Below are 57,671 nucleotides of genomic sequence, written 5' to 3' on the forward strand. Positions count from 1 at the left end.
TCACTTCGTTGGAAGCCACTGAAAAACTGATAACGTAAATTTTTTTGTGATTCCTAGCTGGTGATTGTAGCAAAAGGCGAAGACTCCTGAGGGAGCTAGCGCTAGGTGGAGACCCCGCAGGCGTAGCCGAGGAGGCTCCACCAGCGCCCCTAGGAAACAGCGGTGTTTATTGAAATTTCAAAATCAATGTCTTTTTCAGTGGCTTCCTTCGTTGCGGGATCTCAACCAATCTTTTCTCCCCCGCTGGAGTCTCACACCTTGCACTCCAATCTACAGGGAAATTTGCTATGAACAAAAATCAACTTTACTTATAGTCCTGTAAATTCGCTTGCTTCGTAGTATTCAGAGTCAATTAGTTCTTGTTGTACGTTTTCTTCGTCCACTACGATGACATCTGTTTGTTTTGCTTTGACTTCTACTTCTCCGTTATCGTAAGAACCAGTTGTTTCTGGAGTTTTGCCGTCTAGGATTTCTACTGCAATCCCCATAGCATCCGTCACTAATGTACGTACATCTTTAAATACTGTCATGGATTGCTTGCCATCAATGATATATTGGATGGAAGCTTTTTCTGCATCCTGACCTGTTACTAAGTAGCTTGATACTTCCCCATCAGTTGCGAATACGTCTGCGATAGAACGGGCTGTACCGTCGTTTGGCGCAAGTACCGCCACATCACCTTTCATATCTGCACCCACTGCAGTTAAGTGTGTTTGTGCTTTGTTCTTCGCTTCGTTTGGATCCCAGTTAGTTGTTACCTGTCCTAGAATTTTACTCATTTGGTCACGAGTAAGTTCAGCTGTGTCTTTTAACGCTTCCGCTTCACTGGAGTTTGCAATTTTGAACGTTCCGTCTGCAATTTTTGGTTGTAACACACTCCAAGCTCCTTCAAAGAAAAGGAAAGCGTTGTTGTCAGAAGCTGCACCAGCATATAGGTAAAGCGGAACGCCAGATCCTTGTACATTATCGATCAGGTATTGTCCTTGAGCAGCACCAACTGCCACACTGTCAAATGTCACATAGTAATCCACTGCATCTGTGTTTGTAATTAAACGGTCATAAGAGATAACCGTGATTCCTTCTTTCTTAGCCGCTTCTACTGCTGCAGCTGCTGCATCTCCATCTTGAGGAGTGATAATCAGCACTTCAATTCCTTTGTTGATTAATGTTTCAACGTTCTCTTTTTCCTTAGCGGAAGAACCTTGGCTAAAAAGGATTTCTGTTGTATAGTCAGAGTCTTTCAATGCATCCTTGAATCGTTGCTCGTCTTGCACCCATCTTGGCTCATCCTTTGTTGGCAAAACAATCCCCACACTTACACTGCCGCTTCCCCCTGTACTGCTGTTACATGCCGCAAGCATAGCTGTAAAAAGCATTAAAACCAGTAATAATGACGTAGCTTTCCAAGTCTTCTTCATTTGTTGCTCCCCCTTTGTTTTGCTTGTTTCATTATTTAATTACAACTTAATTATATGGCAGGGGATAATTGTGTTGTAAGCGCTATCACTAGCACTCTTTTGGTATTGTCTGTACTTTTTTAATAATTGGGAATACTTCCTATTCGACCGAAACTCCTCGCAACCAACCTCTACTGTCTAATAGAACGCTTCTATTCGACCGAAGCTCTTCACAAACACCCCCTTTTGTCTAATAGAACGCTCCTATTCGACCAAAGCTCTTCACAAACACCCCCTTTTGTCTAATAGAACGCTTCTATTCAACCGAAGCTCCTCGCAACCAACCTCTACTGTCTAATAGAACGCTTCTATTCAACCGAAACTCTTCACAAACACCCCCTTTTGTCTAATAGAACGCTTCTATTCGACCGAAACTCCTCCATAGCAACCACTTTTGTCCAATAGAACAAACCTATTCGATCGACGTACCTCCACATCAGCCGCTAACATCTAATGAAATCCAGAAAAAATAAAAAGCGCAGCCGCTCCTCAGCAACTGCACCCACACAACATTAACTATTAATATTCAACTATCACCATTCTTTTCTCTTCATGCGACCGACGAATTGCATCCATTACGACCTGCACCACATGGCCATCCTCCAATACCGGCAAATGAGGATTTACCCCCTCTCCTGATAACGCTTTATACACCTCGTCCAAGAAGCGATAAAAAGCATTAAAATAACCAGCAGCAACAGGATTCATCCCATCTGGTATCGACAAAGCTTCCTCTATATCCACTTCTTTCATAGGATTATTTCCATATCCAACAACCACTTTGTTGTCCTGTGACATTTTAATCGTACCCTCTGTTCCGTAAACCTCTAGCTCCCATCCATTTGCATGACGAACGGCAATGTTGGAACCAATCCTAAACGTGCCCCCACCAACAAAACTACCTATCGCTTGGAAAGCATCATCTGCTGTACGGACTTCCTTCTCACCGTTTTCATCAGTGAACTCCGGAACATGAGTAGTCAGCTGGCCTGAAACAGATTCTACTCTCGCATCTGTCCACCACAACAGTGAATCAATTAGATGAGAGCCCACCGCTCCAAGCATCCCGCCTGCCTGATCACTTTGGCTTAGCCAGCCGCGTTTACTTGTTGCATACCTTTCATACCCTGCAATATTTAGCGAGAAGTTCACGTGCAACACCTTGCCTATTTTCCCGCTCGAGATCATTTTTTTAACCATCTGTCTAGCTGGCAAAAAGCGATACTCAAAATTAATCCAGCCCATTTTCCCAGCTGCATTTTTTGCATGTATCATCTGATCAGCCTCTGCCGCATCAAACGCCATAGGTTTCTCACATAGAACGTCTTTGCCGCTCGCGAATGCTTTTACCACCATGTCATGATGTAACAATGGTGCAGAAGCGACAGAAACCAAATCTATCTCTTCTGAATCCAGCATTTCCTCCCAGTTTCCATAAACGTTTTCAATGCCTGTTTCCTCTTTAATCTCATCTAGCCTCCCACGGGATACACTGGCAATGGATACTACCTCAAACCCTGGATGACTTCGCATCACTGGTGCGTGAACCTTTGCACCAAAACCTGTTCCGATAATACCTACTCTTATTTTTTTCATGAAGATTCCCCTTTTATGTAATTTGTCTCTCTTCTAATTTCGACAAAAAACAGCACTCTCCTTTTTAAATTCGGAGAGTGCTGTTGTAGATTGCATATTAGTGACGATATTTAATTGCCAAACCTTTTAAGAAATTCCTCGCATATTTATCCATGCAAGCTTTGTAGTTTTTGTGCCCCTTCTTACGTAAAAAAGCACCAAGTTCACCCTTTGTTATGGTCACGCCGGCTTCTCCAATAATGTCAATAATATCTTCTGTTGTTAAGGAGAGTGCAATCTTTACCTTTTTCAGAAGAATATTGTTTGCTGGTTCATTGGAAAATGGAGGCTTTGCAGGCTGGCCAGGTCTTGGTTCCTGTCTGCCTCTTTTGAAAATAATCAAACCGTTTAGGAACGATTCCAGCTTGTTATTGTTGATAGGAAGGATTTCTTCCTCCTCAAGCGCCTGTTCATATTCTTCCTCGGTGTCATAGTCATAGCTATCCACCTGTTTGGTAAGCATCATCTGAACTTCCTCTTTTGTTACATCGATGTCCCCAAGCTTAAAGATCTCGACCATGTCGTTGTCCTTAATGTCTAGTACGTATCTTAGTCTAATCAGTATATCGTTGTTAGTCATGTATAAACTCCTTTTTTGTATTGCTCATTCCCTATATTTATTACCATTTACCAATAAATTTAGCATTTATTTTGCTAAGGGAATCTCTATCGTGACAACAGTTCCTTCCTCAACCTGTGATGTTATTCCTATATCTCCATTGTGCGCATGGATGATTTCTTTCACAATGGATAAGCCGAGTCCTGTCCCCCCAATTTTTCTCAGGTCAGAATTATCAACCCGATAAAATTTAGTAAAGAGATGTGGAATCGCTTCTTTCGGAATTCCAATACCATGGTCCCTTATTGTTACCTGTAACATCTCACCCTTAGAAGTAATCGTTATATGAATTTTACCACCATCAGGAGAATATTTAATAGCGTTGCTCAGCAAATTGGCCATTACTTGTGCCAGCTTTTCCCTGTCAGCTTCCACTTTCGTGTGTTCTGTCATTACTTCAAGAAGTATTGGATGCGTATTGGCGTTGTGTTGGAAAATCTCACTTGCTTCTTGAATGATCTCTATTACATCTTCCGTTGTTTTGTGGTAAATTTGTTTTCCAGCTTCCATTTTCTGTACATCCAGAAAGTCATTGATTAACGCTGTCAGACGCTTTGCTTCCTGATAGATTGTTTTCAGGTAGGTTTTTTTACGTTCTTCGGATAACTCTTTGTAGATCATTCTTTCTGTAAACCCTAGAACACTGGCTAATGGCGTACGTAGTTCATGACTTACGGTACTGACAAACTCCGATTTCATCCTATCCACTTCATACTCTTTTGTCATATCACGGAATACCAAGATGTAGCCATAGGAAAGATCTTGTCGTGAGACTTTTTCTTTATACATCTTAAAGACACATCTCTCGTGCCGTTGATACAACTCAAATATTAAGGCATCATCAGCAGATTCTTTCTCACTAAAAGTAGTGAGTAGATCGGTTCGGAGTTTCTCTTTATTGACTGCCATTTCAACAAGAACTGTTGTCCATTCTTCAAACGATAATTGCAACAGCCGATTAGGCGTTGGGAAGTTCAATAAAGAACTCATTCGGGTGTTGGCCTGGAGTACGCTACCTTTTTCATCCACTAATAGGACCCCTTCTTGAATGGTGTTTAGAATGTCCTGATAAAAAAGGCGGTTCTCTTCTGAATCCTCATATAAATCTACTTTTTCCAAAGCCATACTGACCTGCAGTGCTAGTGCTTCGCCTGTTTCCATTTCTCTTTCAGTAAAAGGCGCATCATATCTTGTGAACTGCATGTAAGCTGCTGTTATACCATTAGATGTATGGACGGGTATGAATAAATCAAAGGCTGCCATATCTTCCGAATGGTAGGTTGCCTCCATGCGACTGCATTTTCTATCCACCTTAAATGCTTTTTGGACATCCAATAATTGTTGGAGAAATACATTATTTTCTTCAGACCTTAACTGTTCTACCGCGTTCTTTGACAGACCAATAGAAGCAGCTGTTTTTTTATCATTAAGCATCATCATGATGCCAACTTTTGCCCCTAATACTTTCCCCATATTACGGACAACATTTTCTAACAGACGCTCTCTGCTTAATGTCTCTGCCATATCATGAATAAACTTATTCCTTAACTCGAGTTGCTCATTACTCTCTTCAATTATCGAAATATTTTCTTCCAATTGCACTTGCTGTGCTTGAAGTTCGTCCTGCTGTGCGTGCAGTTCGTCCTGCTGAGCAAGTAGTTCTTCATTTTGCGCAATCAACTCTTCTTCTTTGTATTGTAGAGTATTTACCATCGTATGAAGGGCATTGGATAATACACCTATTTCATCCGAACTATGCTGATAGGAAGGTAGCACTGTAATTTTCCCATTTGTCACATCATCAGCTGCCTCTGAAAGTTCTCGCAGTGGTTTACCAACCTGTTTGATAAGCACCCAAGTTATGAGGAACAGTAGGGAAATGACAAGCAGAAAATACAAGGAGAATAACAGCTGACTGGCTTGTACTTTATCAGACATCAGGTCCACATTGTTTTCTATTTCCTGGTCTACTTCATACCGGTAGTCTTTCATATAATCCATAAAATCAAGGAGTCTAGCGGATGCTCCCTGGTTAAATAGGTAGTCCTGAAGCTCATTCATATTGTCTTGTTCATATAAATCCTGAATTTTAGGAAGGTATATAGAAAAATAGAACGTATGGAAATCTGTTACTTCACGCACAAATTGTTCGTCGTTCCCGTCTTCCGCCATTTCCGCAAGACTTTCAATATCATCTTTAATGTTGAGTTCAAATCCTTTTGCATCTTCTAACATCTCTCGGTTGGAAAATGCGACATACCCACGATACTTCAGGAACGAACTATTAATATTATCATCAATGGCTTGTATTTTCTCCTCCTTTTCTTCGAGCGCTTCATTCCTTTCCTTGAACTCTTGAGATAGGGAGTACTCGTAAACCAACAGTGTTATGATCCCAGTGACCAAAACTAGAAAAAAGATCCCATTTATCGTTAGAAATTTCGTAGATATACTATTTTTCCATTTCATTTAGCATTGCCTCTACTTTTTCTGCAAGCTCCATCGGACTGAACGGCTTGGACATAAACCCTGAAGCTCCCGAGGCAGCGACCTCATCACGAACGGATTGCTGACTTTTAGCTGTAAGGATAAGGACTGGTGGAACAGGGTTCAGTCCCATCGTTTTCATTTTGGTTAGCACTTCTAATCCTGTGTATACAGGCATCATATAATCCAGGATAACCAGATCAAAACTTTTCCCCGCTTCCAAAATATCTACCGCTTCTTTTCCGCTGCATGCCTCCATTATATGGTGTCCTTCATCTTCAAGCGTATCTGTAATGAGCATGCGAAGAACACTCTCGTCCTCAGCAAGTAATATATTTGCCATCTTTGACTCCTCCATTTATCATTCGATTCCAAATTATTGGGATACCCCTTTTCGTTGCATTTCTCCCCAACCTCTCTTCTTCCTTAATACATCCAAGATGCCTTGGCACCTCCAGATTATAGTTAAAGGTCTGTACCAGAAGGTTTCTGTAAGGGAATAGAAGAATAAGACAACTATATGCCTTGCTTTAGGGTATCGTTTGAGACTCCACTCTTCCATCAAAACGGCCAACATGGAGTAGATAGAACCATAGATGACAAAAAGCAAGAATAAGAGCAAAGCTATTTCTTCATTCATACCACCAAGAAAAAAAGAGAGGATGATATATAAATAACCTGTTAATTCTACAACTGGCCCCAAAAACTCTATTAAAATAAAGTATGGCATGGATACCATACCAATGGATCCATATTTAGGATTGAACGCCATAGAACGATGCATCCACAAACTTTCAAATAGCCCCCTGTGCCATCGATTCCGCTGTCTTTTCAAAAATGTCATTTCTTCCGGAGCTTCTGTCCAGCATACTGGGTCTGCAACATAGACAATTTTCTTGTTGGCCTTCTTTTCCTTTATATATCGGTGCAGCCTTACGACTAATTCCATATCCTCTCCAACGGTATGTTTATAGCCCCCTGCATCGGTTACCCACTTTTTGGAGAAAACCCCAAAGGCACCTGATACAATCAATAAAAGATTGTGCCTGCTTAACCCAATTCTTCCCACTAAAAATGCGCGCAAATATTCAATTACCTGCATGATGACCAGTGGATTGGAGGAAAGTCCCACCTTCATGATGGATCCATTTTCGATAGCAGAACCGTTAGCGATTCTTACACTTCCACCTGTGGCAATAACGTCTCCATCAGAATCTATGATTGGCTTCATTACTTTTAAGAAGGCGTCCCTTTCCAGTATAGAATCGCCGTCCACCGAACAGAAATACGGATAAGTGCATACGTTAATTCCAACGTTTAATGCATCCGATTTCCCGCCATTCTCTTTATCTATCACATATAAATAATCATAAATAGAAGACTGGTAGATACCTTTTACTTCTTTTGTCATCAACTTTTGTTTCACTATTTTCTTTATTTTTTTTAGTTGAAATTCCTCAATGAGCTTTTCCATCGTATCATCTTTTGAACCATCATTAATGACAATGATTTCATACTGTGGGTATTCTATGCTAAGTAAAGAGCGAACAGATGGAACAATTCCCAGTGATTCATTATAGGCCGGTACCAATATAGAAAGGGGTTTAGAATAACTTACATCCAATAGGTCCTCATACGGCTCTGTTTTGTCCAGCTGATAGTTCTTCCTAACTTGGAATAAGGAAACCAGCAACATGAACAGATAAAAAAGAATGACAAATCCCATATAAGCTATAACAAACCAACCAATCCCCTGTAACAGCAAATTAATAAAATTATAGTCCACGGATTTGCCCTCCTTTCTGTAACCATTCTTCCGCCATATCTCTTGCAAAGCGGTCTGGGGAAGTTTCCAGGACCTGATGGAGGTGGTCTGCCCCTCCTTGGATTGATAAGATGGATTTGGCAGCGTTATTTCTGACATCATAACTTTTGTCACTTAGAAGCTCAGTTAAAATAAAGAGGCTTTCCTTATGGTTGGTCCTGCCAAGTAATTTACTGAGCATTAATCGCTCTTCCCAGGTGCTTTCTGGAAAACCTACATGCTCCATCCATTCCAGGATCTTTGAATACCCTAATTCATTCATTGCTTTTAAAATTCTGATTTTCTTTTCTCCAGAAGAATTCCTAAGTAAATCCTCAAGGAAAGGCAAAAACTCCCTTTTTCCCTGAATTCCTATCATATCTAGCACTGGAAACTGAATATATTCAGGGAAGGCATCAAATCTTGTAACCATCGTCTGAAACTGTCTCTCAGTCATTACCCCCAATAAGGATCTGTACATGAATTCTGAAAGAAGCCATTTTGGTTCTTTCAATAAGTCCTCCCAGTGATTTGTTTGAAATCTCACAAGGATTTTCAATAATTGTCTTCGTTCTTCCTGAGACAGACTTCTTTGCTCGTAGGTATCAAGAAGGTATGGTACCATGCTTTTAAGGTGAAAATCCTCAATTGCATACAGAGTATTCATCCTTATGCTCCAGCGACGATGAAGAAGGTTCCGCTTATACTTCTCAATGAAGTGGGTATTTGCAAAAAGAGTAATTCGCTCTTGCACTTCATCCCCTTGAACAACATCTGCAAAATCGCTGAAGAGTTCTTCCATTGCTTTCCACTGTTTTCCGTTCCATTCCTGTTCAAGAATGGCTTGGTTTTGCCTGTATAAGTATTCAAAAACTTTAGCCCTTAATTCTTCTTTATGCTGGTCAATTTTTTGACGTAGGCTGTTCTGCATTATTTTGGTGACAAGCATATAGAAAAATAAAATAGAGAGCAAAATAAAAAAAGATAGAATGATTAGCAGCACGATCGTTACAAGACTATTAATCAATGTCACATCCCTCGCTTTATCAAGTGCAGAAGCCTTGCTTCTACCTCAAGTAGCTTAAAAGGCTTTGTGACATAATCATCCGCTCCAAGCTGCAACGCTTTTTGTATGTCCCTTTCGCTTTTCCTAGAGGTTAACATCATTACTTTAAACTGGTCATGGCGCCTTTCCGAGCGAAGTCTTTGTAACACTTCCAATCCATCCATTTTCGGCATCATGCCATCAAGAATAATCACATACCGATCCTCACTCTGTAGCCACTCCGATTGCAGAAAGCTTTTTCCATCCGGAAAAGTTTCTATTTCAATAACCCTATTGGAAGGAAGGGACAGCTTTCCAATCACTTCAGAAAGCATCATTCTAACAATTTCATCATCATCAACAATAGCTACCTTGACCTTCTGTGTAACTACTTCTTGGCCTTCATATACCTCGACTCTTGCCCTTCCTTTCTTTTTTGCTTCATAGAGAGCCTTGTCTGCACGTTCCATTACTCTTTCCAATGACAAACCACCTTCTGAAACCTGAACAACTCCTCCTGAAAAGGAGCAAGTGAATGATTCTTGATTGACTTGAAAATTTAATTTCATAAAACCATTCAGAAGGCGTTCAACCAGCTTTAATGCTTCCTCCTTAGCCGTATTCGGCAGCAACATAGCAAACTCTTCTCCACCATATCTTGCAAACACATCACCAGATCGCATATTTTGCTTCATATACGATGCTAGCCGCTTCAATACCTCGTCACCAACAACATGCCCATATGTATCATTTACCTGTTTAAAACAATCGAGATCAATGATTCCTACACTAAACGGCTCTTTTCCTCTTGTAAAGATTGACTGCTGTTTTGCAAAAAATGACTGGAAGTACTTCCGGTTATACGCCTTTGTGAGTTCATCCACCAACAACAATTCATCATATTGCTTTTTTCTCCCCACTTGCCTTGTAACCCTTACTTCAAACTCTTCTATGTCCAAGGGTTTTGACATAAAATCATCTGCTCCGGCACGGTAAGCGTTTAATCGGTTTTCTCTGTTCGGCTGGTTGTCAATTACCATAACAGGTGTCAACATTTGCTGCCCGCTTGCTTGAAGCCTCTCTAACAATGGAAGCCCTTTTTCATCTTTCAATCCCGCATCAATTACCAGACAATCTGGTTTCACATCATAAAGAGTATCAACGGTCTTTTCAAAGTCTGTACTCACCAATACATGGAAAGACTTGCTCTCAAGATACTCTTTCCATTCAACCAGTAAAGCTGGATCGGGATCAGCGATAAGGATCCTTGGTTGATCTTTTGTGAGTTTTGTAGTCATCCCTATCTTCTTGCAATAACCGATAACTTCTTGCAAAAATAATTGGCATTCCTCCAGCTGCCACATTCTTTTTTCAGCAACATCTATCTTTTCATATAACGCTTCTGTTATGTCCCCAAGTTCATCCAGCCCGACTGTCCTAGCAGTCCCTTTTATAGAGTGGACAAACCGATATACTTCTTCGTGCGGAACAGCGCTGGCACTGTCTTCCCACTGATCTATTTGATTTAAAATAGTAGCAATTAATTTTGTTTTATATTTATCCAATACAGCACAACCTTCCGATAAGACACTCCAGATGAATAGCCTCTAAACTACATATTATATATTAATTATAAAGAGGAATGATTAAGATGTCATGGATAAATTTTCATAATCACCGTCACAACCCCATCCTTGAATCAATCAATTGAAGCAATAAAAGAAGACACCACTCATTCAGATGAGTGACGCCTTCTATTAATATGATATATGGTTGCTTACTACCTGAGAAAATCGTGAGGCTACCGTCCATCAATCCTAGGTACGTCTTCACAATCGTTATTATTCTTATAAAAAAATGCTTACAATAATGGCTGTAATAAAGCTTGCCAGGGTTCCTGCCACGATTGCCTTGAAGCTTAATTTGGATACGGTCTTTTGTTGGGTGGGCTCGAGGGAACCTAATCCAACAATCAATTGTCCGATGGATGACAGGTTGGCGAAGTTGCAAAGCGCAACGGATAAAATGGCCACAGTTTTTGGTGAAAGGTCATTCATGATTGCCGAAAGCTCGTTGAACGCGACAAACTCGTTGACAGAGAGCTTGGTGCCTATAATGGAAGCTGCCCTGAATGCTTCATCCATCGGAATGCCGATCAGCACTGCTAAGGGATAGAAGACATAGCCGAAAACGGTGGAAAGCTCTGTGTGGAGCAGACCAAGCAGGCCGTTGACCAGTGCCAGAATTCCAATAAAAGCAATCAGGAGTCCCCCAATATTGATGGCCAGCCTCGTACCGTTCAATGCTCCATCTGCGATTGCTTCGAATACATTGGTATGCGTGGTCTTTCCTAGTGAGATATCGCCATTTGTTTGGGATTCCTCTGTTTCAGGCTCCATCACTTTGGCAATCACAAGGGAAACGATCGGCACACTGAATACGGAAAGAAGCAGAAACTTCATATCAATCCCCATCAAGGAATATCCTATCAGTATCGCCCCGCTTGCCGACGCGGTTCCACCAACCATGACAGCAAAAACCTCTGATCGCGTCAGCTTGATTAGATAAGGCTTGATTAATAACGGAGCTTCCGCCAAGCCCAAAAAGGAGTTGCCGATCGCATTGAACGATTCCACCTTTGTTGTACCTAAAACCTTGCCAAGCCCAATCCCGATATATTTTACAAAGAAGGGAATGATGCGCAAATAGTAGAGAGCAGAAATGAGTGCCGAAATAAAAATGATCGCGCCTAGGACATTAATCGCAAAAACGAAGGTGATGTTGGTCCCTTCCCCAAAAAAACCTCCGAAGACGAACATGATTCCTTCTGTGCTATAATCGATGACCTTCTGTACACCGAGCGCCGCATTCTCTAAGATGCTTTGTCCAAAAGGAACCTTCAAAACGAACAAAACAAGTAAAAATTCAATGCTTATCCCTATAATGACCGTGCGCCATTTAATAGCAGAACGCTTGCTGCTATATAGCCAGGCCAAAAACAGGACACCAATCAAAGAAAAAACGCCATAAATAAAACTCAATGCAAGATACCTCCCAGTGATGTGTTTTCTTCAACGACTGCTTATATCCCCATATAGTCGTATGATGTCAGACAGCTTCAGAGTAAAATAAAAAAGCGTATGTGACCTTCTCCCAAAATAAAGAAAGCCCCATACACTTTTCATGCATAGAATGACTTTCCTTATAGTCCAGCAATTTAAGGCTGCCAGGTAGAGACTTATGGTCCATATCACCATAGTTATATAAGGAATTCGTATGAAGTTATTTTGACACTTTAACATAGGGAATAACTTTTGCACAATATGAAATACTGAAGCTTATATATTATGAAAGTTCACACTATCTGTATGGACCACTAGATTTAAGCAATCATCCCCCGAAATATTACTTCACTTTTCTTCTAAGTCGTATAATAGTCTCCTCAGGCTTTACATCTTTCCCGATTTGCTCCTGCCTTTTCAAAATGTCCCTGATTTCTGTAAGCAATTCTAAATTCGTGATAGCCTTAACCTTGTATTCTTTCTTCTCTTTTCTCCGCCCGTATCTATTAAAAATCTTAATGACAGTAAAAATAGCCACCGACACCAGGAGGAAATCCATCATCGATTGGATGAACTTCCCATAAAAGACAAATGCCCCTCCAACCCGGAAATAAAGAGCCTCCAGATTCACTCCCCCTACAATGATCCCTATGATCGGCATGATCATATCCTCTACAAGGGAATTGACGATATTATTAAAAGAAGCACCAATGATCACCGCTATCGCCAGCTCAAAAACGTTTCCTCTTGAGATAAATTCTTTAAACTCCGACCACATACCCCCACCCTCACAATCCACATTTTCTACAATCTATATGTGGGGAAGGGGGAGATATGTCCAAAACATATGGATAATAGAAAAACAGCCTGATTCCCGTTAAAGAAATCAGGCTGTGGTATAAAAAGAAAGCAACCTCCTTTTAGTTGCCTTCTTTTTTTATTAATTTCGCCACACTTTCCACATGAGCGGTTTGTGGAAACATATCCACAGGTTGGATCCAATCTACTTTATACTTCCTACTTAAGAACTGAATATCTTTTGCAAGTGTGGATGGATTGCAGGAAACATAAACAAAATTCTTCGGTTCTACGTCTAGGACGGTCTTCATGAAAGTCTCGTCCAAGCCTGTACGTGGTGGATCCACAACAATAGTGTCTGGTCTCCAGCCTTCTTTTACCCATTTTGGCAGCCATTTCTCTGCTTTTCCTGCCACATATTTCATATTCGTATAGCCATGGTGTTTGGCATTTTCTTTTGCATCTTCAATGGATTCTGCAATAGTGTCCATGCCGCGAACCTCACCTGCTCCATCTGCCAGCCAAAGGCCGATGGTTCCCACTCCACAGTAAGCATCGACGACTTTTTCTTTTCCCGTCAATTGTGCGGCTTCTTTTACTAAATCATAAAGCTTGACTGTCTGAACAGGGTTTAACTGGAAGAATGCTCGTGCGCTCAATTCAAAGGAAACATCTCCAAGCGTTTCCTGAATCACTTTTTCTCCGCTTAAATGAATCGTTTCTTCACCGAAAATAAGAGAGGTTTTTCTGCCGTTTATGTTTTGCATGATGCTTTTCACTTTTGGCAACCGTTTTTGAATTTCCTCTACTACTAACTGTTTTCGAGGCAATTTTTCATCAGTCGTTATGAGTACCACTTGAATTTCTCCTGTGGAAAAACCGACTCTTGTCATGATGGTGCGAACAGATGGCTGCCCCTTTTTCTCATTCTGAACAGGAATATTGAAATCTTGAAGAATTTTTTTGACCGTGTTGGTTACTTCAGTTGTAGCACTGTGCTGGACGATACAATTATCGATATCGATCAACTTGTGCGAGTTGGCACCGTAAAGGCCAGCGATTACTTTTTCCTTTTGCTTGCCAACCTGGAACTGACTCTTATTTCGGTAATACCACGGGTCTTCCATACCGATGGTGGGTTTAATGTTGAGTTTATTCACATTCAGCTTTGTATGGCGTTCTAGTGACTGTATGATGATATCGCGTTTCAAGGTTAACTGTTGGTCGTATTTTAAATGCTGCAGCTGACAGCCTCCGCACTGCTCATAAATAGGGCAAGGCGGTGTAGTTCGATGTGGGGATTTACTTCTGAACTTCTTGATTTTCGCTTCCGCAAACTTGTTTTTCACGTCTGTCACTTCCGCCACGACCACTTCTTCCGGTAGTGCTCCCGGGACAAACACCACTTGCTTTTTAAAATAGCCCACACCTTCTCCGTTAATCCCCAAACGCTTAATTGTCAGCGGAAAAGTTTGGCCCACTTTCATATCGACATTGGATTGTTGTTGCTTGTTGTAAGGTTTCTTCGTTTTCATTTCACTAACTCCTCAGCTTGCGGTTCGATGCTTCTCCAAAGGTAAAGGGAAGCATAGCTTAAATATGGTTCCCAGTCCTTCGCCCACTCCTGCATCTGCAGAACAGTAGGCTTTTGGTCGAGTCCTTTTAATTTTTTCAAGGCATTCTGGATGCCAATATCTGCGATTGGAAATAGATTTGGCCTCCCTAGTCCAAATAGAAGCAGGTTTTGGACAGTCCATGGGCCGATTCCTCTTACTTTTACAAGTTCTTTTAGTATTTCTTCATCCGTTTTTTGGTCCAAATTGTAAAGTGGCAAGTCGCCATTTGCAACCAGTTTGGAGGTGTCTATAATATATTCCGCTTTTCTGCGGCTCATTTTCAGTTCAGTGATTTGCTCGTAATCAAGCTCTGCCACATCTTCTGGCTTAGGATAGAACCAAACTCCTTCTTTTTCAAAACCGAATGTATGCACAAAACGTTGCGTCAACGTATGTGCGAATTTCATGTTGACCTGCTGATGAATAATGCATTTCATTAGACAGTGGTAAAGGTCAAAGTCGAGTACGAGTGGCGTCCCTTCGTGCTCTTGAAAAATAATAGCGAGATCTGTTTTGGAAAAATGATTTGCGATGTCTTGAAGCGGCTTGTCCCATTGGAAAATAGTTTTGATGTGCTGAATATCCATATCTGTCAGCGTTACTGTACTAGATAATTGAAAGCTCGGGTTTTGTTTCGTCCCTGTCGCCTGCACTGCTATCACAATTGGAGCTTCTCCCTGATACATCGGTACTTTTATAGAGCGCGCCTTATGATCAACGACCATTAGCGGATCAATAGATAACCGCTGCAACACTCTGTCAAAATCATAGGGTCCATTTATCTTTATCTTAACCAACTTCCCCACCGTCCTTTATCTACTTTCCCAATTATAACGGCTTTCTTGTGTGTTGCCAAACAAGGGTGGTGCGGGAAGAGGAACAATCAGAAAAACTCCTTTGCTAGTGGGCGAAGGAGTCAGTTTTCCTGTATAAGCAAAATGGGATTGGGAATAGTATGTTGTGCAGCGATTTCATCCAGGCTTTTAAATTCATAACCTTGTTTACGAAGGTCGTCAATGACCTTTTCCATCGCTTCTGCATTGTCTTTGGATACAGTGTGAAGAAGAAGTATCGCACCAGGATGTATTTGAGCCATGATATTATCATAAGAGTATTTCCAGCCTTTTTGCTGGTCGGTATGCCAATCAACATAAGCCAGGGACCAGAAGACGTGCTGATAACCCATTTGGTTGGCAAGTGCCAGTGTTCGATCACTGAATGTTCCACGGGGCGGCCTTAAATAGGTCATATTATCAAGACCTGTAATGTTTTTGTACTCTTCTTTAATCATGTCGAGCTCTTTTTTAAAGCGAACATCGTTTACTTGTGTCATATCAGGATGATGCCAGCTGTGATTCCCAACGATATGGCCTTCATTGACCATTCTTTTTACAAGATCAGGCTGGTCTTTAAGGTAATACCCTGTTACGAAAAAAGCTGCAGGTACTTTTTTCTCTTTAAGTACATCCAATACTTTTTCGGTGTATCCATTCTCATAGCCATTATCAAAAGTAAGGTATATTTCTTTTTTGGTTGTATCGCCAAGGTAAAAGGCGTTATGCTTCTTTAAAAGTTCATTGTATTTTTGCCCTGCATCAGGCGGCTCATGGTTTTGACTCTTTTTGAACCCCCAATGAAGCGTGGTAGTGGAATAGGTGTCCGCTTGGCTTAAATGCGGAATGATGAAAAGTGCAACAACAGTAATAATTAGGATATTAAGTAATTTTCGCATGATGATGGTGTTTCCTCCTTCCATAATTCTAATCTCTAGCTACTATTATGTTTCGTTTGGAAATAGGGATTGATACGGTGTATTGTTTTCCAATTAAATTAAAAAACGGTTCGATAACCTTCTTGGTCACCGAACCGTCAATTATAAAAATTTAGTTAAACACTCTATCCTTAAACTGTGCAAGCTTTTCTAAAGAAGACTTCTCTACATCCGCATGCAAGCTGTTGCCATGCGAATCCATCGTTACTACTGCTGTAAAGCCTTCAACATTCAAGTGCCACATTGCTTCTGGAATACCAAACTCCATCAGGTCTACCCCATCAACACCCTTAATACAGTCCGCATAATATTGTGCCGCTCCGCCGATGGCATTTAAGTAAACGCCGCCGTGCTCTTCCAGGGCTTTCAATGTTTTCGCACCCATTCCACCTTTACCCATGACCGCACGTATACCGAACTTCTTCATAATATCCCCTTGGTAAGGCTCCTCGCGAATACTTGTCGTTGGTCCTGCTGCTTTTACATGCCAGTTTCCTTGGTCATCTTTTAGCATAACCGGGCCACAGTGATAAATGATTTGTCCGTCTAAATCAACTGGGGCATCATTGTCGCTCAAGTGTTTATGGATCGCGTCGCGGCCAGTGTACATTCTACCATTAATGCGAACCACGTCGCCCACCTTTAACGAACGAATTTTCTCTTCCGTAATTGGCGCTTCTAGAACAATTTCACTTGCTTCAGAAGTTGCTGCCACTTCCTCTTGCTCTGCCAACTCTTTTGAGAAATCGATCATTTCTCCTTCCTGATAAAACCACTCGTTAATCTCACCAGTTTCCGGACTGATTTTCACTCCTAAGCGGCGGTATGCCCAGCAATTATACGCAACTGATACGAAAAAGCTAGCTGGAATACGATGCGCAACCCCAACCTTACAGCCAAGCAATGTCGTTTCGCCACCGAAGCCCATGGTTCCAATGCCAAGCTTATTGGCATTTTCCATTACATACTCTTCAAGTTCTTTCAATTCAGGTACTGTGTTCTCGTCATCGAGGCTGCGGAATAGCTGTTCTTTCGCAAGCTCATAACCGGAAGTGCGGTCGCCGCCAATCCCAACACCGATAACACCGGCGCTACAGCCCTGTCCTTGCGCCTGGTAAACAGAATGCATGACACACTTGCGGATACCATCCAGGTCACGACCAGCACGGCCAAGCCCTTCAAGCTCGCATGGCAAGCTGTACTGAATATTTTTGTTCTCACAGCCTCCGCCTTTTAGAATAAGGCGCGCATCAATAAAATCCTTTTCCCACTGTTCAAATTTAATGACAGGAACTCCATCGCCAAGGTTGTCCCCACTGTTTGCACCAGTCAAGGAGTCCACTGAATTAGGACGCAGCTTTCCATCCTTTGTAGCCTGGACAATCGCTTCTTTAATTACCTTTTTAATTTCCAGTTGGTTTACTCCAACAGGTGTTTTTATTTTAAATGTAGGCAGTCCTGTGTCCTGACAGATCGGAGACACATTTTCATCCGCCATCGTAATATTATTTGTAATTGTAGCAAGTGACATTGCTGCTCGTGTTCCTGCACTCTCACTAAGCTTTGCTTTAGCAATCGCACGGCGTACATCTTTAGGCAGCTTTGTAGAGGTTTCTACGATCAAGTCATACATGCTCTCATATAATTTATTCATCTTTAACTCCCTCTCCTATCCCCAGTTGAAAAGTTATCTACGTTTCTTTTATACATTCTTCATTATACTTGATCTAATTAGAAGGATAAAGCACTTTGTAACCGATTCCATCAAAACCCTGAGAGCTGTTGGATTTTTGTGGTAAAGTGGGATAAAGATACATGAGAGATGGGAGATACAAACATGGCACAGATTAAACTTTTACAAGCAAGACTAGATGATGCAGAGCAATTGACTGATATTATGAAAAAGACTTTTAATGAGGAAGCTCTTCACTGGCTTGGTTCTATAGATTCGCATATCTTGGACTATAACATTCAACCACCGGGTTATGATTCCGTTCATACTACCTGCTATATGATGGAAGAGCTTACCTACTACAAGATAATGTTGGAGGAGCAACTTGTAGGCGGGGTTATTCTGACGATGACGGGTAAAAGGTTTGGCCGGATTGACCGAATATTTATTGATCCTGCTTATCAAGGGCAAGGTGTAGGATCTGAAGTGAGCCGGTTGGTAGAAAAAGCATATCCTTCTGTGACGACTTGGGACTTGGAAACCTCTCCTAGACAAAAAGGCAACCTTCATTTTTATGAAAAGATGGGCTTTGAGCGCACATTTGAAACGGAAGATGAGGTGTGTTATATCAAACGCATTGTTACTGGAATGGCTGCTGCCTCAGAAAATGCATTTGAATCCTGCAACTTGGAAGATGCGACCTTTTATCAGGCGAATATAGCAAACAGTGCTTTCACCAATTGTACGTTAGCTGGGACACATTTTAGCAATATCAATTTAAGAGGATCAAAGTTCCAGAACATAAATTTCAGGGATACGTTAATTGCTGACTTGAACCTTTCGGGTAGTCGAGTGAAACACGTTGACATGAGTGGTGTCGAGTTCAGGGATACAACTATTGAAGATGCTCCAGTAAACTTTGAGCGCTGTGAGTTGATGGGAACGCGGTTTAACAATTGTAAGATGGGTGATGTGGAGATTAACGACTGCGACATTTCCGGGATGAAGATCGATGGAGTGTCGGTGGAAGAGTTGTTGGAGGTTTATAGGATGGTGATTAAGAAGTAAGTGTGAAGCTGCAATTGTGCATTCATGAATTAAATTGCTACGCGGTTTGTATGAAGATACATTCACTTTCTTTTTATTGTTTTCAGACCTCTATTCCCGTTTTTACACATTAATGAGGTCTTCATTATCCCGATGAAGGCCTTTGTCACAGCTTTTACACCTTTAAGAGATCTTCATTACCTCGATGATGACCTCTGTCACATTGTTTACACCTTTAAAAGGTCTTCATTACCTCGATGATGACCTCTGTCCTAGCTTTCACACCTTAAAAAGGTCTTCATTACCTCGATGAAGACCTCTGTCCTAGCTTTTACACCTTAAAAAGGTCTTCATCACCCCGATGATGACCTCTGTCCTAGCTTTCACACCTTTAAGAGGTCTTCATCACCCCGATGATGACCTTTTTCATAGCTTTCACACCTTAAAAAGGTCTTCATCACCACGATGAAGACCTCTGTCACAGCTTTTACACCTTAAAAAAGTCTTCATCACCCCGATGAAGACCTCTGTCCTAGCTTTCACACCTTAAAAAGGTCTTCATTACCTCGATGAAGACCTCTGTCATAGCTTTTACACCTTAAAAAGGTCTTCATTACCTCGATGAAGACCTCTGTCCTAGCTTTTGCACCTTAAAAAGGTCTTCATTACCTCGATGAAGACCTCTGTCCTAGCTTTCACACCTAAAAAAGGTCTTCATCACCCGATGAAGACCTCTGTCACAGCTTTCACACCTAAAAAAGGTCTTCATCTCTTCATGGATGACCCTCTTCTTACCAATCCTTCTTAAACTGATTGTACTTCCCTTCCAAATCATCCAGCATCTGAATCAAGCGGTCAATGTCTTCAACATCTGTTGATTCCGGATCTAATGAATCCACAACCTCCAAAAACATATTCAATCTATTTTTCAAGTAATCGACTTGAGAGTCTTTGTTTTCTGTTGCTTTGCCCATAATAATCGCACCTTTCTGCCATTCCTGTAAGTTTTTCTTTATACTACCGCACTAAAGCACATCAAGCAACCTTCGAAGAATTTTCCGGTCTGCAGTTCCATGAATCATGATACAATGAAGGGTAAGGTTTTTTAATAAAGGAGTTTACGATGAAGACAACTATACTACCACCAATTACTCCTTCCTATGATCCATGGGAAGCATATTTAGATGTAAAAGAATACGGCCAGATGGAACTGACAAATGTAGAATTTACCACCACCACGCTCTGTAATATGCGTTGTGAGCACTGTGCCGTTGGATACACGTTACAACCAAAGGATCCTCAAGCTCTGCCAATAGAGTTATTAATTCAACGCTTGGAAGAAATTCCACGACTTCGCTCCATCAGTATCACTGGCGGTGAGCCGATGATGAGCATGAAGTCAGTGAATGAATACGTCGTGCCGCTATTAAAATATGCGCACGAACGTGGTGTGCGAACGCAGATTAATTCGAACTTAACGTTAGATTTAGCCAGATACGAAAAAATCATTCCTTACCTGGATGTGTTACATATTTCTCATAACTGGGGTACGATGGATGACTTTGTGGAAGGCGGATTTGCGATGATGGACCGCAAACCGACGTATGAGCAGCGAGCGAAGTATTTTGAGCGTATGATTGAAAATTCGAAGGCCTTGACTGCCGCTGGTGTGATTGTATCTGCTGAAACGATGCTGAATAAACGTACGCTTCCGCATATCGAGCATATTCATAAGCAAATTGTAGAGGAAATGAACTGCCAAAGACATGAGGTGCACCCTATGTACCCTAGCGATTTCGCTAGTGGCATGGAAGTGCTCACGCTTGATGAAATGCGTGATGCTATTCATCGTTTACTAGATATGCGAGATGAAAATACGTGGATGTTGTTTGGTACGCTTCCGTTTTATCCTTGCAGTGACAATCAAGAAGACAGAGCATTGTTGGAACGCATGTATAAATCAAAGAATGTGACGGTTCGGAATGACCCGGACGGCCGCTCTCGTTTGAACGTGAATATTTTTAACGGAGATATCATCGTCACAGATTTTGGCGATACGCCTCCCCTTGGAAACATTCAAACAACAGACTTACCAACTGCATATGAAAAATGGAAAGAGACCTCCATTGCAAAAGAATTAGACTGCCACTGTCCTGCAGTTGCTTGTCTTGGACCAAATATATTAGTAAAAAATGCATACTATCCAAACATGGATTTCACTGTTCGTGAAACGAAATTGACCAAATAAGCAAAAGCCTGGGAAACGTAATCCCAGGCTTTCTTTTTGTGCTAAAAATTTAAGTTGTTGGAACTCTCGCTTTAAGTCTTCTACCCTTTAAGGCGCAATAGAATCCTAAACTGATCATCACACTTCCCATCAAGCTTGAACCCAAGATTAACGCTCCGTCCCATCCGCGCGAGCTTCCTGCCAATTGCCATGCTTGATATGGGATGAATAAAAGCAGGAAAATGATCCCTATACCCCAAAGCAGTAAAATGGCATGATGTTTATCTTCATTTTCTATATAAGATGGCTCTTGCCTCAATTCAACTGTGACCATTGCCCGAACAATAACTAACAAAACAGTTAAACCTAAGACCAATAATACCAGGTGCATCATCTTGTTGATGACCTCCTTTTTATTCTCACTTTTTAAGACGCTTGAAGGCGGAAAAAGTTTCGGTCTGTGGTTGGCTTTTCGTTCGACAAGGCAGTGGAAGTTCTGTAACCTTTATTACCCAGCTTTGAAGAGAGTTGAAACTGGTAAAATAAGCACAACTTCGAACAAAAAACCAGCCCGGTATAGGCTGGCATAACGTAAAAGTACTATCTCGGGCGATCGGAAGCTGCAAAAATGAAGCTCACATGGTCCTGAACCGGAATCCACGCCCCGATCCCTTGTGAAGTGACATTCTTGACAACAATTTTCATCTCTTTCCCTTTTAACACAAGGTACACTTCCCCATACGTAATTTTCCCTTTCTCACTGACAGCAGGGGAGTACGCGTACAGATAGCCTATTTTTTTCACAGGAATGTTATATACCTGATCCTTTTTCGTTCCTGCGCCTACAATTGTTTGGAAGGATAATGGGAGCTTCGTTTTATCCATCGCTTTTAACATCATCATTTCTTTTACATCATCAGCTGCCTCCACTTTTGAAGTCAGTCCACCTTTGACACTTTTTTGTGCTTCCTGACGATAGTGAAGCTGTTGAGGGGCTTTTCCACCGCGGTTATCCGTGTAGTTCGTATTTATTTTTTGATATTCCCAGTTTACACTCGTTTCCGTAGATTCGTAAGAAAGCGGCCACTGTCCCAGGTAAATGGTGGCACGATATCCGATAGCCACTGGTGAAGGGGAGATGTTAGACTCATTTAGAATCTTGATTAGCTTCGGATTTTCAATTTTCACATTGGAGGAATCAATCAGTTCTTGAGATAGCTCACTAGGTTGCAGGTAAGGTACGTCCTGAGACGGGTTCGGATAAGTATTATCCTTCGAAATATCCAGAACGGAATTCGGTACCTCCAGTTTTTTATTATCAGCTTTTACCTTTGTTTCTTCGGCTTGGACACTACTTAGTGTGAATCCAAATGCAATAAAGGTCGCCATAACAATTTGAAGTATGCGCATGATGTGTATTACTCCTTTCAATTGTCTTGAAATCTATGTACTGTTATCTTTTTCGAAGCGATTTAAGATTATCCATGAAAGGTGAAACTTTTTACCAAAAAAAAAAAACACAAAAGCTAACTTCAGCTCTCGTGTCTTAACTTTTTATATAGATTTTCCAAACGAGGGTAGAAAATTTGAATCAATGGTCCGATTCCAAACGTGATAATAAACGTCCCGACCCCAATCGGCCCTTTGAAAATAAGAGCAAAAATAAGGGCAAACACTTCCCCGATGGTTTTGGCAGTCATCATCTTGACTTTGAAACGATTCTGAATTCCAAGCATCAAGTTGTCAATTGGAATGACAGGAAACTTTGCTTGCAGGTATGCAGATATTCCCACTGCCATGATGACCATTCCAGCTAAAAGGACAATAAAACGTAAAACCATTCCCACTGGAATCCATGCACCAAATACCTGTATTAACCAAAAATCAATAAAAACGCCGACAAGAAAAATCGTAATGACCGCTAGATAGTCAGGTTTACTTTTATGGAGCCACGCATTGATTGCTATAAGGATAATCCCGACAATAAATACCCAGCTTCCAACCGTCAGCCCAAATGTGGTAGAAAGTCCTACATTCAGAGCGTCCCATGCACCAGCCCCTAAATCTGATTTTATCGTTAAACTGATCCCAAAGGATAAGACAAAAAGTCCAATTAAATAAAATAAAGTTCGTATAACCAATCTGATAACTCCTCTACATTTTACTATCACTTGTCCTACTTTATCATTGTAAGCGTGAATCATCAAAATATGAAAAAAAAGAAAAAAATATTAAATAAATCAGAATATTTACAACATTCAACTTATATACTATCAATACCTTAAAACGAAGGAGGGAAATAAAGCGAAGTCACCTTAGAGTGAAGGAGTGATTTACACCTACACAGTGCACATATAAAGCTTTTTATTCCTTATTTCAAAGCTTTAACCCCTTGGTACTTAGAATGGATCAGTTAGCCCTATATGCTTTGGGACTCTGTGCAGCCTACCGCACAGAGTTTTTTGTGTGATTTCAAAAGTTCGTGCCAAAATCATCAAAGTTGATGCCAAAAATAGGAGAATTCGTGCGGAAAATTAGTAAGTTCGTGCCAAAACGAAATGCCTCCATTCTATGTCCCCTCCATACCTTTAACTTTTATCTTATCCCGCACTTCTTCTTATAACCCAAATAACATCTGTGTTTAAAATCTCCCTAAACATGCCACATTAACGGTGAGTACTTTTTAAATGAAAGGTGTAGAGGCTAACCATGAATACTGTTTTAAAGAACAAAATCACTTCCATGTTCAGCAATCATAAAATTGGCACACTGGCCACCATTAGAGGAGACCGTCCATATTCCCGTTTTATGTTATTTTTCAATGAAGATTTGGTATTGTATTGTGCCACGAACGAGCATACTCACAAAATTGAGGATATTAAAGCCAATCCACACGTACATATCCTTTTAGGTATGGAAGGTACAAGTTGTAAGGAACCATACGCGGAAATAGAGGCACAGGCAAGCTTTGAAGACAGTGCGGAGCTGAAAAAGAAATTCTGGGATGAAAAGTTATCAGAATGGATTAAGAGCCCAGATGACCCAGAATATTTGCTATTAAAACTAACGCCTTCTGTTATTCGTTATTATGAAAAGGCTGGTAGTGAGGCGGAAGTGTTGGAACAGCAGTAGAAGCCTTCCTGCTCTTATGGTAAGTTAAATATAATGACTAGAAAGCGGCCTTTCCTTATAGGCCGCTTTTTCCATAGGAGGTCTCACCTTGCTTCGAACATCCCTTGCAAAAAAGATCATTCGAGAAGTGAAAAATTTTATAGAAGAAGATTTAATTATGGTCGACACATCAGGTATCATCATTGCAAGTACAGCTCCTGATAGACTAGGAAATTTCCATGAAGGAGCATATCTGGCAGCCTCTGAAAAGCAAATGCGTGTCATCTCTAAACAGGATGAGACCACTCTATCAGGGGTAAAAGCTGGCATCACCCTACCCCTCTTCCATCAGCAAAAAGTTGTTGGCGTCATCGGCATTACAGGAACGCCAGAAAAAGTCCTTCCGTACGGGGAACTGATCAAGAAAATGACAGAGCTACTGATCCAGGAGAACCACTATCAAGATCAGTTCGAATGGGAAGCAAGATCGCTTGAGACATTTGTGTTTGATTGGCTATTAAAGGACGGACCTTCTACATTCATCACAAAACGTGCAGAAGTGCTAGGGGTAAACATGGAAGTGAACCGGCAAGTAATTTTGATAGAATTCCAGACAAATGAAAGCCAAATAAAAGCTAAAAGATGGCATCATTCCGAATTGGATGTGGAATGGAAGAAGGAAGATATTCTTGTGCACTGGGGACAAAATAGAATGATTTTACTGCTGGCAAGCAATACCGTCCCAAGCAAAGAGTCACTCCTTAAACTCCTGAAAAAAATCCAAGCTCAACTCCAAAGCTATATTGGTGCACCTGTTTATATGGGGATTGGAAAAGCATGCAGACCTTCCTCGCTAAAAGACTCTTACTCAGAAGCCGAAAGAGCGTTAAATGCCTGTTCTGTTGACGTACCCATTACATTTGAAGAAGACCTCCGTCTGGAAATGATTCTGCAAGCAATCCCTAATGAAGTGAAGAAAGAGTTTGCCCTGCGTCTTCTTTCTCCCGTCCTGTGCGAAAAGGACTTGTTCGAGACCATCCAGGTATATTTTAGCCACCATCTATCGTTGAAAGACACGGCCCAATCTATGCACATTCATATTAATACGCTTCATTATCGACTTCGTAAAGTGGAGAGTTTAACCGGGTTGGAACTCAAAAAGCCTCATGATCTGACAACTTTATACCTAGCGTGCACCCTATTGGATGATTCTACAAATAACCAATAGTTATCTAGCTTTTATTTTAGATAAACATACATAGTGTACCTCCCTTCCTTTTTATAAAATAAAGAAAAGATGTTTTATAGACTGGGAGGTTTTTTTATGATAAGTGAAGGCTTAAAAAAGCAATTTATTAATATTGTCGGTCCCGATAACTATCAGGACAGCCCTTCAGAAAAACTTGTATATTCCTATGATGCCACACCAAACTATCAAGCTATGCCTGATGCTATCATCGTTCCCCGCAACACTGAAGATGTCTCTAAAATTGTGAAGCTGTGCAACGAGCACCGCATTCCGCTTGTTCCAAGAGGTTCTGGCACCAACCTCTGTGCAGGAACCTGTCCAACAGAAGGTGGTATCGTCCTCCTTTTCACCCACATGAACAAGCTGCTTGAGTTGGATGAAGAGAACTTGACTGTCACCGTTCAACCTGGTCTTGTAACCCTTGATTTGATTCAAGCTGTTGAAGCGAAAGGGTTATTTTATCCGCCAGATCCAAGCTCCATGAAAATTTCCACGATTGGTGGAAACATTAACGAGAATTCAGGTGGATTACGCGGATTAAAATACGGGGTGACGCGTGACTATGTTCTTGCACTGGAGGCTGTCATGCCTAATGGGGATGTCATCAGGACAGGTGGCAAACTTGCGAAGGATGTTGCAGGTTATGACCTTACCAGACTATTTGTCGGTTCAGAGGGAACGCTTTGCATTATTACAGAAGCCACATTGAAACTTGTGCCCATGCCTGAAACGAAACAAACGATGCTTGCCCTCTATCAAGATATCGAGGCAGCAGCCAAAACGGTTTCCACTATCATTTCCAATAAGATCATTCCTGCCACACTAGAATTTTTGGATCAGCCAACCCTTGAGGTTGTCGAGGAATTTGCTAGAATCGGACTACCTACAGACGTGCAGGCTGTTCTTCTCATCGAACAGGACGGCCCGCTTGAAGTAGTAGCAAGGGATATGCAAAAAATACAGGAGATTTGTCTGGCAGAGAAGGCTGTTTCGGTCCAGGTTGCTAAAACGGAGATGGAATCAGAAGCATTACGAACCGCGCGTCGCTCCGCTCTTTCAGCACTTGCTAGACTCAAGCCTACGACAATACTCGAGGACGCAACAGTCCCTCGCTCGGAAATTGCCACGATGGTAAAAGCAATTAATCAGATTGCCATGAAGCATCAGGTCAAGATATGTACATTCGGCCATGCGGGAGACGGTAACCTCCACCCTACAGTAGCCACTGACGCTCGGGACCACGCGGAAATGGAACGGGTCGAAGCGGCATTTGAAGACATTTTTTCAAAAGCAATTGAACTTGGGGGAACCATTACCGGCGAGCACGGAGTTGGAATGATGAAAGCACCCTATCTGGAATGGAAGCTCGGCGAGGAAGGTGTAGCTGCCATGAAGGCTATCAAACTGGCATTCGACCCGAATAACATCATGAATCCAGGCAAGGTTTTTGCCAAGGAGTCCAGAAAACGGGTGGTGGTGTCCAGATGACCTCAGTAAAAGAAAAACAAGTCATTCAAGCCGAATTTAAAAGTCGCATGGACGAGGATGAATTGCTAAATTGTATGCGTTGCGGATTCTGCCTTCCTTCCTGCCCGACCTATGTGGAGTCAGGTTTCAAAGAATCCCACTCCCCACGGGGACGAATTGCTTTAATGAAAGCGGTCGTGGATGGTGTGATAGAACCTGATGAAGATGTGGAACGCACGCTTGATCTTTGTTTAGGGTGCAGGGCTTGTGAGCCTGTGTGTCCTTCAGGGGTAAAATATGGCCACCTTCTCGAGGAGGCACGCGACATCATTAACCAGAAAAAAAAACACTCGCTTCCGGTTCGTGTCCTCCGAAAAACTGTTTTTGAAGGGCTGTTTCCACACCAGAACCGCATGAGGATGATGACAAACTTTCTCGGAATCTATCAGAGGTCAGGACTTCAACGCGCGGTACGTCATACAGGATTGCTAAGTTTGTTATCTGAAAGCATGGCAAGCATGGAGCGTGTTCTCCCAAAAGTTCCCACCATGAAGGAAATGAAAAATCGCCCATCTCATCTGCCATCAATTGACACACAGAAAAAACGGGTGGCTTTCTTTTCCGGTTGCCTGATGGATACAATGTTTCTTAAAACAAATGATGCCACAATGAAACTGCTCCAGCACGCAGGCTGTGAGATCGTCATACCAACCTCGCAAAATTGTTGTGGAGCGCTACACGGCCATAGCGGGGAGAAGAATAGAGGCAAGGAGCTCGCAAAGCAGAATATTGCTGCATTTGAAGATCTTGATGTTGACTATATCATCACCAATGCAGGTGGTTGCGGGGCCTTCCTTGTCGACTACGACCATCTGCTAAAAGACGATCCCGAGTGGAGCGAGCGGGCGCTTTCCTTTAAAAAGAAAATTAAAGACATGTCCGCGATTTTAGTAGAATTGAAGTTTCATGAGAAAAATTTGTCGGTACGACCGCAACGAGTCACCTATCAGGATTCCTGCCATCTTCGAAATGTGCAGAGCACCTTTCTTCAGCCAAGGATGCTATTGCAGGCAGTTGGTGGTGCAGACTTTTATGAAATGAAAGATGCTGACCGTTGCTGCGGCTCGGCGGGAATCTACAACATTGTAGAGTCTGAAATGTCCATGCAGATATTGGACCATAAAATGGAGAAAGTTGCCGAAAGTGAGGCGACGACCATTGTGACTGCAAATCCTGGTTGTCTGCTGCAGATGAAGCTTGGAATTGAAAGAGAAGGATTGACGGGGGTGCTACGAGCAATTCATATAGCGGACTTTTTACTTGAGGGGTTGGAGGGTAATTCAAGAAAGCAAGTAAATTAAACTGGAATGAGGAAAAGTAGCTAGAGTTCCTTTTTACCCTAAACAAACCCACAATTCAGCTGGTGGCTGAAATGTGGGTTTGTTGTTTCTAGTTTAAGATTGAAAGATTACGAATGTCAAAATAGCTATTTTTCTATGATTTATAGAATAGATAGGTAACTTGCCTCTCATGGCCATTTTCCCCGGACCTGAGAGGCTATCTTTTTTACCAGGTTACATCTACTATAACGTTCTCAGCAGTATATTTTTGATTAGAATAATAACCTTTTGTAGTAGAATTTTTACTAAAGGTTATAGAGAATCTTGGGCTTCTTTCCCTCGTTGAGCCAATATTGTAAGAAGAAGTCTGATCCACCAGTCTTGTAACAGACTTTGTAGTCTCATATGCAGCGAAAATATCTCTTGAATCATAATAGCCACTATAATAAGGGGAGGTAATTAAACTTTTAGTGGAAACAACTTGTTTTGTACTTGTATTAAAACTATCTCCGGAAGTTAAATAATGTAGTTTAAATCCTTCTGCTCTGAAGTGTGAACTGCTGATATATGATGCTTGAGACGCATCGATAATAAATACTCCTCTTTCACCATATACCGTTGCAGTATTACCATTTATATAGAGGGCTGTATTCTCATCTACCCCGTATCCGTATGTTTTATTTAAGTCTCTCACAGCCGTCAGTATTCTTCCCAGTCTTCCTCTTGCATCAAAGTGTGTGTCTGCCACAGCGTTTGGTAGAATACCAAATCCAGTCTCTGAGTATGGGAGCGCATCATTCAATTTTAAATAGTCGTAACTTACTCCTCCCCCATACATGGGATTTGATTGAACATGAGCCCCAGCACTAGTTCCAGCAATGACTCCGCCGCTCGTATATTTGTTTCTGATGGCTTCCATTAGTGGGGTGTCAGAGCCGTTGCTTTTTAATAAAGCGGTTGCGTGTCTATTTTGGTCTCCACCATTAAAAAATACAACTTGTGCACTATTGATGATATCTATATTTGACTGTTTGTATGCTTCAGTGGAATAGTTATCAATAGAAATTGGCACCCATACAGGCTGGAATCCATAACTTGAGAAAAGGTTTTGGTAAGATAGAGACCCTGTAATGTCTACATGAAAAGCATCATATGCTGCTTGATGATCGTATGCACCTGTAGTCAATACAGCAATTTTAGGATTCTGACCTCCAGCAGCTGTCTTCAAAGCATTAAATACCTCCGCATTACTATCAGACAGGGCTCCCCCTATGAGAAATACCTTTCCACTCCCTGAGTATGCTTGAACATTTTCTGAATGCGGATAGACAGTAAAAATAGAAATTAGAAAAGAAATTACAACAAAGCTGGCAAATAAACGTTTCATCATGAACATTCACCCCTTAACAATATTGTGCTTCAAAACTTATATGCAAGATGTGTGCCAACTTGATTTATGATTAGGGTCTTTATATTGAATCGTTGTCAAACGTAGATATTAGAAGGGTCATAAAGAATATTGGTCAAAGTTTTAAAATGGAGGTAGCAAGCAAGAAGGTTATTAATGGTTGTAAATGGCGGGTATAGGGTGTAAATAGGTGAAAAAAAGACTGTATACTACCTCAATAACTTTAGTGAGTTGTCTACAGTCTGTAAAAGCCTAAACCTACATATTCTTTTTCTAATTCAGATCGTCAACTTCCCAAGCACCACCTGCTTGGCAGCACCAGTTGCGGTTGGTACATTATTTGGCACACCGAACAACGTTTCATTTGCTAATAAAGCAAAAGCTACAGCCTCTTTGGAGTCGCTTGAAAAGCCCAAATCTTCTTGGGTCTTCACAGCAAAATTACCTTTCTCCTTTAAGTTATGGAGAAGGGTAGCATTATAAGCACCTCCACCACTCACCACAAGTGTATCTACACCACCTGGCAGGAATCGATTTAGTTGATCTACAATTGTCATAGCTGTAAACATCGTAACAGTTGCCAAAATGTCTTCTGAAGTAAGTCCCATACCAAGCATTTGATCGACTAGATTCCGTGTATATTCCACCCCAAACAATTCTCTTCCGGTACTTTTCGGTACAGGTATTGATAAGTAAGGGTGAGCCATCAGCTCCTTCAAAATCTCATGATGAACCGTCCCCATCCCTGCCATCTCACCATTTTTATCAAATCGAGATTTCCCCTGAGTTAGGATGTTCATCACCTCATCCATAATCATATTACCCGGCCCCGTATCAAATGCAATCACATCAGAGGCAGAGCCACCTTTAGGCAAATAGGTTACATTTCCAATTCCTCCGATGTTTTGCAAGGCGATATTCTCGGCATCAGACCGAAAAAGCAAATGATCAACATATGGAACCAATGGTGCACCTTCCCCACCGACCGCCATATCGCGTACCCTGAAATCAGAAACGACAGGACATTGGAACATCTCTGCCAGAACAGACGCTTCACCTATCTGCAGGGTCGATTTGACTAATCCCACATCATGCCGATCCACAGGTATATGGTAAATCGTTTGACCATGAGATCCAATAAAGTCAATATCCTCTATGCTAAAGCCTGCCTTTTCCACAACTGTACGGGCAGATGTGGAAAAAAGCTGCCCCAGTTCAAAATTAAGACTGCATAGCTTATCCACAGAGCTCTCAGCAGGGCTAAACTGCTTAAATATCTTCTTTTTCAAATCTTGAGGGATATCCACTGTATCAAAGGCAAGTTGTTTATAACTAAGCTCTTCACCGCTACCTTTTACCGATACAATAGCAACATCGACACCATCTACAGACGTTCCAGACATAATGCCCATTCCAATCCGTTCTGGTTTACTTGTAACGTTTAGTAATTTGTGAAGCATGGTTAATTTACCTGTGCTGCTTCAAGGGTGATAGGCAGCTTCCCTTTTGCTTCTTTCTCTCCCAGTAGGAATTTGCCTACAGACTGAAGAGCAAGCTTTCTGCTTTCATACGTAAGAATATAAGTGGATACCTCTGGGAATTTTTGCACATCATACGGACTCCTTAAAGCGATGACTCCTACCTTTTCCCCAAATTCCTTTACAAGACTTTGGACAAGCTTTGCCTGAGAATCATGCTGGATGGCCTGGTAGGTTGCCACAAATATTTTATCCACATTGGAAGCTGCAAAGACTAACTTTTCCACCTCTTTTTCCTCAGGTGTGACAGAAATGATGACTTCTGTTAAATTTGGTAACTTTTCCTCTAAGCAGCTACCAATCGTGACCTGTGAATATAAGGTTTCATCTGCTCCTGAAGTGACATAGGGATCTACAGATATAAGGAGAATCTTTTCTTCAGATTGAAGTGGAAGTAGTCCATCACTTTCTCTCACCAGTGTGATACTTGCTTCACTAGCCTTTTGCGCCACTTCTATATGTTTACTAGATCCAATTTCACTGCTAATCTCCGTCCATTCAGGAATGTCTTCCTGAAGCTTGCGTATTTCCTTAAGATTAAGAACCCTCTCCACCGCGGCGTCAATATGCTGCAAGGAAATCCGGCCAGATTCCACTGCTTTTATAACCGCTTCAATAGCTCTTGTTTGCCGCTCAAATGTATGACTGATCAGGACTTGATCGATACCTGCTTCGACTGCCAGGATAGCAGCTTCTTCTATACCGTAATAATCTATAATGGCATTCATTTCCATACAATCTGTCATTACCACACCTTCATAACCCATTTCTCCACGTAATAATCCCGTTACAACCTTACGCGATAGAGTGGAAGGAACTTTCTCTCTATCTATAGAAGGGAATGCCACGTGCGCGACCATGACAGCATCAACCCTATGCTTAAAGGCTTCATAAAACGGTACCAATTCTAATTCTTTCAATCTCTTTATGTCATGATTGACCACTGGAAGGTCCAAATGGGAATCCACATTCGTATCCCCGTGTCCAGGGAAGTGTTTTACAACAGCTGATACATTGGCATCCTGCAATCCTTTTACCGCTTGAACGCCCATCTTTGCAACAAATTCTGCACTCTCACCATAAGAACGGACCCCGATGACAGGATTCAATGGGCTGTTGTTCACATCGATGCATGGCGCATAATTCATGTTTATCCCCAGCAAGCGGAGTTCCGTCCCTACTACTTTTCCTAGCTGGTACACGACTTCTTCATCACTTCCTGCGCCTAATGCCATGTTCCCGGGGCTTAACGTAACACCCTCTGTTATACGCGCAACCATTCCTCCCTCCTGATCAATGGAAATGAACAGAGGAGTGCGTCCACAATCCTTTGCAACTTTCTGCAATCCTTTTGAAAGAGCATGAACCTGTTCAGGCTCAGCCACATTTCGAGCAAAATAAATAACTCCGCTAATATGATAGTCTTTTATTAATTTCACTATCTCTTCAGAAGGTGAAGTTCCGTGAAAGCCCGCAACAAACAATTGACCTACTTTTTCCCGCAATGTCATCTCGTGAATTGTTTTCATTCCAAGTCCTCCTTTATCATTTATAAAGTAATATGGAATCTATTCGTTTCTTCCAGTCTTCTAATCCTTCTTCCCAGCTTTCTGCTACTGCTGCATACGGCAAACGGGCGTCGATTCCCGTTCGGACTTTTTCCGTTCCCCACAATAGGTCCGCAAAAGGATGCATGCCTTCTTTAAAAGGTTCTAACCACTCTGCCTCTTCATGAACGGAAAAGATAGAATGCAAGAATTCAAATGCTATTTGGGAAACTTGTAAGGAGTCCCGTTCCGTAATCAAGAGTTGAACTCCCTTACATAGCGCGCCAGCGTGTTTACTCATGTTTGGTGTAAAATACGTTGGTATAAATTCCACACCATCAATATTTTTATCTAAAAAATGCTTAATCATCTCTTCCGGTTTAAACCAAGGTGCACCAATCCACTCAAAAGGTTTGGTCGTTCCTCTTCCTTCTGAAAGGTTCGTCCCTTCGATAAAGCATGTAATGGGATAGGCCAACGTGGTGGAGAAGTGCGGAATATTTGGAGATGGCGGGATCCATTGCTGCTCCCATTGATCGCCCCACATGCTTCGATCCCAATTCTTCACCTCATACACATGCAACTCAACATCCGGGTATAACTCCTTTTGTATGAGCCTTGCATATTCCCCTATCGTCAAACCAAGACAAAACGGCAAGGAATGAGGACCGACAAAGGATACAAAGTCCGACTCTAGGATATTTCCTGATATGAGCGGCGCAATCGGATTTGGACGGTCCAAGACCACAAATGCCCGCCCAGTCTTATGACAAGCCTCCATGATGTACTTAACGGTAGCCAAGTATGTATAAAATCTTACGCCAACATCTTGAATATCAAAAAAAATGGCATCTACATCTTCCAACAACTCTGTAGATACCTTTTTGGATGGGCCATATAAGCTAAAAACAGGCAATGCTGTCTTTTCATCTATAAAATCTTCTATATGCACACCTGCCTGAACATCTCCTCTTACTCCATGTTCACACGCAAATAGTTTATGAAGGGATACTCCTTCCATCTCTTTCAACACATCGATAGTAGAGCGGAAATCAGAAGTAATCCCTGTTTGATTTGTTACAAGAGCAATTCTTTTCCCTCTCCAAGCACCTGAATTTTCTTCTACAAAACTGTCAATTCCATATAATACTTTGGCCATGTTCCCCTCCTAAATATTTGCCGCTTCCCAACTATCAATGTTTTCTTCTGTAGCAATGACGGAACTTGTCACGATGTTATTAAAAAGTGTCGCAAGAGCTGGGAAAATCAGAAAAAGTCCGACGACGGTTAATAACAATAAAGCAAAGACCGATAAGATTTGAAAGAACGATAGAATGGTGTACAAAGGATTCTTCACCAAAAGCTTCACACTGGTGAAGATACTATCCTTTAATGAATACTCAAATTTCACCAATAAAGGAACCGTATAGATCTGACTTAAGAAAACCATGCCGCAGAAATAAGTCTGAAAGCACGCCAATGCAAAGGCAAAGGTTCCGCCCACTTGGTTATAATGCCACCATGAAGCTGCAATGATGATGACAAAAAAGGATAAAAACAAGCTATATCCGATACTCGGAAGGAAGTATTTCTTTACTCCCTGAAAAAAACTCTTGATCACAGATGTGCTTCTATCAAGTAATAGCTGTTGAACTGCCCAGGCCGCCCCTACAAACAGTGGTCCCATAACGATCATGACGTACACAATAGAAAATGGTAGTTTAATAAGAAAGAAGGATGGACTAAGTACCGTCACCATTATAAGGCTGATCATGACCATAGAAACTATATGCTTGTAATATTCTCTCCCTGTGACTCTTATAATTTGTGTTAATCCATCCATTGCACTCTCTCCTTTAAACTCTTTTCTTTGTTGTAAAATCTATTAAAATATTCTTTTCTCTGTTGTTGGATCAAAAAGATGCATTTTATCCAGGTTAAATACATAATTTTTAGCTTCCCCTGGACGAACGAAACTTTCTCCATTTACTTTCGCGGTAATCATTCGTTCTCCAATGGAGAAGTAGACAAGGTTTTCTCCACCTAGATGTTCCATCGCCTTAACCTTTATGGCTGCTTTATTATTAGTTGGAACCGTAAACGCAAACTCTTCGTCATAAATATCTTCCGGACGTAAACCAAGGACTACTTTCTTCCCAACATAATCAGAATATTGTTTAACAAGACCTTCTGGAATAGTGAAGGTAATATCACCAATTTTTAAGGTAGATGCGGTTTCAAGTACTCCATCAAAAAAGTTCATTGGTGGAGATCCGATGAATCCCGCAACAAACATGTTTGCAGGGTTGCGGTATAACTCTCTTGGTGATGCTATCTGTTGGACTTCCCCTTTATTCATGACAACAATTCGTTCTCCAAGTGTCATTGCTTCCACCTGATCATGCGTTACATATACGATTGTCGCGCCTAATCTTTGATGCAATTCTGCCAATTCGATTCGCATTTGCACTCGTAACTTGGCATCCAAGTTAGATAAAGGTTCATCAAAAAGGAAGACTTTCGGGTCGCGAACGATGGCTCTGCCTACAGCCACACGTTGTCGTTGTCCTCCACTCAATTCTTTTGGTTTTCTATCAAGCATCTCATCCAGTCCAAGAATTCTTGAAGCATATTGAACCTTCTTTTTAATTTCTTCTTTAGATACCTTCATGTTTTTCAATCCAAATTCAAGGTTCTGTTCAATGGTCATATGCGGGTATAGCGCATAATCCTGGAACACCATCGCAATATCTCTATCTTTTGGGTGCATATTGTTTACTACTTTATCTCCAATGTAAATGTTTCCTGAAGTTTGTCTTTCTAGACCTGCAATCATTCGGAGGGAAGTCGTCTTTCCACAACCTGAAGGTCCTACAAATACAAGAAACTCTTTATCTTTTATTTCAAAGCTGGCATCATTAACAGCAGTGAAGGTTCCGCCACGCTTTTCGTCCACGAAGGTTTTTGTGATGTTTTCCATAATGATACTTGCCATTTCTTCCACCTATCCTTTCACTGCACCTATTGTAATACCTTGTAGGAAATAACGCTGTAATGCAAAGAACAATATGAACATTGGCAATGCGGCTAGCATGGAACCTGCCATCATTGCTCCATAGTCTGTTGCATCTTGGAATTTAAAGCTCGCCAATCCAACTTGTATGGTTCTCATAGAACTCGATTGCGTAACAAGGAACGGCCAAAAGAATTCATTCCAAGTAGATACAAACGTGAAGATTGCTAACACAGCCACACCGGGCTTGGATATCGGTAAGATAATCTTTCTGAATATGCCAATCTCACTGCACCCATCAATACGGGCTGCTTGAATGAGTGTGGTAGGAAGTGTAGACATGTATTGTTTCATCAAAAAGATGTTGCCCACAACTGTAAACATCGGGAGCATAATGGCTAAATATGTATCTACTAGCCCGAATACGTTTACAATCATGATATAAACAGGAATCAATGTAACCTGTGCTGGAATCATCATTGTACCAAGTAGTAACCAGAAAATAGTGTTTCTTCCCGGGAATCGCAGTTTTGCAAATGCATATCCTGCGAGAGAAGAGAAAATAACATTGGTTATCGTTAACACGGAAGATACGAAAATACTATTGAATAACCAACGTAATGCATCCGTTTCTGTCAAAAATCGAACATATGTCGCAAGTGTCACCTCAGAAGGGAACCATTCAGGTTTAAACGATACACTGACAGTAGTATCCCGGAAGGAGGAAATTAACATCCAGTATAAGGGAATGATCGTGATAATAACCCATAAAATAAGGATGCTATAACTGATTACACTATAAATCTTCTTTTTTCGGTTTCTTGCTTTTTCTTTTTTCAAAGCGATTTCCGCATAATGTTGATTGCTTACCGTTGTCGTTTCCAAAAGATGCTTCCTCCTTTCCTAAAATTCTACATCAGATGACATGACTTTAAATTGGATGACAGAAGCCACAATAATCACTGCTCCAAGCACAAATGATTCCGCCGCCGCCAAGCCAAATTTATAATACTCAAAAGCATGTGTGTAAATTAAATAGGCAATGGTCGTTGTCGCAAAGTTTGGACCACCTTGAGTCATAAGATAGATACTCATGAACACTTGAAAACTCATGATTATTCCCGTTACTAATAGATATAAAGTGGTAGGCTTCAGTAATGGCCAAGTGATATTTCGAAATTTGGACCACTCGGATGCATGGTCGATGTCTGCTGCCTCATAAAGCGATTTTGGAATTCCTCCAAGTGCTGCGAGGTAAAGAATAATACCGGCGCCATGTCCTGTCAGATAAGACATTAGCATGATAGAAAATAGTGCTGTACTACTCTGCCCGAGCCAAATGATGTTATCGATACCAAAAAGACCTAAGAACATATTAAAAAGTCCCGCAGTGGTCGGATCATAAATCCAGAACCATACTAATGCAATGGTTACCCCTGAAGCTACCGTTGGAAGATATAACGACGCTTTGAAGAAGGTTTGAGCTTTTTTTGCACGAGGAAAGATTAACACTGCTAAAAATAGAGTGATGGCAACATTCACAGGTACGGTACCAACCGTAAAAATGAATGTGTTCCACATCGCTTTCCAGAAGATATCATCGTTTACCATTGTTTTATAGTTTTCCAACCCGACCCAAGTGGAGCCTAATACATGATAGTTTTGAAAACTCATAATAAAGGCGTAACCTACTGGAAAGAGTGTAAACATTAAAAAGAGAATGATAGGAACAGCTATGAAGGCATAACACCATCCATAATCTTTTATAAACTGGGAGAAATTAAATTTGTTGGTAGTTGCGGCTACTGATGGCTTCGCTGACATGTCTACACCTCCTTGAAAATAAAAGAGGAAGAGCGTTACCCCCTCCTCTTTTCCTTCTTCCTTACTTAAAGATTTCTGCACCCTTGGTCTTGAAAGTTTCTAACGCTTCTTCAGGTGTCAATTCACCGCTTAGTAAACCTTGGAATGTTGGGATGACTACCTCTGTACGGAAGCGATCATCTTTTGCTGCCAGCTCAGCACTTGTGTTTGCTGGTGGTAAAACTTTTGAAGCTAAAACTTCTGCCGCCGTTTCATTATAAGGAGCCAATGGCATTTCAAACTTGCCTTCTGCATCCTTATGAACTTGTGGCAACGCCAATGCTGCTGCTGCTTTACCAGCTTCTGCACTTGTTAGATGCTCTAAAACTTTTACGCTATTATTCAAGTGTTCTTCTTTTGCATTCTTTTGAGTGAATAACATGTATCCTTCAGATCCACCAAATGATACTTGCTCTTCCCCTTCGTTATGAGGGATTGGTAATAAAACGAAATCTACTTCTTCCCCTTCAATTTTCCCTGCTTTGATTTCTTCATTATGAGCTGCTACTACCGGATCGAAATAAGGGATAGCGCGCCCAAAGAACATTGCTTGATGGTTGTAGAATAACTCCATACGTTTTGCAGGATCAACTGCTGCCGTTTCTTTTGGCATAATGCCAGAATCAACTAAATTGGTGATATATTTCATAGTGTCTAAGATTTTATCGTCATTCCAAGTCGTTCCATCCGCATTATAACGGCTTGGAAGACCATTGTTCATCGCTAAATGCACAAGCAGTTCTTCATTGTTTCCTTGGAATACAAATCCATAAGTATCTTCACCAGAGTCTTTCTTGCCAACACCTTTAGATGCTAGCTCTTCAAACTCATCCCAAGTCCAACCTTCTTGTTGAATCTTTTCATAATCAACACCAGCGGCTTCTAACATTTGTTTGTTGCCGCCCCATACGTGCAAGAACATGTAGACCGGTAAGCCATAAAGATTATCTTCGATTTTCATATAATCCAAAGCAACTTCATTATAATCATCTTCAGAAACATTCAATTTGTCATTAAGGTTGACAATTAAACCGGAGTCCACATACTTACCTTGTGGTTTGCCAAAATAAACATCCGGTGGATTACCAGAGTTCAAAGCAATATCAAACTTCTGTGGACCTTCCGCCCAGCTTAGCACTTCATATTCTACTTTAATATCTTCGTTTTCTTTTTCAAATGAAGCAATTAGTTCTTCTAGCTCAGCTTCATACTCCGCATGAACAGGATATGTCCAAACTGTCACTACGTCTTTTCCATCTGATGAAGTCGATGAATTGTTGGAGCAGCCAAGAACCACGGCAGCAACAAGCAACATGACCATCATTAAACTTAAACCCCTTTTCAAAACCCATTCCCCCTTGAAAAATTATTATTTATTATAAGCCTTAATAGCCTTATAAACGAATCCATTAGCTTCTTTTAGTAACTCTGCCGCCTTGTCTTTGTCAACTTGGCAAGTGAAAATGATAATAGCGATTTTAGGATTACCTTCTGATTGATCAAACAGTTCCCTAGCTTCTTCCAATGAGCAGCCCGTCACGTTTTGGATAATCCTTTTCGCACGGTCTACCAATTTTTTATTTAACGGTTGAACATCCACCATTAAGTTGTTATATACTTTCCCTATTTTCACCATTGAGGTGGTTGTGATCATATTCAGAACCAGCTTTTGCGTGGTACCTGCTTTCATTCTTGTAGAACCAGTGATAACTTCTGGACCAACCTCTATATTAATCTTGTAATCTGCTACTTTATTAAGAGCGGAATCCTTTGTGCAAGTGAATGAAACCGTATTGGCACCGAGCTTTTTGGCTTCCTTTAGGGCACCTATTACATAAGGAGCTCTTCCACTCGCCGTGATGCCTATAACCACATCATGAAGCCTTACCCCGTTATTCTGCATGTCGGATGCCCCAAGTTCTTCACTATCCTCTGCACCTTCCACTGCTTTAAAAATTGCCGATTCTCCGCCAGCAATAATCGCCTTCACCATATCAGAGGGGGTTCCAAATGTCGGAGGACACTCCGATGCATCTAGAATACCGATTCTACCGGACGTTCCTGCACCAACATAAAAGAGCCGACCTCCCATTTCAAAGGATTTCACCACTTGATCCACCACCGCAGCAATGCTTGGGATTTCCCTTTTTATATGAAGTGGTACTGTTTGGTCTTCCTCATTGATGACTCCAAGGATTTCTTCCGTAGATTTACGGTCAATTTTCAATGTTTTCAAGTTCTGCTGTTCCGTCACTAAATCTTGTAAATTTTCTAATCCCATCATCACCATCACCTTTTTTATGTAACTCTTATTATCTGTAAATGTTATTAATTGTCTCTCTGGATTTCTTCAGGTATTCGACCGATTGCTCAAAGTCAATTGCTGCTACTGCTGTGAATAATATGTCAATTACATTCAATTGCGAGATTCTAGAAGAGGTTGCCGCACTTCGAATGGAAGATTCCATGGAAGAGATGGATAAAGAAATATCGGCTAGCTCTTTTAGCGTGTTTGTTCCGTATTTTGTAATGGCGATTGTGACAGCTCCAGCTTTTTTGGCTTCCCTGATCGCTTCAATCGTTTGTGTTGTTTCTCCTGAGTAAGATATTCCAACTGCTACATCACCCTTGCTCATCGTTGTAGCAGAAGTTAGTTGAAGGTGAGAATCGCTGTATGCAGTGCAAAGTTTGTTTATCCGCATGAATTTCTGTTGAGCATCCTGTGCGATGAGCTGTGAGGCAGCCACTCCATAGAAGTCTATCCTACGTGCTTTATGTAACAACTCGACTGCTTGGCTTACTTCCTCTTTATCTAGTAATTCCAATGTGTCACGTAAAGATTTAATATTATTTTCGGTAATGGTTTTCATAAATGTCGGAATATCTGCGTTATATTTAAACTCATGATATGCTTCTTGGGAGTTGGACGAGATGCTTGTAACATCTCCAGCGATGCGTAGCTTTAATTCCTTGTATCCATCCAGACCAATTTTTTTACAAAGTCTTATGATAGCAGCTTGGCTGGAATTGCTTTTATCGGCTAATTCCTTTACTGATAATGTGCAAACTTCCTCAGGGTGTTCAAGTATAAAAGTAGCGGCATTTCTCTCCGCCGGATTAATTGTTGATAATGCTTCACGTAACCGTAATAATCCACCATTCATTTTCTATCATCCTTTTTCATCCGTTTTCATCCATGTTGTTAACTCTGCTTCTAACCTTTTAATAAAGATTGGAGTGATGTCTTTTCCCGTTTCCTTATGAGCAGCATAGATAGCACCTGCCACAGGATGTTGGGCTGCCAGCTTGAAAGAAAACGGCGAACTCTCTTTCCAACCTTTTTCTTGCAAATAAGTTATAATCTCTTTGGCATGTTGATTAATTCCGCCAGTTAAGACGATAGGAATTTGTTTGTGGTCGTCTTCGTGCTCATATAACTTATGAAATAGTAAAGTAATATCCTTCAACATGGAATCTGCTGCTTCATGTAGAAATTCGATAGCTCTTTCATCACCAGTGTTAGAAAGCTCTATTACGACTTTAGCAATGGAGGCCACTCGGTCCCGGCTTTTCCCCACCTCATACATGTTGGGTATCAGCTCTGGTACTGTTTTTACATCAAATTCTTTGAGGATAAGAGTTGCCATCTTTCCAGGTGTCTCACCACGATCGAATTCGGAAAAAATATACTCTAATGCTTTTTTTCCTAATGCAAATCCACTATACCGATCGCCAATCAGGAACCCCCAGCCACCTACGCGGTCACGTTTAAGCTTGTCATTAATTCCAAACGCCACCGACCCTGTTCCACTTATGCAAACAATCCCTGGATCTCCTTTTGTTTCCGAATAAAGTGCTGTCAAAGCATCATTATCAACGAAAATATTGACATAAGGACCTGTGAATTCTCTCAACAACTTGAGAAACCACTCTTTTTTCCCGCCACTTTCGACGCCAGATATGCCGGCAAATACCACATCTTCTTCTGTAAGCGCTTTCTCCTTTGTTAATACAGAAAACAACTCACTGATTTCTTGACGAACTGTTTCTTCGGACGAACTATTTGGGTTAGAAGGACCTACCGTTTTTAATGCAAGGATCTTTCCATCCTCATCTACAGCCACTCCGGTAGTTTTGGTGCCTCCCCCATCAATGCCTATAATCATTGTTTATCCCCTAACACTTTAATTAATTTAAGTATAAATTTTCTGATATTTAGTGTCAACGATTATTTTTAAAATTGAAATTTAATTTCAAAAATGGTTCTAAAAAGACCACTTGGGGTAGTGGTCTACAAACCTATAAACTATTAACCATTTTGGTTATAACATGTATCGGTTGATCTTCGTTCCAGGCGCTTCGCTTTCCGCGGGCGGTCCGGGAGTCTCCCGCAGGACAAGGAAGGCTACGGCAGCGACTCATCGCACGAAGAAAATGCGTTAGCATTTTCGAGGAGTCTGCGCGCCTTCCACTCCGATCAACAAGGTTGCCCCATATTACTTTAGAATAAAGACTATATAATCATATTCATCAATCCTAGTCTCCAAATCTACTTCTATACATTCCAACTTATCATTGGACATTAATACATCGAATAGTTGTTTACTTCCTCCGAAAATCGTGAAATCAAGGTCATAGTCGGTGGACAGGCACCAGCTGCGATCTTCGGGCCACCAATATGTAGGGGATGCTAGGCCGTCCATTTCCCCCTTGTTGTAAATAGTAAATATATCGTTGAGTTTGCCTGTATACAGATGCCCGTTTTCCACATCATCTTCGGGGATCCTGCCAATTAGTTTCAGGATATGATAAAAGAAATAACATGTTTTATTTTTCGTGAAGGGTGCCAATACCTTGGTTATTTCTTTTAGTACATCCAGATTGATACAACCTTCATCAGGATAAATTAAATACCTTGGACAGCCGCCAAGCTTTTTGGCAATTGCCTTACTGCTAATCTTGTTGTCATATGAGATATCGTACTTTGTAGCGAGCTCCTTTAGGGTTATCCCTTCACCAAGGTCCATTTCTATTTCATGGAGTGGATGAAGCTGACTCCAGAAAAGTGTCTCATCTTGGATACTTTGGTCTCGATAAAAGGTCGAATTCATGATTTTGCAATAGTGGGTATAGCCATTCGGAATCAGATTGCCGACTCTGCCTCCATTCCAATTTTCAAAATCAACACTTACTATATTTTCTTCTATCCACTCATATGCTGTTAAAACATTTAATTTATTGATCAGTTTCATCTCCTCTTTCTATTGCTCTGTCAAAATAACCGGCCCATTTGTTGTGATGGCGATAGTATGTTCATATTGTGCAGAAAGTTTTCCGTCCACTGTCCTCGCCGTCCATCGATTATCATCCATCTTACTTTGCCAGGTGCCTTCGTTAACCATCGGTTCAATGGTGATGACCATTCCTTCCTTTAGACGAACGCCACGCCCCGGAGACCCAAAGTGGAAAACTTGCGGCTCTTCATGAATGTTTTTGCCAATGCCGTGTCCGGTAAAATCACGAACAACCGAATATCCTTCTGCCTCAACATATGTTTGAATGGCATGACCGATATCACCCAGTCGGTTTCCAATTATGGCCTGTTCTATTCCTAGATATAAGGATTTTTTTGTTACATCCATCAGTTTTTGTGCTGCATCACTTACCTCACCAACTGCATAGGTCCAGGCCGAATCAGCGAGTGCTCCATGGAGATTCACTACCATGTCAATCGTGACAAGATCTCCTTTTTTTAGACGTGTCTCCCTAGGGAACCCATGACATATCTCATCATTAATGGATGCACAAGTAGCATATTGGTATCCCCTGTAACCGTATTGTTCCGATTTGGCACCATTCTTTTTTAAAAAGGCGTCCACATATTTATCAATTTCCATGGTGGTTATTCCCGGTTTAATCATTTTCGCCAAGCGTCTGTGACAGGCCGCCAAAAGTTTCCCCGCTTTTGCCATTGCTTCTATTTCCCGCGTAGATTTTAGAATTATCATTGTGTTTGCACCCTTGTCTGTTTGTATTCTATTTATTATAAAATTTTTCCTTTTTTATGCTGGTAGTTAGTTTATGAAAATACTGACGGTAGAGTGTTTGGTGGGGGTTTTGGTGCCATATATTTGTTTCGAAAGTCTAAATGTCCGAAGATTTAGGATTTTTGACCGAAGTTTCCGCGATTTTGACCAAAGATTTGACGAAGTTGACCGAAGATTGACGTTAAATGACCGAACAAAATTATTGAGTGTCCAAAGGAGGAGAAAAATTGACCGTACCCCACCCTCAATTGTCCGAACCTCCTGTTGAAATACGAGAAAAGTGTCAAAACCAAGGTACAAAATGACCGAACACATTTTGAAGTGGATAAAAGCATTTGTTTTTGCTTATTTCGTGCAAATTTAGCCCCATTTTTTAAGATCCATCCTTAATAAGAAAGACCAATTACCTAAAACCATTTCTAGTAAGGGCACCCCTAATCCCACAACCTAAAAAAGCACCATCCAACTCAATGGACAGTGCTTCAAAATATATCAAACCAATTCAAATGACTCTTCAACTTCAATGCTGCCCTTAACAGATTGGACCATTGGACAGTTCTTGCTGGCAAGCTCGATGGCAGATTCGATTTTACTTTCTACCAAGTCTTTTCCTTTAATTTTGTAATGAATATGTATTTTCTCAATTCGGTTCGCTTCTTTTTCATTACGTGTAACATCTGCATTAATTGTGATATCCTCAATTTCCATGCGCTTCTTCTTTAGGATGCTCTTTAGAACGCCGCCACTGCAAACTGCGATGGAAGATACCATCAACTGATACGGACGGAAACCGTATTGCTCATCTCCGGCAACATGTAACTCTCCATATTCTAGGTTCGTCTTAAATCCAACATCTCTCATTTTGAATTCCATTTGGCTGTCATCTCCTTCTTTCTATAGAATAGCAAATCGGCAAATAATCCTGCCAGTTTTTTGTTTGCTACGTATTATCCATTCCAATATCATCACAAGTTATGTAAAATTAGGGTTGGTAAAAATACTAAATTTCGAGGTCGCATCTTATGAATCGTTTCCGTTTTTGGATACTTGTATCCATTGTAGCAGTTTCCGGCTTTAGCCAAGGAATGCTGCTACCTTTAATTGCTGTCATATTTGAAAATAGTGGCGTCTCCTCCACATTGAATGGATTGAACGCTACTGCCTTATATATCGGAATATTACTTGCATCCCCTTTTATGGAACAACCTTTACGTAAATACGGCTATCGTCCAGTAATATTGGTCGGCGGATTTCTAGTTGTTGTATCTCTTGCCCTTTTTCCATTATGGCAGAGCTTTTGGTTCTGGTTTATTTTACGGTTGTTAATCGGGATAGGGGACCATGCCTTGCACTTTGCAACACAAACGTGGATAACATCCTTCTCTGCTGAAAATGTACGCGGCCGAAATATTTCTTTATACGGGGTGTTTTTTGGGATAGGCTTTGCAACTGGACCATTAATGACTCCACTGGTTGAAATTAATCAGGCCCTACCTTTTATCGTTTCCTCCATTCTTTGTTTGATAGGTTGGTTGTTCTTATTCTTCTTGAAAAATGAGCACCCGGAACAAGAACTTGGAGTGAATTCCTTCTTCGAGACCATCAAGCGTTTTCGTAAAGCCTGGAAATACGGCTGGATTGCTTTCCTGCCCCCTCTAGGCTATGGCTTCTTGGAAGCTTCTTTGAACGGAAGCTTCCCTATATATGCTTTGCGAACTGGAATTGAGGTTCGAAGTGTTTCTGTATTACTTGCTTCCTTTGCTATCGGAGGAATCGTTTTCCAGCTGCCCCTTGGTATATTGAGCGACAAATTTGGTCGTCGGAATATCTTACTGGTTATTCTTTCCCTTGGATGCTTAAGTTTTGTGACCGCAAGTTTTCTAGAAGGTACATTTATTGCATTGGCAGTATGCATCTTCATTGCAGGAATGCTTGTGGGATCTACCTTCTCGCTCGGTATCAGCTACATGACAGACCTTATGCCAAAAAACTTGCTCCCTACTGGTAACCTTATGTGTGGCATTGCTTTTAGTATTGGGAGTCTGGGCGGGCCATTCTTTGGAGGACTTTTTATTCAATACTTTTCTGACGTCAGCTTTTTCCACATCATCAGCTTTTTGCTGTTTGTGATATTTCTGTTAACGTACACTTTTGGCGAACGCGGATTAGTTGCGGTGAAAGGATAGTGCAACAATATATGAAAGAAGCGTATCCCATACGGAATACGCTTTTTTCTTTATTGTTTATCCAAAGATTTTTTAACGATACTCTTCAGGAATCCATTCTTCTAATGGTTCGAACATAATTTCACTTGTTGAAGCGTATACTGCCTCGATATACTGATCATTTTTAAATTTATACACATAAATCTTCTCGCCATTATGTGTTATCTCTTCAAGAAATTCCAAATCTTTACTCCATGATTCTCGAGAGGCTTTCATTTCCTCAAACGTTATATTAAGGAGTTCCTCTTCAACCCCTACCCTTTGCCAATCATCCAGTACCCATCGTTCATCTTCTTTGATTACTGTGTAATACACTGTCTCTGCTGGACTAAGATATGATTGAAGACCGATAGTGGATATAACAATTTTATTAGTTGTATTCTCCTTAATCGTATAACGAATGTCAAAATCTCTAGATGGAATAAAGTTTGCATCAGATGGAGTGTAGAAATATTGTGTGATATCTTTTAGATGTCCTTCTACCATTGATTCAGAAGCATATTTTCTCAATTCCGGTTTTAGAATCTCGAAATTTGGAGGATTGCCAGCAATATTATCCCAATTATATTCACTTCCCATATCATAATAGGTCTGAATGATTACCCCCATTAAGTTGTCAACAAGCGCTGGAATCTTCTCATCAGGTACAACAATATCCTCATCTTTCTCTTCTGGCACTTCTAAAGTTTCCTTCTCCACTTCCGGAGATTCTAAAGTATCCTCTTCTTCATCCATTCTTTCAAGAGGTTCCTCCACCTCTTCTGGTGTTTCTGCGGGTTCCTCTTCTTCTGGTAAAATCACCGGAGTAGGGTCATCCGACATTCCAGGTTCATTTTGCAAGAAATCTAGCTGGGAAAGAGTGAACAGGCATACAAGGACCGCTGCAGCCACAAGCGCAGAATAATAACCTATAGGACTCTTTCTTTTTTTAACATGGATTCCTTGGAGTATTCTGTTTTTCTCATCGGAGGTTACGGTTATTTTAGTCAAGAGCAAACGATTTAGATCCTTATCCAGGTTATCTAGGTTATTTATTTTTCTTCCCAAGTATCCCCACCCCTTTCCAATGTAACTTTCAATTTTTCACGAGCCCTGAAAAGCCGGGATTTAATTGTATTTTCATTTAATTGTAGAATATCCACAATTTCCGCTATTGATAAATCTTTATAATAGAATAGAATAATTACCTCCCGGAGCTTGATTGGTAGCTCCAATACTTCTTGTATAAGCTCCTTCTTTTCCATTTCCAAGAGCGTATCAGATTCAGGTGTATTTACCTCGAGAAATGGGGGCTCTACCTCTGCTTTAGAGACAAGATTTCGAAAACTCCACAATTTCAATGCATCCTTCGACTTATTAACTGTAATTCTTATTAACCAAGTTTTATAGGAGCTCTCCTTTCTAAAAGAATCAAGATGATGATAACAGCTAATAAAAACTTCCTGTATAATATCTTCGGCAAGGGACTCGTCTTTAACATAGAGAAATGCTATGCGTTTCAATTCTGTTCCATAATCATCTATTAGGCCTTCAAGTAAATTTTCTTTTGAATAAAACACTTTATTTTCCACCATATTTCCCATATTCCTCCTCCCTTCCCAATATAGACGACGCTCGGAGTAGGGTAGTTTCTTATTCTGTAAAAATAGGTTCAATAATTGGTTCCAATAAAAAACACCGGTTGTCCTAAAATAGAATAACCGATGTTTTTAGCAGATTATTAATTCTAGAGACTTTGGTTGGTAATAGTTTAAGCATCATCTAAATGGACGATTTGATACACATATTAATATGGTACATATGCTCTTCTATCCGCATAAGTTTTGCATAGGGTACAGCAGTAAATCTTTTTGTTCTTTTCCTTGTAAGTGAAATAGGTTCTTACTTTTTTCTTACAAATATAACATGTCTTTTTGAAAAACATTAATAGTCTCCTTTTTCCTGTCCCAGAATTTATTGGTTTTCCAAAATCCCCTTAATTTTCTTCAAATCTTTCTCGTTTGCCTTTTTCATCATAGTTGCCATAACAGGTGAAAACAATTTGGAAAAGCCCTTTGGCTCTCCCTTGTTTTGAAGTGTCATCTTAGTTGTATTGGTATTTATTGCAGTCCATGTATAAGTGGTTTCCATTGGGAACGGTCCCTGTGAAGTTTTCATCGTTAATTTTTCACCTGGTAAATATTCAACAACTTCATATATGTACGCGAGTTCCTTGCCAAGAAATTTTGCCCGAAACGCAATTTGTGAACCTAGCTGCAAAGGTTTTGGTGTCATCCAATCGGATGAATCGATGTTATCATACCAAACAGGCGCATGATCAGGATCGGACGCATAGTCCGCTACTTGCATTTTTGAGCAGTTAATTATTATCTCTGTTGTAACATTCACCATAAATTATCCTCCTGACTTTACAAACCTCTATATAATGTTTAATCCTACCATACCGCTAGCTTCTGGCGTATATTCCCTTACAACAACTTTTCCCTTTATCACAACACCTCATTACCGCGACATAAAGGGGTCTGACCCATTTTTAAAAAATTTTTCAAAAAGTTGTTCCATTTCTAAATATTCTGTTATATAATAATATCAACCAAACATACACTGTACTAATACAAAGGAGGAGAAGGAAACATGAGCAGACAGGAACGTAAGAATATGATTAATTTTATTGAAGTGATGAAGAAGGCAGATCGCGAATCACTGGCTTTTATGACGGATGCGGACATCGAGCATTTATACAATAACGTGTACGAGCAAATGATGATTCAGCAAAGCCTTTAAACAAACGAAAAAACTGCAATCCTCCTCTATCAAGCGGAAGATTGCAGTTTTTCTTTTTGTTCGTTTATTGCTGGCTTCTGTCCATTAACAATAATAATCCCAACAACCACAAGTGTTAAGCCAATTAAAATCGTATAGTGCATAATCTCATCTAAAAACACACCAGATAACAGCACACCAAACACTGGTACAAGGAACAGGTACATCGACACTTTCCCAACCTTGTTATATTTCATGACGTTGTTCCACAATATAAAGCCTGCTGCTGAAAGAAATGCCAGATACACCACAAGCAACAGCGTAAAACCATTAAATTCAAACGGTAGAAACCCTGCACTCGCTCCACCAACGACGATCAATCCCACTGATCCGAACAACATCTGATACGCCGTTAGATACGACACATTCATTGTAGCCGCGCGTTCTCTTGCCATAATGTTTCCGTAAGCAGAAGCCATCATCGCCAACAACAGAAGTAACTCCCCTATCCCAAATTGAACACCAGCACCGGCTTTTGGCAAATTAACCACCAACACCCCGCTAAACCCCAATGCTATACCAAGCCATTTCCTAACAGACAAGGAATCATCGGCATATAAAAAATGAGCAAACAAAATCTGAAAAAACGAGGCTGTCCCGGCGATCACAGCTCCTTGCATGCCAGTTGAATAACTTAATCCAAAGTAAAACAATAAATATTGCAAGAACGTTTGGACAAGCCCCAGCTGTGCCAATGGAACAATCGTCGCTCGTCTCAGTTTTAGCGATTGCTTGAATAGGGTAAAAAATATAAAGATCATGGCACCTGCGAGGAAGAATCGATACCCCGCAAACAAAAGCTGTTTGTCGTATTCATTAGCCCCTATATCTAAAGCAGTATAACTTAGTTTTATGGCAGGAAAAGCACTGCCCCATAGAAATGTCGCAAACATTGCCGCTGCAATGATACCAAGCTTGCTTGTGAAAAATTTTTCAGCCTTCACGGCCATTCACCTTCTCTCCAAGCTACATTATACACAGAAGAATTACATATTACATACTGTATAGTCTTGGAAAAGAAAAAATACTGGTAATCTCCAGCGCAATAATCTATAATAATAACTAGATAATAATTAATATAATTTATTGATAATTACTCTCAGTAAGTAATACCCCTTATAAAGTGTTGCTGCTATCACCATAGATGGCAGCTTTCGTCTTTTAATAAGGCTAATGATGTTGATTATTTTTCTCAATTAGGAGGTTGATTACATGAAAGAAATGACAGAAAGTCTACAAGAAGAATCAGTTCTCACCAGGTTCACCACTCATATAGAACTAGTTTTTGCAATTATTTCAGGGGTACTAATTTTTACAGGTTGGATTCTACTAAAGTTTGATATTCAAACCGCTGCTGTCCCTATATTCATTCTCTCATTTTTGATTGGTGGGTACTTTAAAGCCAAAGAAGGCATACAAGATACCATCGAAGAAAAAGAATTGAATGTGGAAATGCTCATGATCATTGCTGCCATAGGTGCAGCCATCATTGGGTATTGGATGGAAGGCGCCATCCTTATCTTCATCTTCGCATTAAGTGGCGCTTTAGAAACATACACAATGAACCGGAGTCAAAAAGAAATTTCTGCCCTCATGGACATTCAGCCTGAAGAAGCATTAAGAATATTGGATGACAAGGAAGAACGAGTGCATATTTCCGAACTTGCCTTAGGTGACCACGTACTTGTTAAACCTGGCGAACGCATCCCAACAGACGGAAACATTGTCAGAGGAGAATCCGCGATAGATGAAGCTGCTATCACCGGCGAATCGATCCCTCTTGAAAAAAAACAAGGTGATGGGGTCTATGCTGGAACCATGAACGTTAACGGCTCAATAGTGGTGGAGGTCACCAAACTTTCTACAGAAACCTTGTTCCAAAAAATTATCAATCTTGTACAAAACGCTCAAAGTGAAAAATCTCCTTCTCAACAATTCTTGGAACGTTTTGAAGGACCGTATGTGAAAATTGTCCTTGGGGTTGTTGCCGTCATGATGGTACTCCCCCACTTCCTTCTCGGATGGAGCTGGAACGAAACCTTTTACCGGGCGATGATTTTACTGGTTGTTGCTTCTCCTTGTGCACTTGTTGCCTCCATTATGCCCGCAACATTGTCAGCGATCTCCAATGGCGCGCGTAAAGGAATCTTGTTTAAAGGCGGCGTGCACCTGGAGAATTTAAGCCATCTGCAAGCCATCGCTTTTGATAAAACTGGGACGCTAACGAAAGGAAAGCCTGAAGTAACTGATGTGTTAGTCCGAGAAAATATAACGGAAGACGAATTCTTATATATTGTAGGTTCCATTGAAAGCTATTCTAACCACCCGCTCGCACAGGCAATTACAGCATATGCGCGAAAAAATAGCCCTAAACCGCTAATACGTCCGGATCACTTGGACGATAAAGCAGGCTGGGGAGTAAAAGGAAACTTACATGATAAGGAATATCTCGTCGGCAAGGCAGATTATGTTGGGACAGATACTGCCAAATTGTTTGGGGATGGGATTGCAGAATCCTACACCAATGAAGGAAAAACGGTCGTTTATGTAAAAGATGAAGCAGGAATTGTCGGCATTCTAGCCTTAAAAGATGTTATCCGAAAAGAAACCGTAGAAGCTATCAAGCAACTCCGTACTCTTGAGGTTCAGACCATTATGATTACTGGCGATAGCGAACGCACAGCTGCGGCCATTGCAGATCAGGCCGCTATTGGAAAATTTGTAGCGGAATGCTTGCCAGAGACAAAAGTAGAAACCGTAAAAAATTTAAAAAAAGAATATAACATGGTCGGCATGGTTGGGGACGGGATAAATGATGCTCCGGCACTCGCAACAGCCAATGTGGGAATAGCAATGGGTGAAGGCACGGATGTAGCATTGGAAACTGCTGACGTTGTACTGATGAAAAATGATTTAGTGAAAATTGCTGAAGCCATAAAGCTATCGAAAAGAATGAACAAAATCATTAAACAAAATGTCATTTTTTCTATCACAGTAATTATGCTTCTAATCAGTTCCAACTTTCTTCAATTCATTGACCTTCCGTTCGGTGTCATCGGCCATGAAGGCAGTACCATACTCGTTATCCTAAATGGGTTAAGGTTATTACGATAAATTCACGATAAAAAAGCAGCGAGGCAATGTCCCTCGCTGCTTTTTTGCTATCTAGTGATAACCGTTTTGCCCGTTCGCACTTCCTGAAGTTTTATTCTTCGGTTTGTGCTTAGAGTTTTGTTTTGTACCGCCATCTTTTTTCGTATGCTTTGTCATGAAAGGTCCCTCCGATTTGGTTAGAGTGTCTTTCAACAATAGATTTCCCCTTTAAGTGAAAAATTTTTCTGGGAATTTTTATCGCACAAAGCTTTTCTTCCATTGCAGCAAGATTGCATTGATTTCTCCACCAATAATAATCATCAGACCTGAAAGGTAAAACCACACAAGCAAAACAATGATCCCTCCAAGACTCCCATACATTGCTGTATAGTTCCCAAAGTTGCTCACATAATAGGAAAACAACACCGAAACAGACATCCATCCGATTGTTGCAAAAAAAGAACCTGCCAACACATCCTTCAAATGAAGACGGATGTTCGGTGCAGCTAAATACAAACAAGTAAAAACAAAAAACAAAATGACAAAACTTACTCCCCACCTAATGGTATTCCAAATGGTGATAAATTCTTCCGACAGACCGTAGGAAGAAAAAATGAACAACCCTATTTCCCTACCAAAAACAGGCAATAATAACGCCACAATTATGACAAATACCATTGCAAGGGTTAACAAGATTGCCGTGCCTCTTACAATAAAGAAATGTCTATTTTCATTAACATCAAATGCCCTATTGAACGCCCGGACAATTGCATTAATTCCATTAGAAGCAAACCAAATTGTTGCAATAATACCAAAAGACAATAAGTCTCCACGTTGTTCGTTTAGAATCCGAGCTACATTCGATTCTATTAGAAGCATCGTATCTCCTGGAGCATACTGGTGAATCATTCCCAACACATCATCCTGTGTAATCGGGACATAAGCAATTAAGGTAAGTAAAAAAATAAGAAACGGAAAAAGAGATAATAAGAAAAAATACGCTAACTCTGCTGACATTCCCAATGCTTCATTCCGATCTAGGCGATGAAACAGCTGTTTTCCAAAACGTAATATCCCCATTCACTCTCCTCCAGCACGTATCATTTACTCTATTCTATTGTGAGCAAGTCCACCTTACGACAAGTTTTTATTCTTTCGCTCTGCTGAATCCAAATGCTTGGCAATTACTTCTTTAGTTTCTGAAACTATCTCAAGCATCTGAGGTGTCGTTTCTTTTAACTCATTCACTTTAGAACGTAGATAATCAATATCCTTCGATACGTCTTCCACCGTTGTTTTAACAGATTCAATTTGATGACGAACTGAATCAGCAATTTCCTGTGGATGTTGTACCGCATACTTTAATTTTGAACCAACACACCTGCCATTATGTATGACGGTGGTTCTTGTATTTTTATCTAATAAAGAAATGGCCCCACCGATAAGCGCCCCAATCAACATACCATCCACTAATTTATTTCTGTTCCCCATATTAACCTCTCTCCTATCCATTAGATTTTCTATTACATACATCTTCCTTTAATCATACCTTTATTATAAACATATTTCGAAACTTTCACGAATCTTGTATTGGTTTAATACCCCAGTTTCCAGAAGAAGATACTGTTTTTTCTCCATTCATGATAAAATAAGGAAAAGCTATTGAACGAAAGGACGGTTCAAATGAACTTAACAGAAAAATCAACCGAAAATGTAGAATATATGATTGAAGCTATCAAAGGGAAACTAAAAGTATTAAACCTTGGCGCCATTAAGCCTTCCCATTTTGATGAAGAAATGTATGAAGAGTTAAAAGATATTTATGAACTTGTCATGAGAAAACCATCATTCAGTCCGAACGAAATGCAAGCTATCGCAGAAGAACTGGGGAACCTACGTAAACAATAATTTGATTTCTAAAACACTTACTTCTGTAGGTGTTTTTTTATGTTAAATACTTTGTTAAACGCCGCTGTTGATTTCCGCAAATGGCTTCGCTTTCCTAGGGGCACTGCTGGAGCCTCCTCGGCTATGCCTGCGGGGTCTCCACCTAGCGCTAGCTCCCTCAGGACAAGGAAGGCTTCGTCAGCGAAACATCGCACGAAGAAAATGCGTAACATTTTCGAGGAGTCTTCGCCTTTTGCTCCAATCAACAGCTAAAAAATTCACAATTTTAACATTCACCCTAAATTATACATAGTACTAGCCCAACTACCTTGTGCATATAAGTGTACAGAGGGGGGATAAGCATGGTTTTTCTTTATGCAGCAACTATAGGATTTGTCTTATTATTATTTTTATTGATGGGCATCTTTCTCTATAATGTCTCACAAGGACTTAACAAAAAAGACGCCATAGAAATCGATCCTCTGCCTCCAGAACCGACAGAAGAAAATGAATCCATAAACGCAAAATGAAGCAGCCTTCAGAAGGTTGTTTCTTTTTTTATATGGACTTTATAAGGTAAAATAAAAAGAAATAGACATTCAATGAGGTGGCTTACAGTGGATACGATTACCCATACACTTTTTGGGATGACCATATACGGCGCAGTCGACAAGCGCCAAGATGACAAAAGAACGAAAATAGCAATGTTTGTCTCTGCTGTTGGGGCAAGCCAAATTCCGGACAGTGATGTCATCTCCAGCCTCTGGGATACTGAAGGCATGTATCAAATGTGGCACAGAGGTATTACCCACTCATTGTTTATAGTTCCAATTTGGGCATTTCTTTTCTTTCTAATTAGTATCTGGTTTCTGAAAAGAAAAGATTGGCGTTTTCTCTGGGTCCCGCTAATTGCAGTTTTTATCCATAACACATCAGACTTGTTCAATGCTTGGGGTACAGGATACCTAGAGCCATTCTCCACCATAAGAATAACCTTTGGCACCCTCCCCATCGTGGATTTTGTCATCTGGATAATTATTGCTATCGCCTTTTTCGCCAGAAAGCTTTGGAATAAAGAAAGACATCAACTTTATCGATTGGTGTGGGTATTGATAATTGCTCATGTTGCCTTACAAACTAGCCAGGGATATCTGTTATACAAGCAATATGAAGATAAATACGAACAAGTAGCATTGTCTGCAAATTTCTTACCTTGGCACTTTTCTATCATAGGTAAAAATGAACATACCGTGGAAATCTTTGATGATGCACTTTTCACAGACCCTAAATTGCAATACACATTAAAATCCGCAGAAGAAGCCGACCTGGACACACTATTTGCCGAAGTTCCAGAAGCAAAAACCTTATACGAATGGTCTCCATTTGTAGTAATAGTCGATGACAAAGAAAAACTGGGCATCTACGATCCAAGATTCTACCGAAACGGCCAATCATTCCTATTTGAATATATAGAAAAACAGTAAATTTGAAATATTAACATTTCCCACTTGCTTGTTGAAAAAAGTTGCGAGACTCCTGCGGTACTTAATAATTTACAGCTGTGGATTGGAGCAAAAGGCGAAGACTCCTGAGGGAGATAGCGCTAGGTGGAGACCCCGCAGGCTTAGCCGAGGAGGCTCCAGCAGCGCCCCTAGGAAAGCGAAGCCATTTGCGTAAATCCACAGCGTCGTTTGAAGGATATCAGTATTTTTCTTTTTTTTTAGCATTTCATGTATATTATTCTACTAAACTGGGAATACTATCATTAAATACTAAAAACAAACGAGGTGCTAGAAGATGATAGTTTCAAAGAGATACTTTTTAACGGACATGGAACGTGAAAGTGTAGAACAAACATTAACTAACAAAGGCCACCTGCGTGAAGAAGTTCTAGGAATGGATGATGAAGAAATCATTCACATTTTTCAAAAATACATGGTTCAAGAACTAATTACGAAATAAATAGATTCCCTTACAAAACCGTGACAAATGTCCGGTTTTTTAGTTTGTCCAAATTTAAAAATCTTTTTCAAAATTGTTAAAGAACCACAAAAGGCGACCAGTTACCACTCTTGATAACAGATCGCCTATATATATTTAAGGGGGAGATTATATTGTTATTGTGGGCTTAAGCCTTTGATAAGATCTAACCTAGGCTTTACGACTTCAACCTTTATTCCTTTAGCTTTGTACTTATCAACAATCTTCCTAACGTCGATTCCTTTTTTGGCTTTTTCTACAGTTTTTTGCATGTTTCAATCCCTCTATTCATTAGATTTTTGGACTTTCACACATACATATATAATCTATGTTCTACACTAGAACATTTGCTTAACTAGTTTCATTTCTGTTTCTTCCAACTTGCCGTCACGATAATAAGTAACTTTCATCGTATCGCCGATATTCTTTTGGCTATAAAGGAATTTTCTTAAACCAAGTGCGTCCTTTATTTCTTGATCATCTAGTTTAACAATTACATCATATTGTTTAAGACCGGCCTTATCGGCAGGAGAAGTTGGTTCTACTCCTGTAACGACTATTCCACTTTTCACTTCTTCAGGAAGCTTTAAAGTAGACCTTTGTGCTTCAAGAGGAACATCAGATAGGGAAGCTAAGCCGACTCCCATAAACGGTCTCTGTACTTCTTTATGCTTTTCTAGATCTTCGATGATCGGTTGAACAGCACGAATAGGGATGGCAAATCCTATTCCTTCTACTCTTGATTGAGCAATCTTCATGGAGTTGATTCCAATAACTTCCCCACGAAGGTTAACAAGTGCTCCACCACTGTTCCCTGGATTAATGGCTGCATCGGTTTGGATAACATCCGCTTCCCAGTCCGGCTGGCCATTTTGATCTATGTCAACGGGAATAATCCGCTCTTTTCCACTAATGATTCCTTGTGTTACAGATCCAAAAAACTCAAGTCCTAGAGGGTTACCGATAGCAATGACCGGTTCACCAAGAGTGATTGCATCAGAGTCACCGAAAGTTGCAACTTGTTTAATGTTTGCATCATCTACCGTCAAAACGGCCAAATCTGTCAATGCATCGCTACCAATTACTTCAGCCTCCACTCTTGTTCCATCCACCAAGCTTACTTCCACTTTTGAAGCTCCATCAATAACATGTGCGTTAGTTACAATATAAGCTTTACCGTTCTCCTTCTTGTAAACAACACCCGAGCCGGTTCCAGCCTCCTGATCTCCCTGTGCACCTCGTGGGTCAAACAAGGAATTTCCGCCACTTTGTATATTAACTACCCCAACTACAGCTTCAGAAACGTTTTCTACCGCATTTGTGATGTTTGTTTGTATCTTTTCGTATTCCACTTGGTCTGTTTGTACTACCGAATTGGTTTCTACACTAATTGGTGTAGATTCAGCTGCACCTGACTCATTGTTATCCATGTAAAATCCCCAGTCCAAAAGGACAGGTAACATGGCTACAATTCCAAGTGCACCTACCACTCCTCCTGTAACTGCTGCAAACACTACTTTTCCGAAGCTTTTTTCTTTCCTGGTTCTCTTTTGAGTTACATGATCGTCATAATAACCCATACTCTCTTCACCTCATCAATTTTTTATCTACTTTTATTAAACCCTATTAGGATGAAAGTACTCTTAAAGAAAAATGAGAATATGATGAGAAATTTTCAGTTGTGCTACTCTTGTTGTCTTTCTTCAAGTACACCATTTAGTTTAACAATAATCCTTGTCCATTCTCCTTCTATACTTTCCGCTTTAATGGTACCTCTGTAATTAGTCACCATTCTTTTTGCGATGGAGAGTCCAAGTCCTTGACCACCTTTTTCTCTGCT

The 57,671-nt window shown here is 40.7% G+C and carries 56 protein-coding genes and 1 riboswitch (1 of these 57 running past the window's edge); of the genes, 13 read left to right on the forward strand and 43 right to left on the reverse strand.

Annotation, left to right across the window (positions count from 1 at the left end; all coding sequences use genetic code 11):
- Positions 1 to 308: 308 nt before the first annotated feature.
- The 15 genes from HC179_RS19635 to HC179_RS19705 all read right to left on the reverse strand — a co-directional run bounded on the left by HC179_RS19635 (position 309) and on the right by HC179_RS19705 (position 17,948).
- Entirely contained in the window at positions 309 to 1,418 is a 1,110-nt protein-coding gene (locus HC179_RS19635; RefSeq protein WP_168865892.1) for a sugar ABC transporter substrate-binding protein, read from the reverse strand.
- A 558-nt stretch (positions 1,419 to 1,976) separates the two neighbouring features.
- Positions 1,977 to 3,053, reverse strand: a complete 1,077-nt coding sequence (locus HC179_RS19640) for a Gfo/Idh/MocA family protein (RefSeq protein ID WP_168865893.1) — start codon at positions 3,051 to 3,053, stop codon at positions 1,977 to 1,979.
- Positions 3,054 to 3,150: 97 nt separating this feature from the next.
- Positions 3,151 to 3,672, reverse strand: coding sequence for a YehS family protein (locus HC179_RS19645; protein ID WP_168865894.1), 522 nt, complete (start codon positions 3,670 to 3,672; stop codon positions 3,151 to 3,153).
- A gap of 66 nt (positions 3,673 to 3,738) precedes the next feature.
- Positions 3,739 to 6,180 (reverse strand): ATP-binding protein, encoded by a 2,442-nt coding sequence (locus HC179_RS19650; protein WP_168865895.1) that lies wholly within the window; start codon positions 6,178 to 6,180, stop codon positions 3,739 to 3,741.
- A complete protein-coding gene (locus tag HC179_RS19655; protein ID WP_168865896.1) occupies positions 6,164 to 6,541 on the reverse strand; it encodes a response regulator in 378 nt (125 codons plus the stop codon). Before HC179_RS19655 ends, HC179_RS19650 begins: the two co-directional genes overlap by 17 nt.
- 33 nt (positions 6,542 to 6,574) lie before the next feature.
- Complete coding sequence (locus HC179_RS19660; protein WP_168865963.1) at positions 6,575 to 7,924, reverse strand: glycosyltransferase family 2 protein; 1,350 nt, start codon at positions 7,922 to 7,924, stop codon at positions 6,575 to 6,577.
- A gap of 49 nt (positions 7,925 to 7,973) precedes the next feature.
- Entirely contained in the window at positions 7,974 to 9,029 is a 1,056-nt protein-coding gene (locus tag HC179_RS19665; protein WP_168865897.1) for a HEAT repeat domain-containing protein, read from the reverse strand.
- A 2-nt stretch (positions 9,030 to 9,031) separates the two neighbouring features.
- Positions 9,032 to 10,612, reverse strand: coding sequence for a GGDEF domain-containing response regulator (locus HC179_RS19670; protein WP_168865898.1), 1,581 nt, complete (start codon positions 10,610 to 10,612; stop codon positions 9,032 to 9,034).
- Positions 10,613 to 10,727: 115 nt separating this feature from the next.
- The gene (locus HC179_RS19675) at positions 10,728 to 10,880 is read right to left on the reverse strand and encodes a hypothetical protein (protein WP_168865899.1); all 153 of its coding nucleotides are present in this window, start codon (positions 10,878 to 10,880) and stop codon (positions 10,728 to 10,730) included.
- 14 nt (positions 10,881 to 10,894) lie between these two features.
- On the reverse strand, positions 10,895 to 12,088 hold the full coding sequence (locus tag HC179_RS19680) for a NupC/NupG family nucleoside CNT transporter (RefSeq protein ID WP_168865900.1): 1,194 nt from the start codon (positions 12,086 to 12,088) through the stop codon (positions 10,895 to 10,897).
- A 144-nt stretch (positions 12,089 to 12,232) separates the two neighbouring features.
- Positions 12,233 to 12,334, reverse strand: a riboswitch (purine riboswitch).
- A 118-nt stretch (positions 12,335 to 12,452) separates the two neighbouring features.
- On the reverse strand, positions 12,453 to 12,887 hold the full coding sequence (gene mscL / locus HC179_RS19685) for a large conductance mechanosensitive channel protein MscL (protein ID WP_168865901.1): 435 nt from the start codon (positions 12,885 to 12,887) through the stop codon (positions 12,453 to 12,455).
- A 142-nt stretch (positions 12,888 to 13,029) separates the two neighbouring features.
- Positions 13,030 to 14,442, reverse strand: coding sequence for a 23S rRNA (uracil(1939)-C(5))-methyltransferase RlmD (gene rlmD / locus HC179_RS19690; protein ID WP_168865902.1), 1,413 nt, complete (start codon positions 14,440 to 14,442; stop codon positions 13,030 to 13,032).
- Positions 14,439 to 15,320: a DNA-3-methyladenine glycosylase family protein gene (locus tag HC179_RS19695; RefSeq protein ID WP_168865903.1), complete on the reverse strand. Its 882-nt coding sequence runs from the start codon at positions 15,318 to 15,320 to the stop codon at positions 14,439 to 14,441. The genes rlmD and HC179_RS19695 overlap by 4 nt, the downstream gene beginning before the upstream one ends.
- A 119-nt stretch (positions 15,321 to 15,439) precedes the next feature.
- Positions 15,440 to 16,255 carry a delta-lactam-biosynthetic de-N-acetylase gene (pdaA, locus tag HC179_RS19700; RefSeq protein WP_168865904.1) on the reverse strand — a complete coding sequence of 272 codons (816 nt, stop codon included), beginning with the start codon at positions 16,253 to 16,255 and terminating at the stop codon, positions 15,440 to 15,442.
- Between the two features lie 151 nt (positions 16,256 to 16,406).
- Complete coding sequence (locus HC179_RS19705) at positions 16,407 to 17,948, reverse strand: fumarate hydratase (protein WP_168865905.1); 1,542 nt, start codon at positions 17,946 to 17,948, stop codon at positions 16,407 to 16,409.
- A gap of 183 nt (positions 17,949 to 18,131) precedes the next feature.
- Between HC179_RS19705 and HC179_RS19710 the strand changes: the two genes are divergently transcribed.
- Positions 18,132 to 19,034, forward strand: coding sequence for a GNAT family N-acetyltransferase (locus HC179_RS19710; protein ID WP_168865906.1), 903 nt, complete (start codon positions 18,132 to 18,134; stop codon positions 19,032 to 19,034).
- A 770-nt stretch (positions 19,035 to 19,804) separates the two neighbouring features.
- Here HC179_RS19710 and HC179_RS19715 read toward each other — a convergent pair.
- Complete coding sequence (locus HC179_RS19715) at positions 19,805 to 19,987, reverse strand: SE1561 family protein (RefSeq protein ID WP_063562007.1); 183 nt, start codon at positions 19,985 to 19,987, stop codon at positions 19,805 to 19,807.
- Between the two features lie 149 nt (positions 19,988 to 20,136).
- Between HC179_RS19715 and yfkAB the strand changes: the two genes are divergently transcribed.
- Positions 20,137 to 21,261, forward strand: a complete 1,125-nt coding sequence (gene yfkAB, locus HC179_RS19720) for a radical SAM/CxCxxxxC motif protein YfkAB (RefSeq protein WP_168865907.1) — start codon at positions 20,137 to 20,139, stop codon at positions 21,259 to 21,261.
- A 49-nt stretch (positions 21,262 to 21,310) separates the two neighbouring features.
- On the opposite strand, the gene HC179_RS19725 is transcribed toward yfkAB, so the two are convergent.
- From HC179_RS19725 to HC179_RS19735, 3 genes are all read right to left on the reverse strand, one after another.
- The gene (locus HC179_RS19725) at positions 21,311 to 21,634 is read right to left on the reverse strand and encodes a hypothetical protein (protein ID WP_168865908.1); all 324 of its coding nucleotides are present in this window, start codon (positions 21,632 to 21,634) and stop codon (positions 21,311 to 21,313) included.
- Between the two features lie 206 nt (positions 21,635 to 21,840).
- Entirely contained in the window at positions 21,841 to 22,650 is an 810-nt protein-coding gene (locus HC179_RS19730) for a YfkD famly protein (protein ID WP_168865909.1), read from the reverse strand.
- Positions 22,651 to 22,772: 122 nt separating this feature from the next.
- The gene (locus tag HC179_RS19735; protein WP_168865910.1) at positions 22,773 to 23,381 is read right to left on the reverse strand and encodes a YczE/YyaS/YitT family protein; all 609 of its coding nucleotides are present in this window, start codon (positions 23,379 to 23,381) and stop codon (positions 22,773 to 22,775) included.
- Between the two features lie 568 nt (positions 23,382 to 23,949).
- Here HC179_RS19735 and HC179_RS19740 point away from each other — a divergent pair.
- The 4 genes from HC179_RS19740 (at position 23,950) to HC179_RS19755 (ending at position 28,428) form a co-directional block, all read left to right on the forward strand.
- The gene (locus tag HC179_RS19740) at positions 23,950 to 24,372 is read left to right on the forward strand and encodes a pyridoxamine 5'-phosphate oxidase family protein (protein WP_168865911.1); all 423 of its coding nucleotides are present in this window, start codon (positions 23,950 to 23,952) and stop codon (positions 24,370 to 24,372) included.
- Positions 24,373 to 24,460: 88 nt separating this feature from the next.
- Positions 24,461 to 25,579, forward strand: a complete 1,119-nt coding sequence (locus HC179_RS19745) for a CdaR family transcriptional regulator (protein ID WP_168865912.1) — start codon at positions 24,461 to 24,463, stop codon at positions 25,577 to 25,579.
- Between the two features lie 96 nt (positions 25,580 to 25,675).
- Positions 25,676 to 27,088, forward strand: coding sequence for a glycolate oxidase subunit GlcD (gene glcD / locus HC179_RS19750; RefSeq protein ID WP_168865913.1), 1,413 nt, complete (start codon positions 25,676 to 25,678; stop codon positions 27,086 to 27,088).
- Positions 27,085 to 28,428, forward strand: coding sequence for a (Fe-S)-binding protein (locus HC179_RS19755; RefSeq protein ID WP_168865914.1), 1,344 nt, complete (start codon positions 27,085 to 27,087; stop codon positions 28,426 to 28,428). The genes glcD and HC179_RS19755 overlap by 4 nt, the downstream gene beginning before the upstream one ends.
- Before the next feature lie 205 nt (positions 28,429 to 28,633).
- Here the strand turns inward: HC179_RS19755 and HC179_RS19760 are convergent, their stop codons facing one another.
- From HC179_RS19760 to HC179_RS19830, 15 genes are all read right to left on the reverse strand, one after another.
- The gene (locus HC179_RS19760; protein WP_168865915.1) at positions 28,634 to 29,797 is read right to left on the reverse strand and encodes a cyanophycinase; all 1,164 of its coding nucleotides are present in this window, start codon (positions 29,795 to 29,797) and stop codon (positions 28,634 to 28,636) included.
- 296 nt (positions 29,798 to 30,093) lie between these two features.
- Complete coding sequence (gene anmK / locus HC179_RS19765) at positions 30,094 to 31,275, reverse strand: anhydro-N-acetylmuramic acid kinase AnmK (RefSeq protein WP_168865916.1); 1,182 nt, start codon at positions 31,273 to 31,275, stop codon at positions 30,094 to 30,096.
- A gap of 2 nt (positions 31,276 to 31,277) precedes the next feature.
- On the reverse strand, positions 31,278 to 32,882 hold the full coding sequence (locus HC179_RS19770; RefSeq protein WP_240948596.1) for a glycoside hydrolase family 3 protein: 1,605 nt from the start codon (positions 32,880 to 32,882) through the stop codon (positions 31,278 to 31,280).
- A 16-nt stretch (positions 32,883 to 32,898) separates the two neighbouring features.
- Positions 32,899 to 34,059 (reverse strand): exo-beta-N-acetylmuramidase NamZ family protein, encoded by a 1,161-nt coding sequence (locus tag HC179_RS19775; RefSeq protein ID WP_168865917.1) that lies wholly within the window; start codon positions 34,057 to 34,059, stop codon positions 32,899 to 32,901.
- Positions 34,060 to 34,068: 9 nt separating this feature from the next.
- Entirely contained in the window at positions 34,069 to 34,743 is a 675-nt protein-coding gene (locus tag HC179_RS19780; protein WP_168865918.1) for a hypothetical protein, read from the reverse strand.
- A 42-nt stretch (positions 34,744 to 34,785) separates the two neighbouring features.
- Positions 34,786 to 35,895, reverse strand: coding sequence for an ABC transporter ATP-binding protein (locus HC179_RS19785; protein ID WP_168865919.1), 1,110 nt, complete (start codon positions 35,893 to 35,895; stop codon positions 34,786 to 34,788).
- Between the two features lie 9 nt (positions 35,896 to 35,904).
- Positions 35,905 to 36,798, reverse strand: coding sequence for a carbohydrate ABC transporter permease (locus HC179_RS19790; RefSeq protein ID WP_231687692.1), 894 nt, complete (start codon positions 36,796 to 36,798; stop codon positions 35,905 to 35,907).
- An 18-nt stretch (positions 36,799 to 36,816) separates the two neighbouring features.
- Complete coding sequence (locus tag HC179_RS19795) at positions 36,817 to 37,737, reverse strand: carbohydrate ABC transporter permease (RefSeq protein WP_168865920.1); 921 nt, start codon at positions 37,735 to 37,737, stop codon at positions 36,817 to 36,819.
- Between the two features lie 61 nt (positions 37,738 to 37,798).
- On the reverse strand, positions 37,799 to 39,121 hold the full coding sequence (locus HC179_RS19800) for an ABC transporter substrate-binding protein (protein ID WP_240948597.1): 1,323 nt from the start codon (positions 39,119 to 39,121) through the stop codon (positions 37,799 to 37,801).
- A 24-nt stretch (positions 39,122 to 39,145) separates the two neighbouring features.
- Entirely contained in the window at positions 39,146 to 40,057 is a 912-nt protein-coding gene (murQ, locus tag HC179_RS19805) for an N-acetylmuramic acid 6-phosphate etherase (protein ID WP_168865966.1), read from the reverse strand.
- A gap of 31 nt (positions 40,058 to 40,088) precedes the next feature.
- On the reverse strand, positions 40,089 to 40,940 hold the full coding sequence (locus HC179_RS19810; RefSeq protein ID WP_168865921.1) for a MurR/RpiR family transcriptional regulator: 852 nt from the start codon (positions 40,938 to 40,940) through the stop codon (positions 40,089 to 40,091).
- A 6-nt stretch (positions 40,941 to 40,946) separates the two neighbouring features.
- On the reverse strand, positions 40,947 to 41,942 hold the full coding sequence (locus tag HC179_RS19815; RefSeq protein ID WP_168865922.1) for an N-acetylglucosamine kinase: 996 nt from the start codon (positions 41,940 to 41,942) through the stop codon (positions 40,947 to 40,949).
- 330 nt (positions 41,943 to 42,272) lie between these two features.
- A complete protein-coding gene (locus HC179_RS19820) occupies positions 42,273 to 43,028 on the reverse strand; it encodes a hypothetical protein (protein ID WP_168865923.1) in 756 nt (251 codons plus the stop codon).
- A gap of 9 nt (positions 43,029 to 43,037) precedes the next feature.
- A complete protein-coding gene (gene map / locus HC179_RS19825; protein ID WP_168865924.1) occupies positions 43,038 to 43,784 on the reverse strand; it encodes a type I methionyl aminopeptidase in 747 nt (248 codons plus the stop codon).
- A gap of 531 nt (positions 43,785 to 44,315) precedes the next feature.
- Positions 44,316 to 44,696, reverse strand: a complete 381-nt coding sequence (locus HC179_RS19830) for an OsmC family protein (RefSeq protein WP_168865925.1) — start codon at positions 44,694 to 44,696, stop codon at positions 44,316 to 44,318.
- A 149-nt stretch (positions 44,697 to 44,845) separates the two neighbouring features.
- On the opposite strand from HC179_RS19830, the gene HC179_RS19835 reads away from it, so the two are divergent.
- A complete protein-coding gene (locus tag HC179_RS19835) occupies positions 44,846 to 46,009 on the forward strand; it encodes an MFS transporter (protein ID WP_168865926.1) in 1,164 nt (387 codons plus the stop codon).
- A 72-nt stretch (positions 46,010 to 46,081) separates the two neighbouring features.
- On the opposite strand, the gene HC179_RS19840 is transcribed toward HC179_RS19835, so the two are convergent.
- The 3 genes from HC179_RS19840 to HC179_RS19850 form a co-directional block, all read right to left on the reverse strand.
- Positions 46,082 to 47,095, reverse strand: a complete 1,014-nt coding sequence (locus HC179_RS19840; RefSeq protein WP_168865927.1) for a hypothetical protein — start codon at positions 47,093 to 47,095, stop codon at positions 46,082 to 46,084.
- Positions 47,080 to 47,631, reverse strand: a complete 552-nt coding sequence (locus HC179_RS19845; protein ID WP_168865928.1) for a sigma-70 family RNA polymerase sigma factor — start codon at positions 47,629 to 47,631, stop codon at positions 47,080 to 47,082. The genes HC179_RS19840 and HC179_RS19845 overlap by 16 nt, the downstream gene beginning before the upstream one ends.
- Before the next feature lie 370 nt (positions 47,632 to 48,001).
- Positions 48,002 to 48,439 (reverse strand): SRPBCC family protein, encoded by a 438-nt coding sequence (locus HC179_RS19850; protein ID WP_168865929.1) that lies wholly within the window; start codon positions 48,437 to 48,439, stop codon positions 48,002 to 48,004.
- Between the two features lie 243 nt (positions 48,440 to 48,682).
- Here HC179_RS19850 and HC179_RS19855 point away from each other — a divergent pair, with 243 nt between their 5' ends.
- On the forward strand, positions 48,683 to 48,832 hold the full coding sequence (locus tag HC179_RS19855) for a BH0509 family protein (RefSeq protein WP_168865930.1): 150 nt from the start codon (positions 48,683 to 48,685) through the stop codon (positions 48,830 to 48,832).
- 29 nt (positions 48,833 to 48,861) lie between these two features.
- Here the strand turns inward: HC179_RS19855 and HC179_RS19860 are convergent, their stop codons facing one another.
- The gene (locus tag HC179_RS19860) at positions 48,862 to 49,815 is read right to left on the reverse strand and encodes an EamA family transporter (protein WP_168865967.1); all 954 of its coding nucleotides are present in this window, start codon (positions 49,813 to 49,815) and stop codon (positions 48,862 to 48,864) included.
- Between the two features lie 268 nt (positions 49,816 to 50,083).
- Here HC179_RS19860 and HC179_RS19865 point away from each other — a divergent pair, with 268 nt between their 5' ends.
- Positions 50,084 to 51,985, forward strand: a complete 1,902-nt coding sequence (locus HC179_RS19865) for a heavy metal translocating P-type ATPase (RefSeq protein ID WP_168865931.1) — start codon at positions 50,084 to 50,086, stop codon at positions 51,983 to 51,985.
- Positions 51,986 to 52,219: 234 nt separating this feature from the next.
- Here the strand turns inward: HC179_RS19865 and HC179_RS19870 are convergent, their stop codons facing one another.
- The gene (locus HC179_RS19870) at positions 52,220 to 53,044 is read right to left on the reverse strand and encodes a YihY/virulence factor BrkB family protein (RefSeq protein WP_168865932.1); all 825 of its coding nucleotides are present in this window, start codon (positions 53,042 to 53,044) and stop codon (positions 52,220 to 52,222) included.
- A gap of 54 nt (positions 53,045 to 53,098) precedes the next feature.
- Complete coding sequence (locus HC179_RS19875) at positions 53,099 to 53,455, reverse strand: YtxH domain-containing protein (RefSeq protein ID WP_168865933.1); 357 nt, start codon at positions 53,453 to 53,455, stop codon at positions 53,099 to 53,101.
- A gap of 192 nt (positions 53,456 to 53,647) precedes the next feature.
- Between HC179_RS19875 and HC179_RS19880 the strand changes: the two genes are divergently transcribed.
- The 4 genes from HC179_RS19880 (at position 53,648) to HC179_RS19895 (ending at position 55,813) form a co-directional block, all read left to right on the forward strand.
- A complete protein-coding gene (locus HC179_RS19880) occupies positions 53,648 to 53,872 on the forward strand; it encodes a DUF1128 domain-containing protein (protein ID WP_010191662.1) in 225 nt (74 codons plus the stop codon).
- A 341-nt stretch (positions 53,873 to 54,213) separates the two neighbouring features.
- Positions 54,214 to 54,381, forward strand: a complete 168-nt coding sequence (locus HC179_RS19885) for a hypothetical protein (RefSeq protein WP_168865934.1) — start codon at positions 54,214 to 54,216, stop codon at positions 54,379 to 54,381.
- Positions 54,382 to 54,468: 87 nt separating this feature from the next.
- Positions 54,469 to 55,335, forward strand: coding sequence for a metal-dependent hydrolase (locus HC179_RS19890; protein ID WP_168865935.1), 867 nt, complete (start codon positions 54,469 to 54,471; stop codon positions 55,333 to 55,335).
- Between the two features lie 313 nt (positions 55,336 to 55,648).
- Entirely contained in the window at positions 55,649 to 55,813 is a 165-nt protein-coding gene (locus HC179_RS19895) for a hypothetical protein (protein ID WP_168865936.1), read from the forward strand.
- Positions 55,814 to 55,968: 155 nt separating this feature from the next.
- Here HC179_RS19895 and HC179_RS21250 read toward each other — a convergent pair whose 3' ends face one another.
- The 3 genes from HC179_RS21250 to HC179_RS19905 form a co-directional block, all read right to left on the reverse strand.
- Positions 55,969 to 56,103, reverse strand: coding sequence for a hypothetical protein (locus HC179_RS21250; RefSeq protein ID WP_010191666.1), 135 nt, complete (start codon positions 56,101 to 56,103; stop codon positions 55,969 to 55,971).
- A 66-nt stretch (positions 56,104 to 56,169) separates the two neighbouring features.
- Complete coding sequence (locus tag HC179_RS19900) at positions 56,170 to 57,411, reverse strand: S1C family serine protease (RefSeq protein WP_168865937.1); 1,242 nt, start codon at positions 57,409 to 57,411, stop codon at positions 56,170 to 56,172.
- 104 nt (positions 57,412 to 57,515) lie between these two features.
- Positions 57,516 to 57,671: the end of a sensor histidine kinase gene (locus HC179_RS19905; protein ID WP_168865938.1), read on the reverse strand. Its footprint extends 1,269 nt past the window's final position; only the last 156 of its 1,425 coding nucleotides appear in the window; the start codon falls outside the window, past its right edge; its stop codon occupies positions 57,516 to 57,518.

The sequence above is a fragment of the Bacillus sp. RO1 genome, from assembly GCF_012524115.1.
In the GTDB taxonomy this organism is placed as follows: Bacteria; Bacillota; Bacilli; order Bacillales; family Bacillaceae_I; genus Sutcliffiella_A.

What these genes read in the sequence shown, in the direction of transcription:
- HC179_RS19635 (WP_168865892.1), bottom strand. Translation starts at nt 1,418, where the DNA reads ATGAAGAAGACTTGGAAAGCTACGTCATTATTACTGGTTTTAATGCTT.
- HC179_RS19640 (WP_168865893.1), bottom strand. Translation starts at nt 3,053, where the DNA reads ATGAAAAAAATAAGAGTAGGTATTATCGGAACAGGTTTTGGTGCAAAG.
- HC179_RS19645 (WP_168865894.1), bottom strand. Translation starts at nt 3,672, where the DNA reads ATGACTAACAACGATATACTGATTAGACTAAGATACGTACTAGACATT.
- HC179_RS19650 (WP_168865895.1), bottom strand. Translation starts at nt 6,180, where the DNA reads ATGAAATGGAAAAATAGTATATCTACGAAATTTCTAACGATAAATGGG.
- HC179_RS19655 (WP_168865896.1), bottom strand. Translation starts at nt 6,541, where the DNA reads ATGGCAAATATATTACTTGCTGAGGACGAGAGTGTTCTTCGCATGCTC.
- HC179_RS19660 (WP_168865963.1), bottom strand. Translation starts at nt 7,924, where the DNA reads ATGGGATTTGTCATTCTTTTTTATCTGTTCATGTTGCTGGTTTCCTTA.
- mscL (WP_168865901.1), bottom strand. Translation starts at nt 12,887, where the DNA reads ATGTGGTCGGAGTTTAAAGAATTTATCTCAAGAGGAAACGTTTTTGAG.
- rlmD (WP_168865902.1), bottom strand. Translation starts at nt 14,442, where the DNA reads ATGAAAACGAAGAAACCTTACAACAAGCAACAACAATCCAATGTCGAT.
- pdaA (WP_168865904.1), bottom strand. Translation starts at nt 16,255, where the DNA reads ATGCGAAAATTACTTAATATCCTAATTATTACTGTTGTTGCACTTTTC.
- HC179_RS19705 (WP_168865905.1), bottom strand. Translation starts at nt 17,948, where the DNA reads ATGAATAAATTATATGAGAGCATGTATGACTTGATCGTAGAAACCTCT.
- HC179_RS19710 (WP_168865906.1), top strand. Translation starts at nt 18,132, where the DNA reads ATGGCACAGATTAAACTTTTACAAGCAAGACTAGATGATGCAGAGCAA.
- HC179_RS19715 (WP_063562007.1), bottom strand. Translation starts at nt 19,987, where the DNA reads ATGGGCAAAGCAACAGAAAACAAAGACTCTCAAGTCGATTACTTGAAA.
- yfkAB (WP_168865907.1), top strand. Translation starts at nt 20,137, where the DNA reads ATGAAGACAACTATACTACCACCAATTACTCCTTCCTATGATCCATGG.
- HC179_RS19725 (WP_168865908.1), bottom strand. Translation starts at nt 21,634, where the DNA reads ATGATGCACCTGGTATTATTGGTCTTAGGTTTAACTGTTTTGTTAGTT.
- HC179_RS19730 (WP_168865909.1), bottom strand. Translation starts at nt 22,650, where the DNA reads ATGCGCATACTTCAAATTGTTATGGCGACCTTTATTGCATTTGGATTC.
- HC179_RS19740 (WP_168865911.1), top strand. Translation starts at nt 23,950, where the DNA reads ATGAATACTGTTTTAAAGAACAAAATCACTTCCATGTTCAGCAATCAT.
- glcD (WP_168865913.1), top strand. Translation starts at nt 25,676, where the DNA reads ATGATAAGTGAAGGCTTAAAAAAGCAATTTATTAATATTGTCGGTCCC.
- HC179_RS19755 (WP_168865914.1), top strand. Translation starts at nt 27,085, where the DNA reads ATGACCTCAGTAAAAGAAAAACAAGTCATTCAAGCCGAATTTAAAAGT.
- HC179_RS19760 (WP_168865915.1), bottom strand. Translation starts at nt 29,797, where the DNA reads ATGATGAAACGTTTATTTGCCAGCTTTGTTGTAATTTCTTTTCTAATT.
- anmK (WP_168865916.1), bottom strand. Translation starts at nt 31,275, where the DNA reads ATGCTTCACAAATTACTAAACGTTACAAGTAAACCAGAACGGATTGGA.
- HC179_RS19770 (WP_240948596.1), bottom strand. Translation starts at nt 32,882, where the DNA reads ATGAAAACAATTCACGAGATGACATTGCGGGAAAAAGTAGGTCAATTG.
- HC179_RS19775 (WP_168865917.1), bottom strand. Translation starts at nt 34,059, where the DNA reads ATGGCCAAAGTATTATATGGAATTGACAGTTTTGTAGAAGAAAATTCA.
- HC179_RS19780 (WP_168865918.1), bottom strand. Translation starts at nt 34,743, where the DNA reads ATGGATGGATTAACACAAATTATAAGAGTCACAGGGAGAGAATATTAC.
- HC179_RS19785 (WP_168865919.1), bottom strand. Translation starts at nt 35,895, where the DNA reads ATGGCAAGTATCATTATGGAAAACATCACAAAAACCTTCGTGGACGAA.
- HC179_RS19795 (WP_168865920.1), bottom strand. Translation starts at nt 37,737, where the DNA reads ATGTCAGCGAAGCCATCAGTAGCCGCAACTACCAACAAATTTAATTTC.
- murQ (WP_168865966.1), bottom strand. Translation starts at nt 40,057, where the DNA reads ATGGGATTAGAAAATTTACAAGATTTAGTGACGGAACAGCAGAACTTG.
- HC179_RS19810 (WP_168865921.1), bottom strand. Translation starts at nt 40,940, where the DNA reads ATGAATGGTGGATTATTACGGTTACGTGAAGCATTATCAACAATTAAT.
- HC179_RS19815 (WP_168865922.1), bottom strand. Translation starts at nt 41,942, where the DNA reads ATGATTATAGGCATTGATGGGGGAGGCACCAAAACTACCGGAGTGGCT.
- HC179_RS19820 (WP_168865923.1), bottom strand. Translation starts at nt 43,028, where the DNA reads ATGAAACTGATCAATAAATTAAATGTTTTAACAGCATATGAGTGGATA.
- map (WP_168865924.1), bottom strand. Translation starts at nt 43,784, where the DNA reads ATGATAATTCTAAAATCTACGCGGGAAATAGAAGCAATGGCAAAAGCG.
- HC179_RS19830 (WP_168865925.1), bottom strand. Translation starts at nt 44,696, where the DNA reads ATGGAATTCAAAATGAGAGATGTTGGATTTAAGACGAACCTAGAATAT.
- HC179_RS19835 (WP_168865926.1), top strand. Translation starts at nt 44,846, where the DNA reads ATGAATCGTTTCCGTTTTTGGATACTTGTATCCATTGTAGCAGTTTCC.
- HC179_RS19845 (WP_168865928.1), bottom strand. Translation starts at nt 47,631, where the DNA reads ATGGGAAATATGGTGGAAAATAAAGTGTTTTATTCAAAAGAAAATTTA.
- HC179_RS19850 (WP_168865929.1), bottom strand. Translation starts at nt 48,439, where the DNA reads ATGGTGAATGTTACAACAGAGATAATAATTAACTGCTCAAAAATGCAA.
- HC179_RS19855 (WP_168865930.1), top strand. Translation starts at nt 48,683, where the DNA reads ATGAGCAGACAGGAACGTAAGAATATGATTAATTTTATTGAAGTGATG.
- HC179_RS19865 (WP_168865931.1), top strand. Translation starts at nt 50,084, where the DNA reads ATGAAAGAAATGACAGAAAGTCTACAAGAAGAATCAGTTCTCACCAGG.
- HC179_RS19870 (WP_168865932.1), bottom strand. Translation starts at nt 53,044, where the DNA reads ATGGGGATATTACGTTTTGGAAAACAGCTGTTTCATCGCCTAGATCGG.
- HC179_RS19875 (WP_168865933.1), bottom strand. Translation starts at nt 53,455, where the DNA reads ATGGGGAACAGAAATAAATTAGTGGATGGTATGTTGATTGGGGCGCTT.
- HC179_RS19880 (WP_010191662.1), top strand. Translation starts at nt 53,648, where the DNA reads ATGAACTTAACAGAAAAATCAACCGAAAATGTAGAATATATGATTGAA.
- HC179_RS19885 (WP_168865934.1), top strand. Translation starts at nt 54,214, where the DNA reads ATGGTTTTTCTTTATGCAGCAACTATAGGATTTGTCTTATTATTATTT.
- HC179_RS19895 (WP_168865936.1), top strand. Translation starts at nt 55,649, where the DNA reads ATGATAGTTTCAAAGAGATACTTTTTAACGGACATGGAACGTGAAAGT.
- HC179_RS21250 (WP_010191666.1), bottom strand. Translation starts at nt 56,103, where the DNA reads ATGCAAAAAACTGTAGAAAAAGCCAAAAAAGGAATCGACGTTAGGAAG.
- HC179_RS19900 (WP_168865937.1), bottom strand. Translation starts at nt 57,411, where the DNA reads ATGGGTTATTATGACGATCATGTAACTCAAAAGAGAACCAGGAAAGAA.